This window comes from Streptomyces sp. NPDC059247, from assembly GCF_042754005.1.
Taxonomy (GTDB): domain Bacteria; phylum Actinomycetota; class Actinomycetes; order Streptomycetales; family Streptomycetaceae; genus Streptomyces.
Genome location: NZ_JBHYZW010000020.1, coordinates 1 through 57,671, shown reverse-complemented (window position 1 = coordinate 57,671; position 57,671 = coordinate 1). Strand labels below are relative to the sequence as shown.

The window sequence follows — 57,671 nt, the reverse complement described above, 5'->3', positions numbered from 1 at the left end:
GCGGGCGGCATCGCCACCCCCGGCGCCACCGCCCGCCCGCCCGGAGCCCCCGCGCCGCGCCGCTCCTCGGGGAGCACCGCCGTGACGGCGGCGATCGGATCGACGGAGCCGTACCCCCGCACCGGATCCGGCACCGGTCCGCCCGGCCCCGACGTGGTCGAACGGAGCCGGTGGACCAGCTCCCGGGGGCTCAGCTCGGGACGGCGCTCCAGGACGAGGGCCGCCGTCCCGGCCACCAGCGCGGTCGCGTAACTCGGCCCGGAGGCCGTGAAACTGCCCCGGCCGCCCGGCCCGGGGCCCGTCACCGCCTCTCCCGGCGCCGTCAGGTCCACCCGGCCCTCGGGAGTCTGCCCGGCAGGCCCCCCGGCCGGGCCGGTCGCCGCCACCGACACCACCTGCGGGTGGGCCGCCGGATACGCCACGTCCTTCGCCCCGTCCGGGGCGACCGGGGCGATCACGACCGCGCCCCCGGCGACCGCGTCCCGCACGGCGCTCCTCAGCGCCGGACTGTCCGAACCCGTCACCGCCACCACGGCGATCACCCGGGCGCCGCCGCGGACCGCCGCCCGGATGCCCCGGGCGAGCAGCTCGGGAGTGGTGTTCCCCCGCCGGTCGGTGACCGGGACGTCCAGAATCCGCGCCCGGGGCGCGATCCCCGCGAAACCCGCCTCCGGGGTACGGGCCGCCGCGATCAGACCGGCCGTGAAGGTGCCGTGTCCGGCGCAGTCCGCGGCCGGACCGGCGTCGAACAGGCGCGGCGTCCGCTTCAGCCGGTCGCCCAGCAGCCCGGAGGCGTCGTCCACGCCCGAACCCACCACGGCCACCGTCACCCCGGCTCCCTCGGACAGCGGCCAGACCGTCTCGGGGCGCAACAGGGCCTGGGGCCAGGGCAGTCCGGTGACCTTGCGGTCCGAGGCCTTGCGGCAGGTGTCGCCGGAGAGCCGCTGCGTGACGGCGGGCAGCGAGGCGGGATCGGTACCCGCCGCCCCGGTCGCCGCCCCGGCCCGGACCGCGGTCGCGGGGGAGCCGGTCCCGCCGTCCTGGCCGGGCACGGCCGCCGCGCTCCCCGGCAGCAGCGTCAGCGTCCCGCACAGCAGCCCCGTCACGAGGACCGCCGCCCCGCCCCGCGCGCCCCGGCTCACGCGACACCGTCCGGCACCCGGTCCCAGGGCACGTCCTGCGGCAGCAGCAGGCTCAGCTCGGCCATGTCCTCGACGTCGTCGAGCTTGCTGAGACGGCCGGCCTGCCGGGTGATCATCGTCTCCAGGACCTGGCGGGCGAAGCGGCCGTTGCCGAAGTTCCGGTCACGCGGCACCGCAGCGAACAGCTCGGCCAGCGCCGCCAGGGTCTCCGGCGGACACACGTAACCGGACTTGTCGGACAACGCCCCGACGATCCGCACCAGTTCCTCGTCGGTGTAGTGCTCGAAGACGACGGAGCGGGAGAAGCGCGAGGCCAGGCCCGGGTTGGAGTCCAGGAAGCCCCGCATCTCGTCGGCGTACCCGGCGACGATCACCACGACCTCGTCACGGTGGTCCTCCATCAGCTTCATGAGGGTGTCCACCGCCTCCTGCCCGAAGTCGTTGCCCGTACCGCCGCGCGGCGTCAGCGTGTACGCCTCGTCGATGAACAGCACACCGCCGCGCGCCCGGTCGAAGGCGTCCTTCGTCAACTGCGCGGTGTGACCCACGAACCGGCCCACCAGATCGGCCCGCGCCGTCTCCACCAGCTGGCCGCCGGGCAGCACACCCAGCTCGGCGAGCAACTGCCCGTACAGCCGGGCCACCGTCGTCTTGCCGGTGCCGGGCGGGCCGGAGAACACCACGTGGTGGCTGATCGTGGCCGTCGGGAGCCCGGCCTCCTTGCGCCGGTTGACCTGCTTGATCAGATTGACCAGGTCCTCGACCTGCTCCTTGGCGGCGGGCAGGCCGATCATCGCCCGCAGTTCTTCGAGGAGTTCCGTCCTGCGCTCCACCGGCTGCCCGGACGCCGCAGCCGCGAGCGCGGCGGCGGCCGTCGCCCCCACGTCCTCCGGCTTGAGCAGCGCCAGATCGGTGTTGCCGATCTCCGGCAGCGCGGCGAGCCGGGACGCCTGCCGGTCCACCATCTCCTCGAAGACCTTGCGCGCGGCCCGGCCGTTGCCGAAGTCGGCGCCCTTCGCCATGGTCTCGAAGTGCAGCGTCAGCGCCTCGCGGGTGCCGTCGGCGAGCTGGTAGCCGTGCGAGGCGGCGGACATCGTCACGATGGTGGTCAGCTCGTCGTCACCGTAGTTCTCGAACTCCACCGTGCGGCTGAACCGGGACGCCAGCCCCGGGTTGGAGTCCAGGAAGCCCCGCATCTCCTCCGAGTACCCCGCCACGATGACCACGACCTCGTCACGGTGGTCCTCCATCAGCTTCACCAGCGTGTCGATGGCCTCCCGGCCGAAGTCCGGCCCGCTGCCGCCGGTCCCCTGCGACAGCGTGTACGCCTCGTCGATGAACAGCACACCGCCCAGAGCCTGCTGGAACACCTCGGTCGTCTTGATCGCCGTCCCGCCGATGATCGACGCCACCAGGTCCGCCCGCGCCACCTCCACGAGGTGACCCGACGGCAGCACGTCCAGCTCCGCGAGGATCGAGCCGTACAGCCGGGCCACCGTCGTCTTGCCGGTGCCGGGCGGCCCCGCGAAGATCAGATGACGGCTCATCGGCAGCGCGGGCATCCCCGCCAGCTCCCGGCGCCTGGCCAGCTTGTTCAGATTGACCAGGGTGGCGACCTGCTCCTTCACCCCGTCCAGGCCGACCAGCGCGTTCAGCGACTCCAGCGGCCCGTCCGGCCTGCGCGACGCGGCGGACCCGCCCGCCTCCGCGCCCCCGCCGGAGGAACCGTCCGCCGAGCCCTCCCGGCCCTCCTCCCCGCGCGGTCCGTCCGCCGCCGCCCCCGGCCCGCCGGACGCCGCCGTCATCTCCCCGTACGAGTCCGGCAGGTCGTTCTCCGCGCTCGTCAGGTTCTCCACCGCGAGCCGCGCCGACGGCTTCAGCTGGCGCAGCCCCGAGCCCCCGTTCCCGGAGACCGCGCAGTCGTGCACCCGTACCGCCTCCGTGGAGTCGACCCGGATGCCGTCGCCGGTGTTGTCCACCGCCTCGCACCGGTTCAGCGTGGCCCGCCCGCCCCCGGCGACCCGGAAGCCGTACCGTCGGCAGGACCGCGCCCGGGTGCGGGCCGCGGTCAGCTCTCCGCCGTCCTCGACGAGCACCCCCTCCTGCGGCGAGCCGGAGACCTCGCAGTCCCGCAGCGTGGCCACCCCGCCCCCGCCGACCGACACCCCGGCCGCGCCGGTCTCCCGGACCGTGGTGGTGCCGACGTACGCGTCCCCGCCGTCGGCGATCCGCACCCCCGCCTGCCCGGTGCCGGAGATCTCCGAACCCTCCACGCGGCCCCGCCCGCCCCGGGTCACCTCCACCCCGGCCCCGGCCACGTCCGACACGTTCAGCCGCCGCAGCATCGGGTTCGCGCCCTCCAGCACGCGCACCCCCGCCCCCGCGCCGCCGCGCACCTCCAGCCGGTCGAAGTCCGGCGCGCTGTCCCCGGTGAGCTGGACCCCGGCCTCCCTGGAGTCCCGCACCGAGCACCGTTTGAACGAGGGACCCGAGGACTCCTCCACCCAGATGCCGGTGCCCTCGGCGGCGGTGACCTCGCACTCCTCGAACGCGCCGCGTGAACGCCCCGTCACATGGATGCCGTTGCCCTTCGTCCGGGAGACCCGGCAGCGGCTCAGCACCGGGTCGGTGCCCTCCGCGAGCGCGATGCCGTGCACCTTCGTCGCGGACACCGAGCAGTCCTCCAGGACCACCCGCTCCTTCGAGCTGATGTACACGCCCAGCAGGCAGTCCCGCACCGAGGTCCGCACCACCCGGGTGGCGCTGTTCTGCTCCAGGGCGACGGCGGGCTTGTCGGTGGCCGAGATCTCGCAGTCCTCGATGAGCCCCCGGGCCTCGCCGTTGGCGCACACCCCGTTGCCCCGGGCGTCGCGGAACACGCAGTTGCGGAACGTCGGGTTGGCCCGCTCGCCGATGACCACCGCCGAGGTGCCCAGATGCTCCACGACACAGCCGTCGATCACACTGGTGCCGGTGGACGTCTCCACGATCCCCGCGCCACCGGGGTTGGTCACCCGGCAGCCCCGCATCGCCAGCGAACCCTGCTGCCGGGTGAGCACGGCCGTCCAGGCGTTGCCCACCACCTCGCAGTCCTGGAGCGCCGCCTGCCCGCGCGGCACGTCCACGGCGGGCAGTTCGTCGTCCTGCCCCTGGAGCACCAGCCCCGTCAGCTGCACCGCCTCGGCCACCACCTGCACCACCGTCCCCCGGGGCGGCACGATCCGCACGGTCCCGTGCGGGTCCTCGGCGGTGATCGTCACCATCTTGGTGATGACCAGGTTCTCCTCGTACCGGCCCGGACGCACCGAGATCACCGCACCGCTGCGCGCGGCCTCCAGGGCCGCCCCGATCGTGCGGTAGGGGCCGCCCGCGGGCGGGCGGTCGCTCTGCGCCTCGGCGCTCACGGTCAGCACATGGCGCGACATGCGTGGATGTTCCCTTCGTGGTGGCCCTCGGAGAGGAGCCTCAGGTGCGGGGGCCTCAGGAGCGGGCCGGTGCGACCGGCCGCCCCGTCAGGCAGAGGTGCACTGGACGCGGGCGGCGTCGCCCGCGTGATGGGCGTAGGTCTTCCCCGCCCCGGACCAGTCGATCCCCCGGTCGTGGAGCTTCACCGTCAGTACGCCGCCGGTGAGGCGGACGCTGCCCGCGCTCACCCACTGGCCCCGCAGGGACGGCTGGTCGAGGCGGAAGGACCGCAGGATCGGGTCGTTCCCCGTGGCACCCGCGTGCACCGTGTAGTACGACGGCTTGCCGCCGACCGCCTTGATGTCGCTGTTGTTGGGGATGTGGACCGAGACCTGGCAGGTCCCGGAGGTGAAGGAGCCGGTGCGGAAGGTCCAGCGCAGCGCGTTCCCGGCGTCCGAACCCGACTTCCCGGACATCGGCAGCGAGAGGAAGCCGCCGTTGCAGCCGCCGCCCGAGTAGCCGCCGGAGCCGTACTTCTGCCAGCCCTCCTTGCCGTCCGTGTACCAGCCGCTGGACGTGAAACTCGCGCCGGTACCGGCGCAGTTCGGCCCCGCCACGGCGGAGTACTGCTTCTTCGCCGGAGGGGGCGGGGGCGCCTGGGTGGCGGGCTTCTGCGGGACGCCCGCGGTCTCCCGGGGCTTGGCGGGGGCCTTGGTGGGCGTGGGGCCGCCCTTGGCGGGGGAGGTCGGGGCCGGAGCCTTCCCGGGGCCGCCGCCGGAGTCCCGGTCGGCCGCCGGGGCCTGGGAGGAGGTGGGCGTCGGACCGGCGGGGGCACCCGCGCCCAGGCCGACGCCGATGCCGGTGACGCCCGTGGACAGCGGGCCCTTCCCGGCGACCGTGGTGCTGTTGCCCGAGCGGGGCGTGGCCCCCGGCGCGGCGGCGCCGGGCAGCGAGGACCCCTTCTCGGGCGCGTCGGCCCTCGGCACGAAGCCGCCGGGACCGCCGTCCGCCTGGTTGTACCCGGTGGGGCGCGGCGGCAGGGGACCCGGCCCGGAACCGCCGCCGCCGAGCTGCGAGAGCAGCAGCGGCACGCCCATCAGGACCACGCCCGAGGTGGCCGCCGCGGCGATCATCGGCTTCGAGAGCCGCCGTCCGGGCCGGGACTCGGCCCGGACCCCGGGCGCCGCGACGGCCTCCGCCGCGAGGCCGTCCGCGTCGGACGCAGCCTGGGTCCCGCCCCCGGGGGCGGCCTCCTCCGACGCGTCCCCGCCGTCGGCGCCGGACCCGGTGTCGGCCCCGGCGATGCGCACGGCTCCGGCACCTGCTTCGGCACCGACACCGGCTTCGGTCCCGGCTTCAGCTCCGGCTTCGGCACCGGCTCCGGTCCCGCCGTCGGCGGAAGGCACGGCAGGGGCGGCGCCGGAGGGCACGACCGAGGGCGCGGCCGAGGACTCAGGCCCGGCGGCGGCCTCCGCGACCGGCTCCGGCGCCACGGCCCCTTCGACCGGCTCGCCCCCGGACTCCCCGCCGGGCTTCTCCTCGGGCGCGCCCTCCGGCTTCCCGTCCGGCTCCTCGCCCGCCTGCTGCCAGGCGACCGCGGGCAGGCTGATGGCCGCCGCTGCCTGCCCGGTCGCGTTCCCGGCCCGCACCTCGTTGTCGTCCACCGTCATTCCCCTCGGTCCCCTCGCTCGTCGCGAACCCTCCGCGCACGTACGAACGGACCGGCGGCGCCCCGTGGTTCACCCGCCCCGGTCAGCCCAGCGGATGGATCTCCGTCCCCTCCGGCGCCGGGGTCAGGACGAAGGCGGCGGCCCGCTCGACGACGTCCTGCCCGAGGGGGCCGGGGGCCGGGTAGGAGGGGTCGCTCAGGTGCGCCAGCAGCTCGGGATCGGGGGCGAGCGCGTAGTGCTCCAGGTAGTACGTGACGGTGTCCGTCCACACCCACCGCCCGTCCGTACGGAAGGTGAGCGGCACCTCGGCGACCCGGGAGGGGTCCAGCACGTCGTCCATCAGCACCGGCGTCGCGAGCACGGGCGTTCCGGCGGACAGCCGCTTCAGCAGCAGGGTGTGCAGTTCGGGGTTCTCGACCACCGGGTGGTCCGCGGCGAACCCGGGGCCCGTCACCGGGTCCGCGTGGTCGAAGACGGAGGCGAGCCGGAACTCCGGCTGGGGCTCGGGGTCGGTCATGACGGGTTCCTGTCCTGGATTCGGGGCGGGCCGGGGCGGCCCGGCGGCCGTACGCTCCCGGGAGAACGTACGGCCGCCGGGCACGGTTCACCGCCGTCACGGGTTCCCCGGAACAGCGACCGGAACAGCGACCGGAACGGCCGGAACGACCGGAACGGCGACTAGAACAGCGACCAGTCCGAAGCCGACAGCTCGACGGGAGCGGCCGGCTCGGCCAGACGCACCTGCCAGTCCTCCTCCGGGGACCCGTACTCCTCCCCGGCGGTGTCGCCGAAGGCCCGTGCCGCCTCCGCCTCGGCCCGCGCCAGGGCGGCGGGACCGGCCCCCTCCTCCCGCGTCCGGTACAGGTCGGCCAGGGCCCGCGCCAGCACCGTGCGGGGCTCCGCGCGCCCGGGATCGGCCTGCTCCAGCTTCTCCGCGAGCGCCTCCAGCTCCGGCCCGTAGTGGTCGAGGTTCGCGTCCACGGCGCGCCGCATGTCGGCGTCCCGCAGGTCGGGCCGGACACCGCCCTGGAGCGTGACGTGGCGACTTCCGGCGTCACCCGCGAGCACCAGGGGCACGGCGCCGGGGTCCCCGCCCCGCACGGTGACCCGGTGCAGGGTGTGCTCCACGCCGTCCAGGGTGAAGCGGACGGACGACTCCGGATCGACCTCCAGCCGCGTCCCGGCGGCGGGGAGCAGCCGGGTCCGCGCCTCCGCGACGGCGTCCGCCGTGGCGTAGAACTCCCGGGCCCCGCCCCGCTGCTCCGGCACCGCGAACCGGCGGTCGTCGGACACCTGGAGCGCGGGCCGTTCCTCCACCGTCCCGACCGGCCGCACGGGCCGGTACGCGGGGAAGGAACCGGCGTCCTTCGGCGGGCCGGTGAGGGCGAGCGCGATCGGGTCGGCGCCCTCCGCGAACAGCTCCACGCGGACGTCCCCGGTCCGGCGGGCCCGTGGCACCGTCCCCACCGTCTCGTACTCGGTGACCCGGGGGACGGGGCCGGGCGGGGCGCCCGTCACCTCGGGCGCCGGTCCGGTCGGCACGGCGTCGGCGAGCCCCCCGGCCCCGTCGTCCGGGGCGACGAGGTACCCCTCGGGCGTCCGGGTCGTCGTCGGCACGTCGCCGGACGGCAGCGGACCGCCGGGCGGCATGTGGGCGCCGAGGAGCGTGGCCTCGACCTGGGCGCCCTCGCCCACCGGCAGGGACAGCCCGACCCAGTGGTCGGGGACGAGCCGGGGCGTGCCGTCGGTGTCCCACACGACCTTCCGCGCCACCGCCGTGTGGCCGGTCCCCGCGGGGTCCGTGCCGGTCACCGAAGGGACGAACCACAGCGTGGACCGCGGCGCGTACGCGGTGAGCGGCAGCTCGGGCCGCAGTTCCCGCAGGGCGCGCAGCGTGTCGGCGGCGTACGACCGCTCCAGTTCCCCGCCCAGACCGCAGGCGGCGAACTGCAGGGGCTTCCCGGTGTCCCACACCCCGTCGTCGGCGAGCCGGGACAGCGCGCCCGCCAGCTCCTCGGGGGTGACCCGCTGCCCGCGCCAGACGGGCGCGCCGTCGCTCCCCGCGATGTGGCTGGCGAGCGTGAAGAACCGGTCGTCCCGGGGGAAACGCCCGACGACACCACGGATCCGCTCGGCCTCGCCCGGCCCGGCGTCGGGATCGACGAGATGGTGGGTGCCGTTGTCCTGGTGGGAGCGGGTGAGGGACTCGACCAGTTCGGCGATCCGCTCGGCGGAGGACCGGGGCGCGCCGGAGGAGAGGGCGGTACCTCCGTCGCCGCCGAAGGACGTGACGTCGTTCTCGTCCTGAGCGTTCCACAGACCGCCGAGCATGTCGTCGTCCGTGTCCGCCGACTGTCCGCCGCCGTTCCCGTCCCCCCACAGATCGCCGAGCATGTCGTCGTCCGTGTCCGTGCTCGTCGACGGTCCGCCGTCGTTCCCGGGCGGCGGCGCCGGGGCCGTCACCTGCGCGTTGGCCGCGTCGCCGAGGGACCGGGCCTGGGTGCGCAGCCGTTCTCCGCCGATGCGCTCGAAGGCGGTCACGACGCTGTCGTGGTCCCTGAAGAGGGCCGCGAGATCGTCGTACTTCGCCTGGTAGTCCCGGTGCTCGGTGAAGGCGAACCGCAGCGAGGGCCTGCCGTCCACGGAGGGTGTGGCGGTCACCTCGGGGCCGGTGCCGTACGGGTTCCCCGTCGCCAGGGGCCCCCCGTCGCCGACGACGGGGAGGAAGTACTGGTCGAACGTCTTCTTGCCGCTCTTCCTCTCGGGGGCGGAGCCGGGGATGACTCCTGACACGTTCGGATCCGCACCGCTCAGGATCGCCTGGCGCCTGCGCTCCGGGTCCCCGTAGTCGTGGTAGCTGCTGTGGACCGTGTAGGAGGAGAAGTCCGCCTGGTAGTACTGGTGGAATTCGTGGAACAGCCGCCGGATGTCGTCGGTGTCCGCGGTGTCCAGTACGGCCAGTGTGCGGGTGGTGCCGTCGGACGTCATCAGGCGCCTGCCCCGCAGGTCCAGGTACATCGAGACGACCCAGTGGAACGTCGCGTCGAGGTTCTTGGCCTTGTCGTCGGAGTGGCCGTCCCGGTAGTAGAAGCCGAAGGGGTCGGAGTCGACCATCCGGACGGCCGCCCAGTACGCGCCCGCGTGCTCCTCGTTCCCGTCCACGTCGCCCCACAGATACCGGTACCTGCTCATGACGTCGACGGCCCCGATGTGCTCGGACTCGTGATCGTGCTGCTCGGGCTTCTTCGGGACCTTCTTCTGCTCCGGCTCCTGGTCCTGCTCCTCGTCCGGGTCCTTCTTGCCCCCGTACATCTCCTTCGAGTTCGCCTTCTCGATGTCGTGGAAGAGGATCGCCTTGACGATCGAGTCCACGAGCACCACGCGCCGGGGGTCGTCCCGGTCGGGGTAGGCGAGCTTGAGGTACTGGCCCAGGACCATCTGCGCGTGATGGAAGAAGGTGTACTTCTCGGTCGTCGCGCAGATCTCCGCGTACAGGTGCGAGAGTTCGGGATAGTCCCGGATCAGGCGGTTCAGCAGCTGGTGCGTCGGCTCGCCCGCCCTCCACATCCGGGTGAGGTCCTCGCCCACCTGGACCTGGAGCTGGACGTCCTCCTTGTGCCGCAGCCGCGTCTCGTCGAAGTCGTGCTGCAACGGCGTGTCGGTGAGGTTCCGATCGGCCTTCACCTCCTTGTGCTGGAGCGCGAGCAGATAGCCGATCTCGGCGTGGGAGGCCCAGTTCAGGACGGTCCCCCGCATGAAGTCGTCGAGGTCCTCCTTGGCCTCCAGCTCGTCGAGGGGCATGTCGAGGGAGTCGGGCCGGTCGAGGAGGGCGTCCCTGTCGAGCAGCCGGTTGACCGTGCCGGGAAGGACGTCCCGGTGCTCCTTGAGGAACTTCTCGAGGTTCTTGAGACGGACCTGGTACGGCATCACGGCCGTGTCGTGGTCCAGGAGGAGGCTCGGCATCCGGTCGGCCGGCCGCTGCCGGGAGTGCTGCCACGTCGTGTGGTGCTGCCGCAGCGCGGTGGAGATCGACCGCAGTTTCTCGGGGCTGTTGACGTGCCTCCTGTTCTGGACCCACGGGTTGTACGGGGAGTTCAGCGGCGGGTCCTCGACGCGGGGAATGCCCAGACGCCCGCGCAGCTCGTCGACGTGGACCGCATGGCCGTTCTTGAGGTACGCCGGTTCCGGGGACTCCGGGGACTCCGGGGACTCCGGACTGAGGTGGGACTCGTCCTCGTAGTACGTGACCAGGGAGTCGGGCACGATGCTCGCGCGCAGCAGTTCGAGGTGCTCGCCCCGGATGCCGAACTGGTTGCGCTCGCCGGGCTGGTCCGTGTTGACGGTCCGGTCCGACAGGGGCTCGGGGCCGGGGATCGGTGCGGGGGCGGAACCCTTCTCCCGTGCCTCCCACCTCTTCCGGTAGGCCTCCTCCCCTTCGTTCAGGTCCTCGGGGGAGACCAGCGGGTCGACAGGGTCGCGCAGTTTCCGGGGGTCGAGCGAGTCGCTGCCCCGGTAGGGGTCGCCGAGCGCGTGGGCGTCACCCTCCGGCACCGAGGTCGTGGTGATCCGCTGGTAGACGCTCAGCGGAACCAGGTACGAGCGGATGAGCGGCCTGTGCTGGTCGGGCTCGTCGTTCTCCGCCTTGTACTTCATGGACCAGGCGATGGCCCGCGCGGGGGTGCCGATGCCCGTCCACATCGTGCCCTCCATGGTCGGACCGGTGGCCAGGAGGACCTTGCCGGTGACCGGGTCCTGCTGGATGTCCTTGAACCGGTCCGACGAGACCTTCCCCGTGTCCCGGTCGATCCTCAGGTCCGTCTGGTTGGTGACCACCGTGTAGAAGCGGACGTGCGGCCCCTGCCGCGTCATCTCCACCTCCACCTCTCCACGGTGGATGTAGAGCGGCCTGCGGAACTTGTAGTGGCCCGTGCTCTGGACCGGCCGCGAGCCCTCGCCCTGCTCACCCCCGCCCTGCTCCTCGCCCGTCTTCTGGTTCTCGTCCTTCCTGCCCTTGCCCTTGTCCTTCGCCGGGGAGTTGCCCTTCTCCTCTCCCTTGTCGTGGATCAGGGTGGAGTCGAAGGGACGGTTGGGTCCCGGATAGCTGACGCCGGGGATGCCGATGACCGGTGCGTCCGGCCGAGGCATCCCGTCCGGCCGCGGCACCTCGGGCGGCCGAGGCGGGTCGTGGGGGCCCACCTCGCGCAGGGACACCAGGTAGCGGCCGGAGTCCATCCGGTCGAACGAGACCACGCGGACCCGCGTGCCGAGCGGGAAGCTCACCAGGTTCTCGTGCAGCTGCCGCTGGGTGCCCGCGTCGTTCTCCGGGGACTCCACGCGGAAGACCAGGTTGTGGTCCGCCGGGATGTCCGGCGTGTCCTTCCGGTAGATCCGCGAACCGGTCAGATCGTCGAGGGACAGCGGCGTGCGGTCGGTGTTCCGGGGGTCCGCCAGGCGCCGGAACAGGTCCACCACGGCGGAGTGCGTCCGCAGGGACCGTACGACGGGCTCCGCGTCGGACACGACCGGGTTCTGGATCAGCGAGGAGACCGTGGCCCGGCGGCGCAGGTCCGACCTGGGCGTGTCGTCCGTCGTGTCCAGCCCCGAGGTGTCACGGCCGCGTGAGACGGGGTCGAACAGGGCCATGGCGTTCGCCTCCGGCAGCTCCAGACCGAACGCCAGCTTCCTGATCTCGGTCGCCAGCGCGCTCGACACGGCCAGGGCACGTTCCTCCCCGGCCGCCTTAGCGGCTCCGGGCAGCAGGTTGTTGCCGCCCGCGGAGACATGGATCCGCAGCTCGCCCAGCGAAGGGTCGTCGGCACGACGGGCCAGTTCGGGGAAGAGTTCCATCGCGAGGTCCTGGAGCGTCATCCGGCTCTCCTCGGTGAGGGTCTTCTCCCCCTTGCGGAACTCGACGGTCCGTTGCGTGGGGACCAGCAGGCCGTCCACCGTCATGTTGATCGAGCCCGCGTCCTCCCCGCCGTCCTCGTCGCCGAACCGGACCGCGTCGTCGTACGCGGGATCGTCGCCGCGGGGGCTGCGCACGGCGTCGGCGGGCGCCCCGTCGTTCCCGAGGGGGGTGCTCGCAGGGGTGTGGCCGGGCGCCCCGGTGTCGCTGTAGCGGTGCCAGTCGGCGCCGTCGCCGAAGACGGTGACTGTCCCGTCGGCGGTCACACCCACATGGCGGGCCGTGAACAGCCTGTCGCCGCCGGGCACGTACCAGACGGGGGCGTCGGCCGCGAGCGCGGTGAGGGGACCATGCTCCGTGCCCGTCGCGGCGCGGTGCTTCCACAGGCCGCTCATGACGGTCTTGACGGTGTTCTCGTGGACGGGGGAGGCGAGGTCGCAGCCGGTGAACCGGATTTCGGTGATGCCGTCGAGGCGGCCGTTGTCATGGGCGTCGGTGAGGGCTTTGAGGAGGACGGCCGGGTCGTGCGGGGTGTTCGGGTCGGTGTGTGTGCCGACGACGAAGACGCCGGGGCTCGGCGGGAGGGAGTTGAGCGCCCTGGACTGGGGGGCGTTCATGGGGCCGACGGCGATGCCCGTGGAGGTCTGCCGTACTTGCTGGAGGCGGGTGAAGTCGCCGATCGCCGTCTCCAGCTTCCGTACCAGGGAGGAGGCGTCGTCCGGCCAGAAGTCCTGGGAACTGACGTCCGCACCCCACAGCGCGGGCGGATAGCCCTGGTCCACCAGGAGGCGTTGCGCGACCACCCCGAGGGCGGCGGAGACGTCCGCGCCCTCCGCGGGGAGGTTCCCACCCTCCCGGAGCTTCAGGAGGAGGTCGGCCAGGGCCGTCAGACGGCTCCGGTCGCCCGGGTCACCGGCCAGAGCGGCGTAGTAGGCGTCGAAGGAGGAGTCCAGGCTCTGCCGGAGAGGATCGGGCTCGGGGACGTCCGGGTCCATGCCGTACCAGCGTTCCATGAGGGAGTCGAGCTCGTCCCACACGCCCCTCTGCGGGTCGCCGGGGGCGTCGTCCGGCCGGGTGATGCGTTCGTGCAGGTCCAGATAGGAGTCGGCGTGGAGCCGACGCCAGTCGCGGCTGGTGTGTGTGCCGTCGCCGAGTGCTTCCCGCAGCAGTCCGGCCGTGCGGTCGGTCAGACCGGGGGTCCTGTCCAGGAGTGTCGTGAGGTCGCTGTCGGGGAGCGCGCGGAGGGCGCGCCGGTCCGACGAAGAGGAGGAAAGCGCGTTCGGTGTCCGCTCGTGCGCTTCGAGTCCCAGGGCGATCTCGTCGGGGAACCTCCCGCCTGGCATGGCCTTCCGCAACGTGTCCTCGGTCAGCGGCGCGAGCGAGCGGAACCTGCCCCAGTCGTCGGTGTACGACAGGACATCGGCGGGCCGTGGCTGCCTGGTGGCCAGCACGTTCTGCTCGAACGCCTCGGATGCCGTCATGACCTCGTGGAAGGTGTGGTGCCCGATGGGGAGCATGTCCGCCATCAGGGCGAGCCGCACCAACTGGTAGTCGACGGGGACCTTCCACTTAGCGGCCATGGCGTGGACGACGGTCAGCGCGAAGTACGTCGTGTTGGACGTGCCCGCGCTCATCAGACCGCCGGTCGCCTCGGCCGTCACCTGGCTCTTGGTGCGCAGGGCGATCTGCCGGTGCCGCTCGCCCGGCTCCCACGTCAGGCGGCCGTCCTCCAGGACGTGTGCCCGCTCGCGCTCACTGAGGGGCGGAACGGCGTCCTCGGGCCGCAGCTCGGTGCGCCTGCGGTGTTCCTCGGCGAGCAGCAGCTTCTCCAGGTCGGGGTTGTCGGCTTCGTCCTTCCGCAGCCGTTCCTGTTCCCGCTTGATGTTCTGGACGACGTCGGCGTCCTGCTGCATCCGCTGGTTCTCGGGCGTGCCCTGTGCGCTCCGCTCGCGCGTGAGGATCTCCGGTTCGGGCTTCTTCAGCCCCAGCCGCTTCATGAGGGGGCCGTGGACTCCGCTGACGAGCAGGTGCATCTGCTCGCGGACGTTCCCGTTCTCGACGACCTCCTTCAGCGTCTTCAAGTCGTTGCCGACGGATCCGCTGCCGGATTTCTTGTCGGTGCCCAGCTCAAGCCGTTCGGCGTCCGACAGGTTGTCCCAGGCGGCCTTCACGAGCGCCCGTACTTGTTCCTGGACGTCTGCCCGCAGGGTGAGGTGTTCGCCGAGGGCACGTTCGGCGTCGCGGGACGCGTCCGCGTAGGCCACGCGGACGGCGGTCCGGACGGCGGTGTGGTGTTCGTCGTGGCCGGGGTTGGCATGGAGAGCTTGCCCGACGCGGCTCAGCACGGCGAGCGGGAGGGGCTGTTCCGGACGGCCCGGGGGCCGCAGACCCTGTTCGAGAGCCTGGACCGAACCGATCACATCGGCCGGGCCGGTGAGCGTCACGGTCGCCAGTCGGTCCTTGCCGACCAGGATCCGTCCGTCTCCGGTGTCGATGCCGTGTCCTGCGGGGACCCGTACGGCCAGCCAGTGTTCCGTGTCGGAGGGGAGGTCTTTGGTGAGGGTGGTGTACGGCCGGTCGTCGGTGCGCAGGAGTCGGTCCGCGCGGCCCACCAGCCCGATCGCGGGTTCCGGGAGCCGCAGATAGGCGGTGGTCTCCTCCCGCGTACGGGTGCCCAGGGCGTCCAGTTCCTCCCGCCAGTCCCTCGGCTCGGGAGTCCCGTCCCCGAGGGGAGCGGCCCCGTCCTGCTGTGCGGGGGTGTGCGGGGCGGCCGACGCTTCGGAGGTGTCGCCATCGGTCGCCCGGTCGCCCGACGACGTGATGTCGGGCGTGCCGCTGTCCGCCGGGGCGGAGGTGAGCGGGCGGGACCAGGAGGGGTGGGCGTCCATGACGGCGTCGGCGACGGAGGTCGCGAAGTTCATGACGCGGGTGTTCCGCATCTTGGGCATCCTGGGCGCCTGCCACGCGGTCTTGGCGTGGAGCTTGTCCGGCAGAGGCACCGGAACGATGCCGAGATCCAGCAGCATCCGGGGGACCAGGAACCGGGAATGCGAGGCCAGCGCGTTCTCCGGCGACCCCGGGACGCCGCCGGTCGCGTGCAGTGTCAGGACCGTGTCGGCGACGGCCTTCAGCTGATCCACACGGCTGGTGGCCGCACGCACGGTCTCCCCGTACTCGCGCAGGACGCGATCGAGGGTCTCCCGTACCTGCGGGCCGGGATCGTCGGGCGAGCCTCCCACGACCCGGGACCGCAGGGCGAGGTACGTCCCGGCGTCCAGGGTGTGCCAGGGGCCCCCGGGGAGGTGCGCGCCGTCCAGCAGCTCCCGGAGCAGGGTCTGCTGCTCCTGCTCCGAGTCCGGGAGCAGGTCCGTCAGGGACTGGCCGGACGGCGTCGCCGCCGGTGCGGCCGTGATCTCCCCGGTGAGGGGGACGCTTCCGTCCCGTGTGACGTCAGCCATGCCGAGGGTCAGCTCGGCCGCCAGGAAGCCGGGCTCGTTCATCCAGAACCCCGTGGTGCGGGCGGCGTCGGGCAGCCGGGCAGGGGGGAAGCCCTGGTCCTGGAGCAGGCGCTGAAGGAGGATCTGGACGTCGGGTGTCAGAGGCCCGTCGTCCGCGTCGGCGTGCAGCTCCCGCATCAGGGTCACGACGGCTTCCAGACGGCCGGAGGCGTCGGCGGAGAGGTCGGGCGAGTAGGCCTCCTCGACGGTCTCGGCCGAGGGACCGTCCCCCTCCGCACCGAGCCGCTTCCGCAGTTCCTGGTAGGCCGCCGCGTCCATCGTGTGCCAGGGGTCGCCCAGGGCGCGCGGGGTGTCCGTCACCTCGGCGAGCAGGTCCGCCGTGGTCGCGGGATCGGACAGCAGGGCCGTCCACCGGTCCCGTGGCAGGTGACGGGACAACGGGTCCGGGACGCCGCTGTCCGGGCCGAACTTGACGGCGTCGGGGTGTTCCGTGTCGTTCTCGGGTGTGCGGGAGGGGAAGCGGACCGTGTTTCCGGGGAGGGCGTCGTTGTCGGGGGTGGTGCGGAGGGGTGTGTGGTCGGGGGCGCCGCTGTCGCCGTAGACGTGCCAGGCGCCTTCGTCCACGACGGCGATCTTTCCGTCGGGGGTGAGTCCGATGTGCTGGGCGGTGAGTAGCTGTCCGTTGCCGCCGGGCACGTACCAGACGGGGGCGTCGGCGGCGCGGGCGGTGAGCGGGTCGGGGGTGGTCGAGGTGCCGGAATCCGAGCGGTGCTTCCACAGGCCGCTCATGACGGTCTTGACGGTGTTCTCGTGGACGGGGGAGGCGAGGTTGCAGCCGGTGAACTGGATCTCGGTGATGCCGTCGAGGCGGCCGTTGTCGTGGGCGTCGGTGAGGGCCTTGAGGACGGCGTCCGGGTCGTGCGGGGTGCGGGGGTCGGTGTGCATCCCGACGGTGAAGACGCCGGGGCTCGGCGGGAGCGCCCGGAGCGCGGCGGTCTGCGCGGGGGAGAGGGCGCCGACGGCGATCCCGGCCGGGATGTCCCGTACGGGAACGGACTCCGGCGCGCTCCACGTACCGGGACCGGCGTTCTCGTGGAGGACGGGACCGGACTCCGTGACGTCTTCGACGGCCTCCAGATAGCGGCGGGGCAGGGTGCCGTCGGGCAGCGTGGCCGTCGCCATGACCCCCGACGCGTCGGCCCGGTCGGGAGTGTGCCGGAACAGCGTCTCGGCGTCGTGGTAACGGTCGGGAAGGCCCGCGTAGTGCAGCACCTCGTGCAGCAGCATGGCGTCGTCCCGGCCCCTGACGTCCGGGTCCGTGTCGTCGGCGTGCAGCCGGAAGTGCGACTGGTCGGACCTCTTCCCGGGTCCGGCGTCCCGGCTCACGGTGATCCAGTCCTCGCCGGGGGCGCCGTCCCGGGGCACGGGCCTGGGATCGAGCACCACCTCCATGTGGAGCTGGTCGCCGCCACGGGGCAGCCGGAAGCCCAGGTTCACATGACTGTCCAGCAGACCCTGGAGCCGGTCCCGCAGCGAGGCGGCGTCGGCCGCGGAGTAGGAGCCGTCGACCGCCACCGGAAGGGTGACCCGCACCAGACGTACGGTGCCGCCCGGCGTGCCGTCCCCGTCCGGGGGCACGGTGAAGCGCTCGACGTCCGCGCTGATGCGGGTGCGGTGGCCCGCGAGCGTCCCGTCCTCGTTCCGCCGGTCCGCCGTGCCCGGGAACGGGCCCGTGGCGTCCGGGTCGGCCGCCGGGTCGAAGCGTTCGGTACGGATCCGGGCGGGCGGCGGCACGTCCTGGCGACCCGGCGTCCACTGCCACGCCGACCACCGGTCCACGCCGATCGGCCGGTCCGCCGGGGAGACCTCCTCGGGCCGCAGTTGCCCCGGCAGGGTGTGGGGGGAGTCCTCGGGGACGTGGGGAGAGCTGTCGTCGCTCCGGGACTTGCCCTTCCCGAGGCCGTCACCGCCGTGGGAGGGCTCGCCTCCCGTGGGGGGCGGGGTTCCCTCGTCGTCGCTCTCGTCCTCCGTGCCGTCGCTGTCCGTCTCGTAGCTCTCGTCGCTGGCGGTGTCCGTCTCGTAGCTCTGGTCGCTGCCGCTGCCGCTGCCGCTGTCGCTGTCCGTGTCCTCGGCGGTCTGCGGGTCCCGTCCGCGTCGTTCCTCCAGCTCCCGCCGGAGGTTCTCGGCGTGCTCGTGGGGGAAGAGGCCGGCGCGCGCGACCTCCCTGCGGAGGTCTTCCGGAGGCAGCGGAGGAAGGACGCTGTAGCGGTCCCATGCCGGAGCGGGGTCACCGACCGGCTGGAGCAGGGCCTGGACGTCCGGGCGCGGGGGCATGGCCGCGAGGTACTCCTCGGCGAACAGCGAGGAAGCCGCCAGTACTTCCGGCAGGGTGTGGTGCCCCTCGCTGACGAAGGCGGCGACGACCGCGAGCCGCAGGTCCCTGTGGTCGATCTCGACGCCCAGCCGTCCCGCCAGCATCTGGGCGTACCGGTGGAAGTAGAAGCCCGATCCCGAGGTGCCCGACCTGACCAGCCGGCCCGACTGTTCGGCGGCCCGCTGGTACAGCTGATCCATCCGGATCCGCAGACTGGCTCCGCCGGGGTTCCAGACCATCTTGCCCCGGCTGTTCAGGGCCCTGCGCCGCTCGGTGTCGCTCAGGGGCGGGTTGAGCTGGTCCGCCCGGAACGGTCGCAGGACGGAGTCCAGCGCGTGCCACCTCTCGTTGTCCCGCGCGTGTTCGGAGGAGTTCCACTGCGTGGAGCTCAGCTTTCTGCGCGCGTCGTCCAGGGCCGTGTACTCCGCGGAGTCGGGATTGTTCTGCCGCTGCAGACGCTCGCGGTGGAGGGAGGGCGGATAGTCGGCGGGGAAGTTGACGAAGGCGGGGAGCGCCGTGGACGCGATGGCCTGGAAGAACAGCGTCATGCGCTCCCGCGCGTTGCCGGACTCCGCGACCCGCTCCCACTCTCTGGGGTTGGTGCCCACGGCGCCGGGTACGGATCTGCTGGGCTGGCTCAGCCCGGGGTAGAGGGTTGTGCCCCGGAAGTTGCTGACGACCGCGCGGGCCAGGAACTCCGCCATGTTCTGTACCCGTGGCAGGCCGAACAGATGGTTGGCGAGACGCCTTTCGTACTCCTCCGACTCCTGCATGTACCGGATCCGGACCAGGTCCTCGATCGAGGCGTCCCGGGCCATGGCGAACGGGCTGTCGTCGGGCGGAGTCTGGACCGGCGTCTGCTCCGGAGCCTGGTAGGGGCGGGAGCCCGCACCGGTGCTGGACCCCTCACCGTTGTCGAGCGGCGGCTGTCCGTCCGGGCCGAACTTGACGGCGTCGGGGTGTTCCGCGTCGTTCTCGGGTGTGCGGGAGGGAAAGCGGACCGTGTTCCCGGGGAGGGCGTCGTTGTCGGGGGTGGTGCGGAGGGGCGTGTGGTCGGGGGCGCCGCTGTCTCCGTACACGTGCCAGGTGCCTTGGTCGACGACGGCGATCTTTCCGTCGGGGGTGAGTCCGATGTGCTGGGCGGTGAGCAGCTGTCCGTTGCCGCCGGGCACGTACCAGACGGGGGCGTCGGCGGCGCGGGCGGTGAGGGGACCGTGCTCCGTGCCCGTCGCGGCGCGGTGTTTCCACAGGCCGCTCATGACGGTCTTGACGGTGTTCTCGTGGACGGGGGAGGCGAGGTCGCAGCCGGTGAACCGGATCTCGGTGATGCCGTCGAGGCGGCCGTTGTCATGGGCGTCGGTGAGGGCTTTGAGGAGGACGGCCGGGTCGTGCGGGGTCTTCGGGTCGGTGTGTGTGCCGACGACGAAGACGCCGGGGCTCGGCGGGAGGGAGTTGAGCGCCCTGGACTGGGGGGCGTTCATGGGGCCGACGGCGATGCCCGTGGAGGTCTGCCGTACTTGCTGGAGGCGGGTGAAGTCACCGATCGCCGTCTCCAGCTTCCGTACCAGCGAGGAGGCGTCGTCCGGCCAGAAGCCGGGGGAGCCGATGTCCGTGCCCCACAAGGCAGGCGGATAGCCCTGGTCCACCAGGAGCCGCTGGGCCACCACCCCGAGGGCGGCGGAGACATCGGGGTCCGACGACGGAAGGCCCTCGGTCTTCCGGAGGTTCAGGAGGAGGTCGGCCAGGGCCGTCAGACGGCTCCGGTCGCCCGGGTCACCGGCCAGAGCGGCGTAGTAGGCGTCGAAGGAGGAGTCCAGGCCCTCTCGGAGCGGGTCGGGCTCGGATACGACCGGGGCGTCCGGATCCTGCGTGGGGTCCGGGTACCAGCGCTCCATGAGGGAGTCGAGCTCGTCCCACACGCCCCTCTGCGGGTCCTGGACGGCGTCGTCCGGCTGCGTGACCCGGTCACGCAGGTTCAGGAAGGAGTCGGCGTCGAGCCGACGCCAGTCGCGGCTGGTGCGCGTGCCGTCGCCGAGTGCTTCCCGCAGCAGTCCGGCCGTGCGGTCGGTCAGCCCGGGGGTCCTGTCCAGGAGTGTCGTGAGGTCGCTGTCGGGGAGCGCGCGGAGGGTGCGTCCGTCCGACGCCGGGGAGGGAACCGAATTCGGTGTCCGCTCGTGCGCTTCGAGTCCCAGGGCGGTCTCGTCGGGGAACCTGCCGCCGGGCATGGCCTTCCGCAACGTGTCCTCGGTCAGCGGCGCGAGCGAGCGGAACCTGCCCCAGTCGTCGGCGTACGACAGGACATCGGAGTACGGCGGGGCGCCGGAGGGCCTCGGCTGCCTGGCCAGCACGTCCTGCTCGAACGCCTCGGACGCCGTCATGACCTCGTGGAAGGTGTGATGGCCGATCGGCAGCATGTCCGCCATCAGAGCGAGCCGCACCAACTGGAAGTCGACGGGGACCTTCCACTTCTTGGACATGGCATGGATGACCGTCAGCGCGAAGTACGTCGTGTTGGACGTGCCCGCACTCATCAAGCCGCCGGTCGCCTCGGCCGTCACCTGACTCTCGGTCTTCAGCGCGATCTGCCGGTGCCGCTCGCCCGGCTCCCACGTCAGCCGGTCTCCGTCCAGCGCGTGGGCGCGCTCGCGCTCACTGAGCGGCGGAACCGTCTCGTCGGGCCGCAGCTCGGTGCGCCTGCGGTGCTCCTGGGCGAGCAGCAGCTTCTCCAGGTCGGGGTTGGCGGCTTCGTCCTTCCGCAGCCGTTCCTGTTCCCGTTTGATGTTCTGGACGACGTCGGCGTCCTGCTGCATCCGCTGGTTCTCGGGCGTGCCCTGGGCGCTCCGCTCGCGCGTGAGGATCCTCGGCTCGGGCTTCTTCAGCCCCAGCCGCTCCCTGACGGGGCCGTGGACCCCGGTGACGAGCAGGTGCATCTGCTCGCGGACGTTCCCGTTCTCGACGACCTCCTTCAGCGTCTTCAAGTCGTCGCCGACGGATCCGCTGCCGGTGTTCCGCGCGGTGCCGAGCTTGCGCCGTTCGTCCTCCGGCAGGTTGTCCCAGGCGGCTTTCACGAGCGCTCGTACTTGTTCCTGGACGTCTGCCCGCAGGGTGAGGTGTTCGCCGAGGGCGCGTTCGGCGTCGCGTGACGCGTCCGCGTAGGCCACGCGGACGGCGGTCCGGACGGCGGTGTGGTGCTCGTCGTGGCCGGGGTTGGCATGGAGGGCCTGCCCGACGCGGCTCAGCACGGCGAGCGGGAGGGACTGTTCCGAACTGCCCGGAGGCCGCAGACCCTGTTCGAGAGCCTGCACCGAACCGATCACATCGGCCGGGCCGGTGAGCGTCACGGTCGCCAGTCGGTCCTTGCCGACCAGGATCCGTCCGTCCCCGGTGTCGATGCCGTGTCCTGCGGGGACCCGTACGGCCAGCCAGTGTTCCGTGTCGGAGGGGAGGTCCTTGGTGAGGGTGGTGTACGGCCGGTCGTCGGTGCGCAGGAGCCGGTCAGCCCGGCCCACCAGCCCGATCGCGGGTTCCGGGAGCCGCAGATAGGCGGTGGTCTCCTCCCCTGTGGGCGTACCGAGGGCGTTCAGCTCCTCCCGCCAGTCCCTCGGCTCGGGAGTGCCGCTCTCGTCGGGCGCGGGGCCGTCCCCCGACGTGGGGGTGTGCGGGGCGACGGGTGCGCCGGAGGTCGTGGGGGCGCTGGCCGTCCGGTCGCCCGACTGAGTGATGTCGGGCGTTCCGCTGTCCGCCGGGGCGGAGGTGAGCGGGCGGGACCAGGAGGGGTGGGCGTCCATGACGGCGTCGGCGACGGAGGTCGCGAAGTTCATGACCCGCGTGGCCCTCATCCGGGGCATCTTGGGCGCCTGCCACGCGGTCTTGGCGTGGAGCTTGTCCGGCAGGGGTACGGGCGTGACGCCGAGATCCAGGAGCATCCGGGGGACCAGGAACCGGGAGTGGGCGGTCAGCGCGTTCTCCGGCGACCCGGAGAGGCCGCCGGTCGCGTGCAGCGTCAGGACCGTGTCGGCGACGGCCTTCAGCTGATCCACACGGCTGGTGGCCGCGCGTACGGCCTGCGCGTGCTTGTCGAAGATCTGGTCGAGGGTGTCCCGTACCTCCTTGCCCGGAGCGTCGAGCGAGCCGCCCTCGACCCGGGTGCGCAGGGCGAGGTACGCCTCGGTGTTCAGGGTGTGCCAGGGACTCTCCGGGCGGTGCGCGCCGTCCAGCAGCTCCCGGAGCAGGGCCTGCTGGCCGTCGTCCGGGTCCTGGAGCAGTCCCGGCAGGGCCTCGTCGGACGGAGCCGTCGCCGGGGTGACCGTCAGCTCGCCGGTGAGGGGAGCGTTCCCGGTGCCCTTGACATCGGCCATGCCGAGGGTCAGCTCGGCCGCCAGGAATCCGGGCTCGTTCGTCCAGAACCCCGTGGTGCGGGCCGCGTCGGGCAGCCGGGCGGGGGGAAGCCCCTGGTCCTGGAGCAGGCGCTGGAGGAGGATCTGGACGTCGGGCGTCAGCGGCCCGTCGTCGGCGTCGGCGTGCAGATCCCGCATCAGGGTCACGACGGCTTCGAGACGGCCGGAGGCGTCGGCGGAGAGGTCGGGCGAGTAGGACGAGAAGGCCTCCTCGACGGTCTCGGCCGAGGGGCCGTCCCCTTGCGCACCGAGCCGCTTGCGCAGGTCCAGGTATGTCGTCGCGTCCATCGTGTGCCAGGGGTCGCCCGGGGCGCGCAGGGTGTCCGTCACCTCGGCGAGCAGGTCCGCCGTGGTTGCGGGATCGGACAGCAGGGCCGTCCACCGGTCCCGTGGCAGGTGACGGGACAGCGGCTCCGGGACGCCGCTGTCCGGGCCGAACTTGACGGCGTCCGGGTGTTCCGCGTCGATCGCGGGCGTACGGAAGAGGAAGCGGACCGCGTCGTCGGGAAGGGCGTCGGCGTCGGGGGTCGTACGGACGGGCGCGTGGTCGGGGCCGCCGCTGTCTCCGTACACGTGCCAGGCGCCTTCGTCCACGACGGCGATCTTTCCGTCGGGGGTGAGCCCGATGTGCTGGGCGGTGAGCAGATGGCCGCCGGTCGTGTCGCCGCTCGTTGTGGGCACGTACCAGACGGGGGCGTCGGCGGCGCGGGCGGTGAGCGAGTCAGGGGTCGTGATGCCCGTCGTGGCGCGGTGCTTCCACAGGCCGCTCATGACGGTCTTGACGGTGTTCTCGTGGACGGGCGCGGCGAGGTTGCAGGCGGTGAACTGGATCTCGGTGACGCCGTCGAGCCTGCCGTCGTCGTGGGCGTCGGTGAGGGCCTTGAGGACGGCGTCCGGGTCGTGCGGGGTGCGGGGGTCGGTGTGCATTCCGACGACGAAGACGCCGGGGCGCTGGGGGACCGACTGGAGGGCGGTGGTCTGGGCGGGCGTGAGGACGCCGACGGCGATGCCGGAGGGGATGTCCCGGACCGGGGCGTCGGACGCCGGAGCTGTGTCGTCGTCGCCCACCTGATCACCGTCGGTGTGGTGGCCACCGCCACCGCCACCGCCGTCGCCACTGTCGCCGTCGTTGACCGGAGTCGTGGAGTCGGTGGAGGCCGTGGTGTGGAGGGGGGCTGTGGTGGGGGAGGAAACCGGGGTGTTGTCGGGGACCGTGGTGTCGTCGTCCGTGCCGTCGTAGGGGACGAGGTAGTCGAGCCCCTCGGCGGCGGCCCTGTCCATCTCGGCCTGAAGCGGGTGGGGCTTGGGGCCCGTCGTCGCTTCGGTCCGCGCCTCCGTACGCGCCGGGGAACCGTTCTCCTGCTGTACGGGCGCGGTGAACCGGTCGCCGTCGCTCTGGGTCACGGGGCGGGCCGTGGCCCGGTCCTGGTTCCGGTCCGCCAGGTCCGTGGCCGGGCCGTCCGTGTCGCCGCCCAGCAGGGAGGAGAGGTCCGACGAGACGGTGGCCTGCGACGGTGCGCCGGGTGCGTCCGAACCCTCCTCGCCCTCCTTCCCGCCGTCGTCCACGGACGTGTCACCGTCCGACTCGGTCCGGAACAGCGGGTCCTTGGCGATCTCGTCACCGAACGAAGGGCCCAGGTCCAGGTCGAGCGGAGCGAAGGCGCCGTCGCCGTCGCTCTCGACCGTGACGTCGGGCCGCTGGGGCAGGTCGGCGAAGAAGGGCGTGCCGGTGATCGGGTTGGAGAAGACCCACTTCACCATGTCCTTCATGTCACGGGTGAAGCTCGGGTCCTGCTGCGCCTCGGACGTGGGGCGGGGGACCGGCCACGGTGCCGGGTTGCCCGTCATGTTCGCCACGAACGAGGCGATGTTGATGGGGTGCAGCAGCCCGAAGTACTTGCTGTCGTGCGGGTTCTCGGCGTGCTGGTGGCTGAGGACCCAGTTCTGGTACTTGACCATGATCGGCTCGAAGGCCCGGTGCAGGCCGTGGCTCAGCGCGCCCATGGCCACGCCCGCGGCGAACGGGCCGCCGCTGACCGTGAACGTGCCGTCCCCGAAGATCAGGTTGTAGAAGCCCTCGCTCAGCATCTCGTTCGTGCCCTCGTTGAGGAGGGACGCGACGGCGCCGCCGAGCTGGTACATCGGGCTGCCCTGGAGGGGGTTCTCCTGCTTGAAGACACGGGCCAGCGCGTTGCTGTGCTCGGAGCGGGTGAACAGGTTCGGCATCGAGTCGGCGAGGTTCTTGAGCGGCGCGAGCTGGCCGAAGTCCCCCATGGCCTTGGTGAGCAGATCGGGCAGCTCGGTGTGGTCCGCGCCGAGCCGGACCCACTTGCGGGTCAGCATCTCACCGAACGCCTCGCCCGCCTCCCTGGCGCCCTGCTTCCCGAGGTGCTCGGAGAAGACGTCGCCCATCTTCTTGGAGAACGCGTCCGCGATGGTGCCCTCGCCGAACCGCATGAACCCGGTCTCCAGGTTGCGGCTGACGCCGCCGAGGAGTTCGCCGATGTCCTTGGCGAAGGCCGACCGCGCCTCCTTGGTGGCGAGGAGGTCGTCCAGCGGGGTCCCGGCGTCGCCGGTGGCCCGGCCTGCCGTCGAGGCGTCGGGGGTCTTGCCGGACGCCCCCGCCGTCGGCGCGTCCCCGGCGGTGGTCTTGCTCGCGCCGGGTGCGTCGTTGCCGCCGACGGTCTCGGTCTTGTTCGCGGCCGGAACGTCGGGCTTGTCGGCGGAGGGCGTGTCCGTCTTGCCGGTGGTCGGTACGTCCCCCTTCCCCGTGGTGGGGATATCGCCCTTGCCGGTGGTCGGGACGTCGGGCTTGCCCGTGGCGGGAACATCCCCCTTCCCCGTGGTGGGTACGTCGGGCTTGCCCGTGGTGGGGACATCCCCCTTCCCCGTGGTGGGTACGTCGGGCTTGCCCGTGGTGGGGACATCGCCCTTGCCGGTGGTGGGAACATCCCCCTTCCCCTTGGTCGGGACGTCGGGCTTGCCCGTGGCGGGAGCCCCCGGCGTCCCCGTGGCGGGCGTGTTCGGCTTGTCCTTGGCCGGGGCGCCGCCCGGAGCCTCCGCCTTCGGCTTGCCGGTGGCGGGCGGGGGCACGATGCCGTCGCCGACCGTCTTCGGCGGGACCGGGGGAGGCGTGACGTCGGGCGCCTTGTTGGGCGGGACCGGCGGCAGGTCCTTGTCCGTCTTGGACGCGAGGTCGTCCAGCTTCGACTTCGCCCCCGCCCCGCCCGCCGCACCCGTCGGGACGTCGGGCTTCGGGTTCGGCGGGATGTCGTCCAGCTTGTCGTCGATCTTGTTCAGTACGTCGTCGACCCGCTTGCTGATGATCGAGCCGGGCGTCTTGCCGCCGAGGAGCCGGCCGAGCAGGTTGCCGCCGTAGTGCGAGAGGATCTCCAGCGGACCGGCGACCAGACCGCTCAGCGCGCCCTGCTTGATGGAGTCGATCAGCGACTCCGTGTTCCAGCTCGTGGTGTGGCCCGCGTTGAGCTGGTAGAGCTGGATCACCGTGTCCTGGAAGATGCCGCCCATGATGCCGATGAAGGTCTGGCTGAGGATCGTCTGGAGCAGCCACCGGAAGAGCTGGTGGAGGCCCTCGCGGGTCGCCGCGAACAGCGCCGACACCGGGCCCCACACCGCGCCGAAGGTGAAGGCGGAGAAGAGGGTGGCGAACAGGATCTCGGCCAGCAGCTGCACGAGCTGCAGGATCGCCATGATCTTCGAGTACTCGACCTGGTTGGCGACCTTCAGCGCCACCTCGGACAGCTGACGGGACAGCTCCGCCGTCTGCTCCAGCTGGTTCGCGCCCGCCGTCTGGCCCGTCAGGTCCCTCATCGCGACCAGGAACGAGTCGGCCGCCTCGCCGTCGAAGTCGTTCTTGACGATCGGGATCAGCTCGATCACGTACCCGGACAGCGTCTCCAGGTCCCGCGCGATGGAGCCGTAATGCTCCGACACCCGCCGCATGAGGTCCTCGTCGGCCTCGGGCCACTCCATGCCCGACACGAAGGCGAGGAAGTCGGCGATCCCTTCCGGCGGGTTGATGGCCATGGCGTGGAGGTCCTCTGATCGGCTGACGGCTGTGCCCGGAAGAACGGGGACAGCCGTCCGCGCGGTTCAGCGGAGGACCCGTACGACGTCCCCCGGGCCGACCGGCCTCGGAAGCCGCCCCGGGGCGGGCCGAGCCGCCCCACGAGCCGCCGCCCTCAGGAGCCTCCTGGCGGCCACCGGCCTTCAGAAGCTCCCGGCGGCCACCGGCCTTCAGAAGCTCCCGGCGGTCACCGGTCTCAGAAGCCGTCCGCCTGGGACCCGGCCTCCTCGTCCGACTTAGCCATCGTGTCGGACGTCTCCTTCCCGGCGTCCGTCACCGCGCCCAGCCGCTTGCTCAGGTACGCGAGCGTCTCCGTCAGGTTCTCGGTGGGCTTGTCGACCTGCTGGTGGTACGTCTTGCCGATCTCGTCCTGGCCCGCGGACTCCTTGTTGATCCGGTTGATCTCCACGATCGCCCGGCTGAGATCCGTGAGACAGCGCTGGTAGTCCTCGTAGTGGGCGAACTTGCTCTTGAGGTCGCTCAGGACCTTCAGGTCGTCAGCCACTGAACTCCTCCTGCTTCCCGGTGGGGATACGGCTCTCGGACTCGGTGGCGAAGTCGTCCTGCTTCGCCTGCTGTTCGGAGGGGCGGCGAGACGTCGGCTCCTCGGCCGCGAACTCCTCCTGCTTGGCCGCCTTCGCCTCCTCCTGGGACTCCTCCAGGCCGAAGGACGGGGCCATCGACCGCAGCGGCTTGAGGAGTTCGTCCATCTCGACGGGCGTGCCGACGAGCCCCGTCACACTGCGCAGGTGCCCGCCGAAGTCCTCGAAGCCCTTGATGCGCTCGATGACCTGGGTGCCCATCCTGGCCCGTGCCTCGTTGAGGACGGTGACGAGGACGGCGGCCAGTTCGGCCGGAGCCATCGACTGGTACGCCTTGGTGTGGAAGGTCATCGAGATCACCTGGCCCTGGGGGCCGACCGTCACCGACACCATGTGGTTCTTGGAGGTGGCGGACGCGGTCGCCGCGTCCAGTTCGCTCTTGGCAGCGAGCATCTTGTCCCGCTGGTCGTGCAGGGCCGACATCGCGTCCTTGAGGATGCTCTCGAAGTCGATGGCCATGGGGCCGCCTTTCGTGAAGGAAGAGAGGGAGGAGCGGGCGTCCGGGGCGGACGGTGTCAGCGGCCGATGACCCCGCTGACGGAGCCGGTGTCGGTGCCCCAGGTGTCCTCGTCCTCGGTCAGCCAGGTGGTGCGCTGCCGGTCCTTGCCCTGGTTGGGCTGACCGCCGCCCGCCGCGCCGGGACTCATCGGCGGCATCATCGGGGGCTGCGAGGTCCCGGGGCCGCCACCCGTGCCGGTGCCGCCTCCGGTGCCGCCGCCCGTACCGCCTCCGGTTCCCGTACCGCCGCCCGACTGCCGGCCGTCGGACGAGGCGCTGGCCGTGGCCGGTGGGCCGTCCCCGCCGCCGAGCATCCGGGCGACCCGCTCGCCGATCCCGCCCGTGCCGCCGACCACCGAGGTCACGCTCTTCGGCCCGCCGCCGCCACCGAGACCGCCGCCACCGTGACCGGCACCGTTCGAACCGAGGTTGTTCAGGTCGAACTTGCGGCTGCCGCTGCCGCTGCCGCCGGAACCGGCCCCGAGCCCGTCCCAGCCCTGCTTCCCGCCGCCGGTGGTGGGGTTCTTCTGCTCGGGACGGGTGGAGAGGGCGTGCTCGGCGTTGGTGAGCAACTGGTGGCTGCGGCTGATCGGGTTGCCGCTCGCGTCGACGACGACGCCGTCCTTGAGGACGGCCCCCTTCGGCAGCACGTAGGGGTTGCCGTTGGAGTCGAGCAGCGGCTTGCCCTTGGCGTCGACGATGCTGCCGTCGGCGAGGATCTTCGCCCCCTCGGGGAGCCGGATCCGGTCGTAGCCCGCGCCCGGCGTTCCACCGGTCTGGGTGTCCTCGCGGCCCGGTGTCTGGGGCGTCCCCACCTTTCCGCCCGGCGGGGCGACGATCTGCTTGCCGCCCGTGCCCAGGACCGGATTGCCCTTGGAGTCGTAGACCTTGCCGTCCTTGCCGATGCGGGAGCCCGGCGGCACCATGACGGGCCTGCCGTCCGCGCCGATGACGGGCTTGCCGTTCTTGTCGAGCAGCGGGACGTTGCCGCCGCCCGTGCCCTTGCCCGGTCCCGAGCCCTCCGACCCGGTCGAGGAGCCGGGGAACGTGATCGGAGGCTTGGGGCCGCCGGGGAGATTGCCGGGACCCTTGCCTCCCGAGCCGCCCTCCTTGCCGCCGGTCATGTCGGGGACCTTGATGCCGCCCCCCGGGCCTCCGCCGGGACCGCCCCCGGCGCCGCCTTCGCCGCCCCCGTTCCCGCCGATCCCGTCCGGCAGGCCGCCGCCGGGGCCGCCGGGACCGGGGCCGCCGGGACCGCCCGCACCGGGACCCCCGGCACCGCCCGCGCCGCTCGGCAGGGTGAAGTTCGGCTGGTAGACGCCCTCCTCAAGGGCGGACGCCAGCGGGAGATAGGCGTTGTCCATGCCGTTGAGATGGGTCGTCGCGGTGGCGTCGAGACTGCTGAGCGTCTGCAGCCACTCGTCCTTCGCCTTCCGTTCGACCCCCCTGACCCATTCCGGGGGGCTGACGTCCGCCCCGGTGTTGTCGGAGATCTTCTTGAAGGAAGCGCTGGAGCTGCTCGTGTAGCCGTTCGCGTACGACGCCGTGGACGTCGTCCATTCGACCTCGAGCGTCGAGCCCTCCATGAGCGCGATGAAATGGGCGCGCAGCAGCTCCACCCCGTTCATGGCCGAGTAGTTGTGCTGTTCGCCGCTGCTCTTCACCAGGAGGCTGCGGCCCTTCCTCCACGTCTCGAACCCCGTGTACATCCCCCAGGAGGAGGCGTCGAGCGCGACCTTGGCCTTGTCCAGCAGATCGACGATGTTGTTCGGCGTGGTGATGTCCAGCCTGACCTTGTTCATCTCCATGTGGATGACGTCGACGAACTTCTTGAACGAGCCCGCGGCGCTGCCCCGCCACTCGCTCCCCTCGGACTCCAGGTCCTCGCCCCAGCCCTTGATGAGCGGGATCCACTCCTCCAGCCACTTGACCACACCGTCCAGCTGGTTCTTCGCGTTGTCGAACGTGAAGTAGTTGACGATGTCCGTCTTCGCGGACGAGCTCCCCCTGACCAGAGGGCCCAGCGCCTTGTACGGCTCGTTGAGGAACAGGTTGTACGGGGACTTGGGCTCGTCGAAGTAACCCTTCCAGTTGGCGCTGAACCCCACCACGAACCGGGAGCTGCTGGTGCCGTAGGTGGCGGTGTAGTCCCAGTAGAAGTCGAAGATCGTGCTGTAGTCCTTGGACAGGGGGACGTTCTTCTCGATGCGGAAGGTGCCGAAGTCGGACCAGTCCTGAGATCCCGCCCCGGCCACCGCGTCCCGGGTCGTCAACGCCCCGGTGGTGTCCATGAAGACCTTGAGGCCGTTCTCCCAGGTCCACGTCTTGTCCGCCATGGTCGCGCCGAACTCCTCTTTGAAGGTGGGGGGTCTACTTCGCGGGCGCGGAACCGGCGCCGCTGGACTGCTGGCCGTCGCGCTGGATCATGCTGAGGAGCTCCCACATCTCGGTCACGTCGACGGAGTCCCCGGCCGCGTCGCCGAGGATCTCCTTGACGCTCCGCAGATTGAGGCTGCCGCTCTTGGCGATGCCCTGGAGCTTGTCGAGCGCGCCCTCCAACTGCGCGGTCAGCGCGGCGAACCCCGCCTGGACGCGCGCGGCGCTGTTCAGCTCCTTCGTGTTGCCCGGCAGGATCAGGCCGTAGTCGCCGTTGGACTGCTTGGACGTCCAGTCCGGGAGCGACAGCAGGACCGTGTCCGTGGTGAGCTCCTTGAGCAGTTCCTCGAACCGCTTCGCCTTGGCCAGCAGGACGTCCTCCGTGACCGTGGTGGAACTGCCGTCGTCCTCGTTGTCGTCGGAGTTCGAGGGGTTGGTCGCCATGGGGCCTCTCCTGTCCTGAGCTGTGCCGTACGCGGTCCGGCACGGAGAACGGAAGCCCCGCGCTCCGGGGTTCAGACCGGCCCCGGAACGACGGAACCCGGCACACCGGCGAAGGACGGCGGGCCGGGTTCCGGAGCGGGACTCAGCGCTGGAACAGGTAGGCGCTCTTGCGGTCGCCGTTGCGGATGATGCCGTGCGCGTCCGACAGCAGGTCCGCGCCCTTGTTGAACTGCTGCGACAGGCTGGAGTCGAGGCTGTTCACAGCCTGCTTGAACTCCGCGAACTCCTTGGCCGCCTCACCGGTGAACTCCGACCGGATGGCGTCGAGGCGCTGCACGATGGTCTCCAGGGCCGAGTTCATCGTGGTGGCGACCTGCTTCATCTGGGCATTGGCGTCCTCGAGCGCGCCGTGCTTGATGTCCATGTCCATTTCGCTCATGCGCGTTCCTTACAGAGGAGAGGAAGAAGGGGGAGGAGGGAGAGGAGGGGGAGGCCGGGAGGGGTCACTTGCTGAGGATGTCGTAGACGTCGCCGCTCCACAGATCCATGTTGGCCTCCGCCTCACCCGCGGTGTCCGCCATGACCTTGCTCGTGGTGCCGACCGCGTCCAGCAGGTCCTTGTACTCGGCCATCACCGAGCGGTAACCGCGCTGCCAGTTCTCGATCTTCGCGATGAACTTGGTTCCGGCGGTGGACCTCATGCTCTGCGCGACCTGCTGCGCGATGTCCTCGGACTGGGTGTAGGCCCGCTCCATCGTCTGGAGGTGCCCCTCCAGCTCGTTGAGGGTCTGGGTGAGTACCTCGGACGACACCTTGAGGTTGTCGTTGGGAATGTCGGTCACCTGATCTCCTTCGATCGTACGGTCGTTGGGGTCCCCGGCAGGGGGAACGGGCCGTTCACGGCGCGGGGTTCACCGGCTCCGCGGCATCGGCGGCCACACCCTTCACCCGCTCCCCGGCGCGCGCTTCCACCCCGGGACAGACCGGCGCGGGCACGCCCGCGTCGACCACCCCCGCCGCCGCCAGCGCCGACGGATCCAGCGCCGGTCCCGTCGGCAGCAGGGTCAGCAGGACCGCGGGCACCCCCACCGCCGCCGCGCCCGCGTAGCCGAGGGTCTTCGCCGACTCCGGAGTCGGCAGGGGATACTTCACGCCGTTGTCCGCGACCAGATACGTCGTCCCGGCCGCCCCCGCCCCCGACAGCGCCCGCACCAGCGCGCCGCCCCCGGGCCGTACGGAGACCAGATCCGCCGCGCCGCACGCCGCCGTCACCCCCGGCTGGGGCGCCACCGGCCGGCCCGCGACCGCCGCCGCGTCGGCCACGGTCACCAGAGTGCCCGGCCGGCCGTCCGCCGAGGGCCGCACCGCCGTGCACACCCCCTGCCCGGCACCCGGCTCCACCAGCTCCGGAGGCGTCTCCGGAAGGCCCGCGTCCGGCAGGGTCCCGGGCGGCGCCGGATGGGCCGCCAGATCGGCGGCGCCCACCGCCACGGCGACCGCGGGCGCCCCCGCGTACGCCTCCCGCTGCGTACGCGGATCGCCGCGCAACAGCTCGAACCGGGTCCGGTCCAGCGCCGCGAGACCCTTCCGGGTCAGGACGTACGGATCACCGCCCGGATCCGTGAAGAGCTGGCCGATCCGGGTCTTCCCCCCGGCCAGCACGGGACCGGGCGTCCCCCGCCCCGCGATCTCCGGCAGCGCCAGATCGGGACCCGCCGGAAGCGAGTTGAGATAGGACGACGCCACCGGGAACGGGGCCGCCGTGCCGTAGCCGAGCGCCGTCCCCGCGCCGGCGCCGAGCCGCAGCCGCCTCCCCTGCCACAGCACGTGCCCGGTGCCGTCCGAGGCGGCCACCAGCACCCCCTGACCGGGGCCCAGCGCCCGGCCCGCGTCCGCCGAACCGACCGCCACCGAGACCACCGGACCGGGCCGCCCGGTCGCCGTGGCCTCCGTCAGACCGCACACCAGCCAGTCGCCCCGGGCCAGCGCGGACGCGGCCGGGAGCCCGTCCGGCGCACCCACGATCCCCACCGGCCCACCGCGCGGCACCGCCCCCAGCGAGTTCAGACCGACCTGCGAGACGGTCATCTTCGGCCCGGCCACCAGCCGGGCGCTGGCCTGGTTCAGCACCGGCCGCAGCTCCCCGCCGACGAACAGGTACCGGGCACCCGTCTCCTTGACCACCACCAGGGTCCCCGGCTTGGCCCAGCCCTTCGCACCACCCGGCTTGATCGCCCCGTACAGGCCCATCACCAGAGCGATGATCACGGCGATGAACAGTCCGGTACGCACCCCACGGGTGGTCCGCCGGGTCGGGAGGTCCAGCGAGTCGGGCTCGCCCCGCAGCATCCCGGCCCCGAGCCTGCTCATCACGAACAGGTGGGCCTGCACCTGGTCGCGTCTGGACTGCATGTGAACTCCTGGAGGGGGAGGGGAAGGGGACGTCGGTGGTCGGAGGTGTTTCCGGGGGCGCCGCTCAGCCGGTGAGCCCGCGCACCCACGCGAACACCCCGGCCTCGGTCAGCGCCAGCGGGATCAGGCTCAGCGCCAGCGCACTGTGCAGCAGGTCGGCGGCCCGCCCCCAGTACGGCAGCAGCCGCCGCCCCGGCACCGTCCACGAGAAGATCGCGAGCGCCGCGGCGACCGCCACCAGACCCGTCAGCAGACCCGTACGGCCCGTCGGGCCCAGGGAGAGCGCCCACCCGGTCGTGAGCAGGGCCAGCCCGTACACGCCCGGCAGGATCAGGGCCAGCCGCTGCCACCGGGAGCCGACCTCCCGGACGTGCAGGATCAGCAGCAGCGACAGCACGGCCGCCAGCGTCACCGGGGCCCAGCCGGGCGCGGGCGCCATCAGTGTCAGACAGGCGGCGCACAACGCGCCCGTCACCACGTGGAAGGCGGTCAGATAGCCGTCGGCCACGGCGCTGCGGTCCACGACATCCCGCGCCGGATACGACTCGATGTCCTCCTGCAGCTCCTCGGCCCGGCGCGGCAGCGCGGGCAGCTTCAGCCCCGAGAGCCGGAAGGCGAAGCCGGGCAGGAACGCCCCGAACACCACCACGAGCACGGCCAGCGCGCCCGCCGTCTCCGACACCGAGAGCCCCGCGAGGACGAGCGCCCCCGCCGCCGAAGCGGCCACCGAGGTGATGAGCAGCCCGAGGAACAAGGGCGCGGAACAGGCCACGGACGCCAGCGCCAGGACCGAGGCGCCCGCCGCCGTCGAACCGCCCGCGAGCAGCCGGGCGGCCGTCAGATCGCTCTCCCCGGCCGGAAGCAGCGCCCCGGCCAGCGCCAGATAGGGCACCGCCGCCGCGCCGAGCGCCGTACCGGCCCCCGCGTCGCCCACCGCCCGCGCGGCGCTGCCCGCGCCGAGGAGCAGCAGGACCCCGGTCCCGGCCGCCGCGACCACCCGCAGCGGACCGAGTCCGCCGGAGAGGGCCAGGAGGACGAATCCGCCCGCCAGGGCGAGCAGCGCGACACCGAGCGCCAGATGGTGGGTGAGGGCGGGGTGCCAGCCGTCGCCGCGCCGTTCGAGACCGGCCGCGACACCGTCGATGATGTCGTCGAAGTGCACCTCGGGCAGCGCCTCGCGGCGCATCCGCAGATGGAGGCGCTCGCCGTCGCGCAGCCCCAGGGCCTCCGCCGTCCGCTCCTCGTCCAGCGGCTCCTCACCGAGCCGCTGGAGCACCCAGCCGCCCGCTTCGACGGCCTTCTCGTCCAGGTCGTCCCCGGAGTAGCCGACGATGGTCGGCAACAGGTCCGCCAGGGGGACGTCGGCCGGTACGGAGAGCTCGACCACCTTGTGCGGCCCGTGGAACCTCAACCGGCACAGCCCCGCCACCGCGCTACCGCTCACTGCCCGCGTGTCCTTCCCGCTGTCCAGCCGAGGCCGGAACGCCCTCGGCGGACAGGGGAACGGAAGCGCCCCCGCGGCCGGTTCAGTCGCCCCCGCGCGGCTCGCCCCGCAGCTCCCGCACCAGCGCCTCGACGCCCTCCTCGCCGTACCGCGCCACGAGCACGGCGGCCAGCTCGGCCACCGACCGCCGCTCGGCCTCGCTCCAGCCCCCCGCCGACGGATGCTCGTCGACCACGAACACGCGCGCGATCAACCGTGCCTCCGGCTCCGGCGGGCCGACCGGGGCGGCGGACCCCAGCAGCCGGGCGAGCGCGTCCACCACCTCGGACGCGGTGGCCTCCGGCACGTCGAGGCCGGTCACGGCCCCGCCGAGCGGATCCCCCTCCTCCGGGCGGACCCCCGGCAGCCAGGTCCGCAGCAGCGCCCGCACCTCGGGCGCCCCGCCGTCCTCGTCCTCGTACACCGCTCTCCTTCCGGCACCGCCCCGACGGGCGTGGACACACCGCCCCGCCCACCCCGGCGACGTGCCGTAGCGGCCGGACCGGCGCCCCTGCGGGCATCCGTACGCGCGCACACCTCTCCTCCGTTCCTCCGCTCCCTCCTCGCCGCAGTGGTCAACGCGCCTCCCCGTCGTCGGGGTTCATCCGGCGTCCGTCCGACGCCGTCGTACGTACGGGTTGAACCGTCCCGCACCGCCCGTCCGTTCCCGACTGACGAGGAAACCGCACAGAATCGGCCGCCAGGCGTGAGTCATGGCGTGAGGAGCGTTGTTTCGTTGAGCGTGGTGCAAGTCAACCGCCCGCCGAGGCGGCCGGGTCCCGAGATGCCGGACGGCGAGATCCAGCTCCAGGAACCCCCTGGTCTGCCCGAGAAGCAGAACGGCATCGGCAGCATCATCACGATGGTGCCGATGGCGCTGTCCTCGCTCTCCATGGTCTTCATCTTCCTGCGCCCCAACGGCGGCATGATGACCTACATCGCGATGGGCACCATGGCCGTGTCCGCGATCGGCATGATCGTCACCCAGATCATGCGGGGCAACGCCGACCGCAAGCAGGAACTGACCGACGAGCGCCGTGACTACCTGCGCTATCTGACACAGATGCGACGGCAGGTGCGCAAGGAGGTCCTCCGCCAGCAGGAGGCCCTGGCCTGGCGCCATCCCGACCCGGCCGAACTGCCCTTCCTGGTGCGGACCTCGCGCCTGTGGGAACGGCGCTCCTCCCACCCCGACTTCAGCGACGTGCGGATCGCGCTGGGCTCCCAGCGCCTCGCCGTACGCCTGGCCCCGCTCGCGACCAAACCGGTCGAGGACCTCGAACCGCTCAGCGCCCACGCCCTGCGCCGCTTCATCCACGCCTACGGTTCCGTCGCCGACCAGCCCGTCGCCATCCACCTGCGTGGATTCGCCCACGTCCTGATCCGTACCGAGACCGACACCGGAACGGACACCGGTTCCTCCTCCGCCGGTGTCACGGGGGCGACCGGGCCCGCAGGCGTCATGGGGGCACCGGCCGGGGCCGGGACGGGCGCCGAGGGGACGAGCCCCGACGACGACCGGGCCCGCGCCCTGGTCCGCGCGGTCCTCGCGCAGATGGCCACCTTCCACGCCCCCGACGAACTGCGGATCGCGGTGGTCGCCGCGCCGGACCGGCGGGCCCACTGGGAGTGGACCAAGTGGCTCCCGCACGCCCTGCACCCCCACGAGACCGACGGGGCGGGGCCGCTGAGGCTCGTCGCCGGAACCATCGGCGAACTGGAGCAACTGCTCGGCGAGGAGTTCGGCGCCCGGCCGCCCTACGAACCCGACGCCTCCCCCAGCCGGGACGAGCCGTACACCGTCGTCGTGCTCGACGGGGCCGCCTTCACCTCCCCCCACCGGGCGGCGCTCGGCGGCTACCGCAACGCCGTCGTCGTCGACGTCGGCTCCACCCTGGAGTGGAAGCACGGCCGCCTCACCCTGCGGCTGCGGATCACCGGGACCCCCGAAGGCCCCGACTCCCTGGAGATGGTCGGTGCCGACCGCAACCGCAAGGACCAGAGCACCCCGCTCGGCGTCCCCGACGCGCTGGCTCCCGTCGCCGCCACCCGACTGGCCGCCGCCATGGCCCCGTACCGCCTCGGCGACAGCTTCGACGCGGGCGAACCCCTGGAGACCGACTTCGACCTGGCCGGTCTGCTCGGCATCCCCGACCTGCACCGCTTCGACGTCAAGGAGCAGTGGGCGCGGCGCAACCAGTCCAACAAGCTCCGGGTACCCCTCGGCCTAGGCCCCGACGGCACCCCCATCGACCTCGACATCAAGGAATCCGCCCAGGGCGGCATGGGCCCGCACGGCATGTTGATCGGCGCCACCGGCTCCGGCAAGTCGGAACTGCTGCGCACCCTCGTGCTCGCCCTGGCCCTGACCCATTCCTCGGAGATCCTCAACTTCGTCCTCGTCGACTTCAAGGGCGGCGCCACCTTCCTCGGTCTGGACGGACTGCCCCACACCTCCGCCGTCATCACCAACCTCGCCGACGAGGCCGATCTGGTGGAGCGGATGCGGGACGCGCTGCACGGCGAGATGATCCGCCGCCAGGAACTCCTGCGCGCCGCCGGGAACTACGCCTCCCTGCTGGAGTACGAGACCGCCCGCGCGGCCGGCACCCCGCTGGACCCGCTGCCCACCCTCTTCGTCGTCGTCGACGAGTTCTCCGAACTGCTCGCCGCCCACCGCGACTTCATGGATCTCTTCGTCATGATCGGCCGCCTCGGCCGTTCCCTGGGCGTGCATCTGCTGCTCGCCTCCCAGCGCCTGGACGAGGGACGCGTACACCAGCTGGAATCCCACCTGTCGTACCGGATCGGTCTGCGGACGTTCTCCGCGATGGAGTCCCGGGGCGTCCTGGGCGTCCCCGACGCCTACCAGCTCCCCTCCCAGCCGGGCAACGGCTATCTGCGCAGCGACATCTCCACCCTGACGCGCTTCAAGGCCGCCTACGTCTCGGGCACCTACCGGCCCAAGCGGCGCCCGGCGGGCCCCCGTTCGGTCATCGAGGGCCAGGTCGTCGCCCTGGGCACCGAGTACGTGGCCCCCCGCGTGCTGCCCACCACCCCCGACCCGGAGGAGGAGACGGCCGTCGAGGAGACCGGAACGCTCCTCGACATCGCCGCCGAACGACTGGTCGACGCGGGTCCCCCCGCGTACCAGGTGTGGCTGCCGCCCCTGGACGTGCCACCGACCCTGGACGAACTGCTGCCCCCGATCGGACCCGACCCCGAGCACGGTTTCACCGCCGAGGGCGAGGTGCGCGGCACGCTGAAGGTCCCCGTCGGTGTCGTCGACAGGCCCTTCCAGCAGGTGAGAGACCTGCTGATGGCCGATCTGGGCGGCGCCGACGGCCACATCGGCATCGCGGGCGCCCCGCAGTCCGGGAAGTCCACCCTCATCCGTACGCTGATGACGGCGCTGGCCCTCACCCACAGTCCGGCGGAAGTGCAGTTCTACTGCCTGGACTTCGGCGGCGGCGCCCTGTCGAGCCTGCGCGGTCTGCCGCACGTCGGCGGGGTCACCGGCCGCCATGACCCCGACCGGGTCGTGCGCACCATCGCCGAGGTCAACGCGGTCATCACCCGCCGGGAGAAGTACTTCGCCGAGCTGGGCGTCGACTCCGTCGCCGCCTTCCGCCGCAAGAAGGCGGCCGGTGAGCTTCCCGACGACCCGCACGGGGACGTCTTCCTGGTGGTCGACGGCTGGAACACCCTGCGCCAGGAGTTCATGGACCTGGTCCAGCCCCTCACCCTCATCTCCCAGCGCGGTCTGAACTACGGCGTCCACCTCGTGGTCGGCACCACTCGCTGGGGCGAGATCACCGGGGCCCTGCGCGACCAGCTCCAGACCCGTTTCGAACTGCGCCTGGGCGACACGGTCGACTCGGTCATCAACATGCGGGCGGCGGCGAAGGTCCCCAAGATCCCCGGCCGTGGACTCACCGCCGACCAGATGCACTTCCTGTGCGCGCTGCCCCGCATGGACGGCATCGGCACGGCCCACGACCTCTCCGAGGGCGTCGCCGACCTCGTCGACGTCGTCGCCGACCACTGGACCGGACCGCGCGCCCCCGAGGTCCGGATGCTGCCCCTCGTCCTAGACGCCGCCGACCTGCCCGAGCCGCACGGCTCCCTGCGGATTCCGCTCGGCCTGGAGGAGAACGACGTCCAGCCGCTGTGGCACGACTTCTCCCAGGACCCGCACCTGATCGTCGTCGGTGACAGCGAGACCGGCAAGACCAACCTGCTCAAGCACATCGCCACCCAGATCATGCGCGCCTACACCCCCGACCAGGGCCGTCTGATGCTGGTCGACTTCCGCCGCGAGATGTACGAGACGGTGCCGGAGGAGTACCGCCTCGGCTACGCGGTGTCCGCCGACCCGCTGCGCCAGATGATCACCGGGGCGGGCAAGGCGATCGCCAACCGGATCCCGGCCGCCGACATCACCCCGGACCGGCTCCGGCGGCGCGACTGGTGGAGCGGCCCGGAACTCTTCGTGCTGGTCGACGACTACGACCTGGTCAACGGCTCGATGTCGGCGCATCCCTTCGCGGCCGTGCTCGACAACCTCGCCCAGGGCGCGGAGATCGGCCTGCACATCATCGTCGCCCGCTCCGCCAACGGCGCGGGCCGTGGCCTGTCCGATCCGCTCCTGCGCAAGCTCCAGGACGTCAACACTCCGGCCGTCCTGCTCTCGTGCCCGCCGACGGAGGGCTACCTCTTCGGCGGGACGAAGCCGAAGGTGCTGCCCACCGGTCGCGCGCTGCACATCACCCGCCGCCGCACGGTGCAGCTCCAGACCCCGCTGCTCGACCCCGACGGCGAGACCCCGCAGAACGGACACTCCGGATGACCGCCCCCGCCCCCGCCCCCGCCCCCGCCCCCGCCCCCGCCCCCGCCCCCGCCCCCGACCCCGTCTCCGTCGCTGCTCCCGCTCCCGCTTCCGTCTCCGGGTCGGGCACGCACCCCGTGGGCCCGCATCTGGTGATCGCCTCGGAGGAGACGGCCGCCGCTCTGACACCGGTCCTCACCGGGCTGCCCGCACCGCCCGGCGCGCTGCTGGTCCTGGCGGCGGCTCCGGACGCGGCACTGGTGCTGCGCCGCGCGCTGCCGGAGCTGGTGGCCCTGGCGGGGGAGCGCGGTGCGACCCGGCTGGTCCTGGCCGCGTCGGGTCTCGCCGCACGGGGGCCGGGCGGGAACCGTCCGGTGGCGGCGGTCGCCACGGTGGCGGGCTTCGCGGTGGTCGCTCCTGACGGTGTGGTGAACGTGGAGCCGGACGGCACGCTGCGGCTCCAGGCGCCGGGCAGTTGGTGGCTGGCGGTTCCGGGGGAGGAGCCGTACGAGCTGGGCCCGGGGTGGCCTCCGGAAGATCCACGAAGGGCGGAAGAGCCGGAAGGACAGGAGCCGGAGGAGGAACCCGAGGGGGAACCCGAGGAGGAGGAACCGGACGCGGGAGAGTCCGAGCCGCTCCCGCCTCCGGCGCCGCCGGTTCCCGTCGTGGCGGAGTCCCAGGGAGGCGCGCACGGGTTCGGCCCGGCCCCGAGGGTGTCGCCGGGGGGCGAGCCGACGGAAGAGCGGGAGGAGCCGCGAGCCAGCGCGGGGATGGCACTGCCGGACAAGCCGGAGGGACCGCTGGAGGGAGTACCGGAGGGAGTGCCGGAGGAGGGCGGTCGCGTCGTCGCGGGGGGCGTGTGGCTGGGGGAGCTGCCCGAGGCGGTCGTGCCCTTGATCGGGGTGGGGCCGGACGCTTTCCTTCTGGGCGTGGGGTCACCGGTCCGTCCTGTGCTCCCCGTCGCCGAGTTGCTGGCCAGGGTGCCGGAGGGCGCGGTCGGAGCACGATGCCTCCTGGTGTCCGCGCCGTGGGCCGATCCGGCCGGTCTGATCGCGATGGCGGTGGCTCTCGCGGAGCGTCTCGACCGGGTGGTGCGGGTGGCGGTCGGTCTGCCCGTACGGATGGCCGACGACTACGCGACGACGTTCCTGGACGGGCGGGGCGCGCCCACCTGGCAGCCCTTCCTGGGGGAACTCGCCGTCTCGCCCGTGCACCGTCGGGTGGTGCCGTCGGCATGGCTGGACCTGGCCGGTCCGGCGGCCGGTCCCGCGCTGTACGCGTGTGCCGGTGCGGAGGGCTGGGTCGTCGAACCGGTCCCGGCGGGAGTGTGGGTGCGTCCGGTGGACCGGGTGACGGATGTCCGCCCCCGTACGGTGCGTCCCGACGCGACCGGTCCGGTCGTGATGGTGGGCGACGGGGAACGGGCTGTCGGCGAGGAGGTCCGGCGGGCGCTGCCGGGCGTGCTGGCCGGGCTGCCGGACGTGGGCGCGAGGCAAGGGTACGGGCTGCTGTTCCACGGTGACGCGTCCGGTGAGGAGGGGCCTCGTTCCTGGGCGGGGGAGCTGGGCCTGCGCTGGCTGGGCTCCACGGACTCCGGACCGGCACGGGCGCCCGGACCCGTCCTCGGAGCCCGTACCGGACCGGTCGAGCCCCCGGTCGTGAACGGTCCGTCCGAAGGGCCCGGGGCGGTTCCGGTTCCGGTTCCGGTCCCGGCTCCGGCTCTGTCCGGGGGCGAGCGGAGCGGGGCCGCCGCGGTGCCGGAACCGCCGCTGACGGAGTACGGGCCGTCCGGGGCCGCCCCGGACGTGCCCCCGGTGTCGTCCCCGGTCGCTCCGGGGCCGGAGAAGCCGGTGGGGGAGGCGCCTGCTGTCCCCCCGGTGGCGGTCGCTCCCCCGGTGCCCGTCGTCCCGCCGGTGGCCGTCTCCCCACGGGTGTCCGGTTCTTCGCCGGTGGCGGGTGGCCGTAGTGGTCCGGACGACCGGACGGCTCTGCGCGAACTGCTGGGGGAGAGGTACCACATCCTGGCGAGCAAGGCGGAACTGCTGGCTTCCCGGCTGCCGTCGTTGCGTTCCCTGGCGCAGGAGGGTCTGAAGGCGGACATGGTCGCCATCGCGCTGTATCAGGCCGACGCTTCCGGTCCGGGGTCCCGCGCGGGGCTGGCCGAGGCGGCGAGGGCGGTCGCGCCGGGGCCCTTCACCCCGCTGCTGCGCTGTCTGGAGTCGGGTCTGCGGCGTCTGCCGGGGCACTACGGGGCGGTCATGCTGGCGGCGCCGCTGGAGCGGGTGCCGCTGGACCGGTACGTGCCGGGCACGGTCCTGGTGGAGCCCGCGGCGGTGGCGAGCGTCCCGGCGTGCGACGCGGAGCTGGAGGGCGGGGTGGAGTTCGGGATCTGGTCGTCCACCGGCCGCCGTACGTCGGTCTTCCTGGGGACGGACGACGAACCGGAGGTGGTGTTCCCGCCGGGCACGTCCTTCTCCGTCCTGGCCCTGGACCTGCCGGAGGACGACACGGCGCCGGTCCGTGTCCTGCTCCGTGAGATCTCCGCGGTGGAGAGCGACGGCGCCGACGGCCGGGTGCGCAGACGCGACGAACAGGCGCGTACCCGTCTGACCGAGTGGTTCGAGCGCAGGGACATGCTGGAACCCCACGACCGCCGTCCCCTTCCGGACGCGGCCCGTTTCCACGTGGCCCCGGGGGCGGCCCCGCACTGACCGCGTGCTTCCGCCCTTCCGGGTGCCGGTCGGGTGCCCGGGCCCGGTTCCTGGCGCGCGGGTCCGTCGTTCCCCCGGGACGGGGAGGGCCCCCCGCCCGGCGAGTTCGCCGGACGGGGGGCCCTGGGGTGTCGGTCGGTGGGGGTCCACCGGGGTCAGGAGTAGCGCCCGCCGCCGCCGAAGCTCTGGCCGACGCTCCAGGCGTAGCCCCGTCCGTAGCGCCAGGCCGTGCCGTAGGCGGAGAACATCACGGTGTCGCCCGCGTCGAGGCGGCACTGCCACCAGCCGCACTTGAACCAGCCGCGGCCCTTGCTGTTGTTGTTCGAGTACCAGCCGCCGTGGAAGTTGTAGCTGCCGAACTCTCCGTGGCTGTAGGTGCCGGACTTCACGTAGGTGTTGCTGACGTGGATGTACCACTTGAAGCCCGCGTTGATCCAGGAGTTCGCCCAGGACTTGCGGAAGTGGAAGTCCCAGTTCAGCGAGCAGCGGCCGGTGTCGCTCTCGCAGATGCGGCGGATGCGGACGCACACGTCCTGGCGGCAGTTCGACTGGACCCGCTCGCGCAGGTAGGTGCCGTCGGTGTCGTACTTGTTCTGCGGGTCGGCGCAGGCGTAGTCGTACGCGTTGCAGCTGCCGCCGTTCATCGGGTCGACCGACAGGAAGCGCCCGATGCGCGGGTCGTAGAGGCGTACGCCCATGAGGGTGATGCCGGTGAGGGTCTCGGCGGACCGCAGGCTCGCGCCCAGCCAGTTGTAGCGGCCGGTGGAGCTGCCGGGGCGTGCGTTGCCGTACTCGTCGGAGTCGACCGCGAGCGGGGCGACGGCGCTGTCCAGGGGAAGCCGCAGGGCGACGTCGCCGTGGATGTTGGACAGGTGCAGGACGACCTCGCCGGTGGCGGAGGTGGTGGCGGAGAGCCCGGCGGACGCGGAGCCGACGTTGCGTGTCAGTCTGCCGCTCGTGGTGTCCTCGGTGATCCAGCGCGGGCTGTCGCCGTCGGCGCCGTAGTGGTTCACCTTGGACTGGGTGGTCGACCAGACACCGGCGTTGTCCTTCTCCACGGTCCAGGACCGCAGCCGCCGGGAGGAGTCGAGCGCGAAGGTCTGCCGCTGGCCGCCCGCGGTCTGCCGGTGGACCAGGTCGTTGGCGTAGTAGCCGAAGGTCCCGCCGCCCGGGACGGACGTGGTGCGGCCGAGGGCGTCGTAGGCGTAACCCGCGTCGACGAGCCGGTCCCCGCTGTCGTAGGTGTGGGTGGTGGTCGTGCCTCCGGTGGTCGGGCAGGCCGCGCCGGGGGTGCCCGCCGCGGTGGTCAGGGAGGTGCGGTTGCTGCGCTTGTCGAAGGTGTAGGCGCGGGTGGTGCAGACGGTGTCGGCGGTGTCCTCGACGGACGTGAGGCGGCCCGCCGCGTCGTAGCGGTAGGCCTGGTCGGACCAGCCCGAGTGGGTGGTGGTCTGGCCGTGGGCGGACTTGCCGACCGCGTCGGTGTAGACGGCCGTGCCGTCGCTGTCGCGGGTGTACGAACGGCCGGTGACGTTCCCGGCGGTGTCCGTGGTCTGCCGCATGGTGTAGCCGCCGGGCAGCTTCTCGGCGGTGACGGTGCCGTCCACGCCGTAGGTGGCGCCGAAGGTGCCCGCGACCGAGTCCGTCATGGAGGTGGCCATGCCGCGCGGTTCGGCGGCGGCGTCATAGGCGTACGTGACGGTCGACGGCGCCGAGTCGGAGACCCTGACGGGCCGTCCCAGCAGGTCGTACTGGGTGGTGGTGGTGCCCGCGTCGGCGTCCGTGTAGGAGATCAGCCGGCCGAGGCGGTCGTAGGAGCGGGTGAGGGTGCCCGCGGTGGCGGAGGTGGTCCGGGCCGCCTTGCCGGTGGCGGGGTCGTACTCCGTGGTCGCGTCGGGAACCGCCTGGCCGAGGCCGCCGGTGACGGACTCCTTCACACGGCGTCCGGCGCCGTCGTAGGTGACGGTCGTGGTGCGGGCGGTGCCGTTGGCCGTCTCGACGGCCTTGGCGGGGTTGCCCCACCAGTCGTACTCGGAGCTGGTGTCGATCAGCTGGGCGGGCTGGGAACCGCCGCCGGTGACGTCGCCCGCGGGGCCGCTCCAGCAGACCAGTCCGGCCCATTCGGGGCGGCCCTTGCACCAGCCGGTGCCGTCCGCGGTCCAGTACGCGGTGACCTTGCTCGCGGCGTCGTCGCCGGTGCCGCCGGGCAGCTGGGAGGAGACGACGCGGCCCTGGGCGTCGTAGCCCCAGCCGCTGGTCAGGTTGAGGCCGCCGGAGTCCTTGATGGACAGGGTCGGCTGGCCCTTCACCCAGTCGTACTGGGACTCCTTGACGCGCTTCTCGCCCATGACGGAGTAGTGGTCGCGGATCCGGGCGCCGCTGACCTCCACGGTGACCCGGTCCCGGATGGAGGCGGTGCCGTCGGTGGGACGGCCCTCGTCGTACTCCTTCACGACCCAGTCCCGCGCCGGTACGGAGGTACCGGCGGCGACCAGGGTGGTGGCGCCCTGCTTGAGGTCCCGGGTCAGGTCGATCCGGTGGATGGGGCCGAAGGTCTCCAGCTCACGGACGCCGTTCTCGCTGTACAGCGTGCGGCTGGACAGCAGCTCGGCGCGCTCGTCGGAGGCGAGCGAGCCGATGCCGAGGTCGGCCTGGACGGCGCGGTCGGCGGCCGTCAGACCGAGGGCGACCGAGCGGTTGGCGGCCGTGAGCTCACGGACGATGTTGCCGACGCGGTCGTACTCGGTGGTGGTGATGTGGCCGCCGGGAGTCGCGGCGTTGCTCTCCTGGCCGGACACGCCCAGGTAGCGGATGTCGGCGCGGCCGTAGGACCCGGCCGTGAGGGCCGATCCGGCGTGACCGGCGGGCACCGCGTCGGCGGGGAAGACGGCCGTGGCGTCGGTGGGCGCCTGCGACTGGCCCCAGGTGCGCGTCTGCGCGGCGCCCAGCTGGTACGGGGCGTTGGCGCCCGACACCGGGACGTCGTAGACGACGCCGATGGTGGCGGTGCCCTCGACGATGTCGGCGGTGCCCTGCTTCAGCCCGGCGCGCGACACCTTCAGCAGCATCCCGTCACCGGCGGTCGCGGCGTTTCCGGCACGGCCGTAGGTGAAGCTCCACGGCAGCTCGCCGGGCGGGGTCAGCGTGACGACCCGGCCCGCCGCGTCGTACGCGTACTCGGTCTTGAGCGCGGGCGTGATCAGCGGGTTCCACGCCTGGCGCAGCCGCCCCTCGGAGTCGTACGCGTAGGTGTGGACCGTCCTGGCCGTGGCCGTGGCCGCGCCGGGCTCGGTGGCCCGGACGCGGATCTCCTTGACCTGGCCCGCGTAGTCGCCGAAGGCGAGCGCCGTGGCCGTGGTCGAGGAGGCGTAGACGTACTCCAGGCTGCGGCAGCCCCTGGTGGAGGGGGTCGCCGTGCAGGTGGCGCCGTTGGCGGCCGGGGTGGCCCCGTTGACGCGCACGGGGCGGACCAGCTTCTTCCCGTTCACCGTCACGGTCTCGGTGACCACGGTGTTCGTCGAGTCGGCCAGGCCGTCCTGGAGGGTCGTGGAGACCTGCCAGGTGGTGACGGCCGGGTCGGGCCTGGTGAACGTGGTCACCGTGCCGTTGGTCTCGGTGAGCGTGAAGGAACCCGTGACCGCGCCGGTGAGCGTCAGCGACTCGGCGCCGGGCTCGGGGATCCAGGCGGTCTTCGCGGCGTTCGCGGTGAAGTGGGTCTCGGAGCCGTCGGTGTTCACGACGGCGACGGCCGTGTCGGAGGACCTGCGGAGGTAGGCGTAGGCGGAGGCCGTCTCGGCGACGGCCCCGGCGGCCCACTCCTCGCCGAAGATGGCGGCCTGACCCTCCTGCTCGGCGCCCTGTCCGGGGCGGCGGGAGGAGGCCGAGCGCTTGACCGTGAGGTCGAAGACCGAGGTGTCGGTGGCGGACAGGCCGTAGTCACCGGTGAGGAGGTTCACCGAACCGGGGCCGATCTGCTCCTCGGCCGCGCCGCTCGCGTCGCGGTCGACGACGACGGGCAGCGGGTCGGTGCTGCCCGCGGCACCGTTCGGGCCGGTGAAGTCGGCCTTGATCTGGATGCTGCCGTCGGGGTCGACGGTGTCGGTGGCGTTCCAGACCAGCGGGGCGTTCCTGCCGCCCACGAGGGGGACCGGCCAGGCGGTCAGCGCGGTCCCGGCGGAGGTCACGTGGCCGACAGGTATCCGCGTCCAGGCGTCGGCCTCGGAGCGGCGCCAGGAGAACGACACCTTGTCGTACGTGCCGGACTCTGCTTCGGCGACGAGCGGCAGACGGCGGGCGGTGCGCTCACCGTCGGCGGGCGCCGCGAAGCCACCGGGGCCCGCGTGGAAGACGTAGTCGACCTGCTCGGACTTGTTGTCGGCCTTGTCCACCGTGCGTACCTGGAAGGTGTGCGTGCCGTCCTGGGGCGGGGTGACGGTGACGGCCTTCGGGCCCGCGACGCCGTTGGTGGCGACCTTGGTCCAGGTGGTGCCGTCCAGCGACCACTCGATCCAGTTGTGGTCGGCGGCGGGCGGGGTGACGTTGAAGACGCCCGCCTGTCCCGCGCCCTTGACCCACGCGTTCGACGGGTAGTCCGTCGAGGTGACGGCGGTCGGGGCGGAGGGGGCGGTGGAGTCGACCGTGAAGGTCTTCCAGGCGGACCAGCCCAGGTTGTAGTGGGCGCCGTCGTACGGATTCGTGCGGAACTTGTACGTCCTGCCGTTGGTGAGGACACCCGCGGGGACGGTCACGGAGGCGACCTGACCGGAGGGCACGTACGGCGAGACCAGGACGTTGCCGACCTGGGTGTCGGTGGCGGCGTCGAAGATCTGGAAGGTGCCGTTGACCTTGTCGCCGTTGGCGTCGACGAAGGTGTCGCGGAGGACGGGGGTGGTCGAGTCGACCGTGTAGGCGCCGTTGTAGGAGAAGAACGGGGCGCCCGCCTCCTGCTTGGTGCCGGTACGCGGACGGTAGTTGTAGGTGACCGTCAGCTTGGGCGGGTTGGCGGCGGCGTTGGCGGAGTTGACCCGCTTCCACTGCTTGGTGTTGTTCTCGTCGGTGGCCCGCAGACCCATGCCCGAGGACGCCCACTTGTTGTTGGCCCAGTGCTGCACCAGGCTCGTGGCGTCGGCGTCGACCCAGCCGTCGGGCTGGGAGGCGCAGCCGGGGTTGCCCTTGGTCCCCGTGGACGTGGCCGTCTTCGTGGTCATCGACGGCTGGTTCGTCCAGCGGGAGGCGGTGGAGGCGGTGTTCGCCGTCCACAGCTCCCAGGGCTGGGCGGTGCAGTCGGTGTTGCCCGAGTGGAAGTTCCACAGGGAGAGGGTCGCGGAGGAGACCAGCGCGTCGGCGACCGGGGCGGTGTTCCACGTGATGAAGGACCGCGCGGTACGCCAGGTGCCGTCGGCGTTCTTCGTGCCCGGGTTGCCGAAGTCGAGCTCGGTGTCGTTCGACCAGTCGACCGTCTCGCCCTGCTGGACGTACGTGTCGAACAGGTTGCCCAGCGCGGAGGTCGACGGGTCGACGGTCACGGGGTACTTCGTCGCCGGGTCGGCGAGGAAGCCCGCGTCCGGGGTCATGACGAGATCGACACCGCCCGCGGTCCTGACGACCTCCATGCCCACCTGGGCCCGGCGGGTGTGCTCGCCGGAGACCCCGTCGACGCTCGCGTCCCACATCACGGGGGCGGGCATGACGGCGGTCTTCCTGGACTTCCTGTCCGTGAACAGGACACTGCCGTCCGCCTGCCGCGTGACCTTCAGGCCCTTGGTGCGCAGCGGCAGCGTGTACGAGAACCCGGCCGCGGGCTCCGCCTTCACCTCGACGAACTGCTCGAAACCGGTACGGGTGGCCTCCACGACCACGTCCGCACCCGGTACGGCGTTCTCGTAGGTGGCGCGGGTGCCGTCCAGCACGGGCTTCGGCAGACCGCCGCGCCACTGGAGGGTGATCACCTCGTCGCCCTCGCCGAGCGTGACCAGGTCGGTGGCCGGAGCGGCCTGGGCCGCCTTCAGCGAAGCCGCCTTCCGGCCCGACTTCCCGGCGAGCCTGAGGCCGCTCGGGTGCGCCTTCGAGGTCACGGAGCCGTCCGCCGACTCGGTGAGCGCGACGTCCACGTTCCGCCACTCACCGGTGGCCGGGTCGCGGAAGCGGATCGGTCCGGCGGACAGCTCGGAGGTGAGCGAGCCGTCCTTGCCGACCCAGGTCGTCGAGGTCTCCGTACGCTCCGACAGCGCCTCGACCCGCTTGCCCGACAGCCGGGCCGCGACCCGGGCGGAGGGGATGTCGGCCGCCGTGGCGGGGGCCTTCTGCTGCTCCTGCGGTACCGGGGACGCCTCGTAGGCGGCCGGGACGGCGGTGGCCGCTTCCGCGCCGTACAGCGATGACGCCGCCGTGAGAAGGGCCAGAGCGGTCGCGGTGGCACGCAGCCCACCCGAGCCGCCGACCAGTGAGCGGGCACGCCGAGGCGGCCTGCCCGAAAAACGGGATGGCAAAGTTCCCCCAAGGAGTAAGTGGTTTTCCCTTTGATCGCTTGCACATGACAAGTGATCAAAAAGAATCTACGGCTTGCCGTCCACGAACATTTCGGGTGAATGCCCACCGAGGGCGCGATGGCCCCCGTTCCGTTATTGGATCTTCATCCAAGCGCGTGTGCCGAGGATGCCGCGCACGACGGCGATGGCGGCCTGCCAGATCCGGCGGCGCACCGCACGACACGGGTTTCCGTAGCGGCCACCGGATCTGAGGGCAGGGTCGGACCGCTTCGTCCTGACGGACATGCGAGGTCAGGGGTTCGGCCCCCGGAAGGGGGGATGTCCACCGCGAAGAGCGCGGGGGAGAAGAAGACGTGTCCTCGGCGCTCGTTCACGGCGTGAGGAGGCCAAGTCGGAGATCGTCCGGGTCCGTCGTGTCGGGGGGCCTTTCGTTCGATCGTCATCGGCAAGGGGGCGGGCCGTCGAAGAAATACCGGGAATATCTCAACGCCCTCTGAAATAAGCCAAGTTGACTGTCCGTGATTGCTCACGATCAATGCCGCGCAGATGTACGGGAGAGGGGGCGCCCGCCCCGGCGTCTCGGCTCCCTGCCGATGTGCTCAGCCCTCGACTCGCGTTCTGGAAGGCTGCTCCCTGCGCGAGGGCGTCGATGAGGGCCTGGCGGTGGAGCCGTACGCCACCGCTCGGTGGTCCGGTGGCCTGGTGGTTCGGTGTGATGTGACGGTCGCGTGTGCGGTGCCGGACGGTACTCGGTGTTGCATCTTGCTCGGTGGTATCGGCGGTACCCCGGCGGTCTGTGTCTGTGCCCGCGCCGTCGTACGACGCCCTGTCTGCGTCGCCGCCGGTCATGGTGGCGCGGCAGCCGGTCCGTGTGCCGGGTGTGACTGCTACGCCATCGACTCGGCCCGCACCGTCGGCGGGGGCGCAACCTGCCCGCTGCCTCGCCGTTGCCGCTGGTCTTTCCCCATCCGGTCACTGTCGCGGTGCCGCTGGGGAACGCGGGCGGGTCCGGGAGCGCGACCGGCTGCACCAGGGCTGTGTAGGCGATCGGGGTGCTCAGCTTCAGCACGCCGATGTCGTTCGGCCCCCCCGGCGCCGTTGGCGTTGTAGCACTCGTGCCGGACCGCCTCCTGGACCCGGTAGACGGTTCCTTCGGAGTCGAGGGTGCTCGAGCCGACGCCCACGGCCATCCGGTCGACGGCCGTCGCGTCGACGCAGTGGGCCACGGTCAGGATCCACCGGTCGACGATGACCGATCCGCCGCAGAAGGGGTGCCAGCTGCCAGGGGAGGTCCGCTTCAACAGCTCCACCTGGTACGGGTACGAGCCTGCGGGGGCGTCGGTGCCCCCTCCACAGCAGCCGCCGTTCCTGTCCCGCCGACCATCAGCCCGGCCGCCGCCAGCACCGTTCCCAGCACCGCCACCAGCAGCGCCTGGAGTCGTCCTCGTCCGTGCGTCATGTTCCCGCCCGTCCTCGTACTGCCGTGCTCCTGGGCATGGGTGCGACCGCCTCGCGGCTTCGCCGCTTGCGGACGGGGGTCCGCAAGCGGCGAACCGGTCGTTCCCAGGCAACAGGTCCGGCCGGTCCGCCCGTTGCCGGACGGGGCGTCGCCGGGTCAGGTGCCGATGCCGACGGTCAGATGGAAGATCTGGGGGAAGGTGGTCCCGAAGGTCAGCAGGGTCACGGACCCGAGCAGGGCGAGTGCGGTTCGGGAGTGTGAGGTGGCCGCTGTCGCGGCGCGGCGGAAGGTGTTCATGGAATGGTCCTTGCGGGAGGCTGGGCAGGTGGGCCGGTCAGAGCGGGGTGATCAACGGCCCGAGGGCGTGGATCAGGGCGGTGATGGCGTCGGTCAGGATCGTGAAGCCCTTTTCTCAAGGGTCTGCGCACAGCACGGCGGCTGTGTGGCCTGTTGTTCTTCGAGGTGGCGGACGCGGCGGGTGAGTTCCTGGACGGCGGCGATCGGCACACCCTGGGAGTCGACGACGTCGATGGTCGTCTCACGGCGGCCGTAGCCGAAGGCGGACCGCCAGTCCTGGGCCATCGGGCCGATGTGGAGGGTGCCGGGGTCCCAGTCGTATCGCCACTCGCTGACAGTCGGTTTCTCCAGGAGGGCGAGGATCTGCGCGCGGGTGAGTGGTTCGGTCCTCTCGGTCCGGGGCGGGCGGGGCCTCAGGAACGTCGAGGCGAATCCGCGTACCAGGGCTGCGATGTGCATGGCGGCCTCCGGCCGACGGCGGCCATGGCCCGCTCGCCGGGTGCTGGGCGGGAAGGGTGGTCAAGAGATCGGCTTGATGTCGTGTTTCACGTCACGGTTCGAGATCAGGGGCACGATGAGGGGCTCGAGGGGCGTGATGACACGCAGGATGGCATCGATCCAGTTCATGGCGGGTTCCTTGGAGGAGTCAGGGATATGGGCTGATCATCATTCGAGCGGACCGGAAGGCCGCTCGCGGCCGGAGACTGTAGATGATCGTGTGGTGTGGTCCGGTCCCCTCTGCTCCGGTGCTGCTGCCGGTGGAAGGCGGGCGGGCTGGAGGGATCAGGCACGTCGGGAGTCTGGTCCCGGTGCGGGCGCCACGAAGGGCCGTCCACCCGGGGTTCACCGGAACGAGGGAGAAGCTAGCTTTCATTGACGGCGGAATCCGTCCTACCGGAAGGGCTGGAAAGGAGCGTCACATAATCTGCTCATGGGGAAATGTGAACAATCAATCACTGTGAGTGACTGATGATGTGTGGTGGAGAAGAGGGTCCGGGAAGCTGGCCGGGGAACTGGCGCCGTCCGGGGCAAGTTCGAGATCCTGGCCGATCCGGAGATCGGGCTGGCCGCGCTGCGCGAGGAGACCGCCCGGAGCATCTCGCGACGCTCGGATACGAGACCGATGCCGCCGACCCGTCGCCCACAGCCCTCCAGGCAGTGGCCGCCCGGCCTGGAGCCCAGTCGGTGCGGTCCTCCGCCTGGACATCGAACGCGACGACTCGGCCGCGCTCCATCCGGACGGGTACGACCTGATCGTCCTGCGTCACGCCCTCGCCCTCATTCGCAACCGGACCCGCGTTCTGAGACTGCTCGCCGAGCGGCTGCGGCCCGGCGGCGCGCTGGTCATCATCACTCTGGTGCCCGAGCACACGCCTGAGGAACGGCGGCACACCGCACTTGGCGAAGACGAACTCACGCTGACCGGTGAGGGATGGTGTCGGTGTACTTCTCTCAGTGCTCCACGCGGTACGGAGATAAGCGCTCCAGTCTTCACCCCATGGGCCCTTTGGTCCTGGATGGATGAGGCAGGCGTCTGAGATGCTCCGTCTGGGGCAGTCCGCTGGAAGGGAGGAGCGATCCGTGGGTGGCTGGCTGAGCTTGGTCTGGGGAGGCGTCGTAGGCGCTGGCGCGATGGTTGTCGCGCTCGACTATCGGAACGTTGGGCTGCGCGTGTATGACCTGATAGCCCAGAGGTCACCTGGTGACGGGGTCGATCCAAGGTTCTCGCCCGACATCATGCGAGGCATCTTTGGGGTACTCGGTGTCGTCTTTCTTGCGGCCACTGGGATGAGGGCGTTCGGGATGTTCTGAAGTCCCGGCGGCAGCTGGCCCCTTGGCGGTCGCCGGAGAAGGCTGAAATGCCTGATTCAGGTTGCGTCGTCGCGTTCGCGTTCGATGCAGGCGAGCCGGTTCTTGAGGCGGTAGCTGGGGCCGTTGACGGAGATGACTCCGCAGTGGTGGAGGAGGCGGTCGAGATGGCGGTGGCCGGGACCTCGTCACCGAACACCTGCCCCCACTCACTGAAAGTCTTGTTCGAAGTCAAAATGATCGAGCCTTTTTCGTAGCGCTCGAGATCACCTGGAAGACCAGGTTCGCCTCGGCGAGAGCGAGGGGCTGGTAGCCCACCTCATCCAGAACGAAGACGGCCGGAGGTAGCTGCCGAGTCTGCTGGTCAGGCGCCCTGCGGATTCGGCGGCGGTGAGGTTGCGGACCATGTCGTCGAGGCTGGTGAAGTAGATCGAATAGCTGGCCCGGCAGGCAGCGACTGCGAGGGCCATGGTGATGAGCGTCTTGCCCACCCCGGGCGGCCCGAGGAGAGCCGGGTTGGCCTTGGCCTCGACGAAAGAGAGGGTGGCAAGGTCTTTGACCTTGTGGGGGTCGAGCTGGGGACTGTCTCTAGCGTCACCTATCGGTGGAGAGTGCGAGGGTGTCCGACCTGTGGCCGGGGCCTGGTCTGGTGTCCGCTGGCCTGCGCTGTCGAGCAGACTGGTGGGACGTCTGGCGGCATCCTGGTGGTCGCCACCGGCCAGCCGTACCCGGGCAGCTGGTTCGAGATCTCCGCCGGGCCCGTGTTGCCCGCGGAGGTGGCTTCGGTGATTCGCGCGGCTCGTGTCCGGGGCTGGACACTCGACGAGCCCGGATCCCCCTTCCGGCTCGACCGGTCTTGGGGTTTCGCCCCCGCTGGGTGACCAGCACATATCACCGACACCTCGGAGCGCCTTATCCCGGTGTCGCCGGGGGTACGGGTTTCGAAGCGCTGGTGTGGGGGCGTCCGGGTTCGGGTTTGCTCCGGTCGCCGTGGCACGGGGGCACCCGGAACGGGCGGGGGTTGTTTCCCTGTCGGTCGTGTGGGTGATGGTGGTTTGTGTGGTTTCTTCGCCGGGGCCGGACGGGTCCCCACTCCTGTGGCGTCGACTGGTCAGAGGCCCGTGGCTTCTCTGGTTTTCTTCAGTGCTGAGTCGATCGTGTTGATCAGGGTGCTGTGTCGTTTTTCGCGTGCTGAGCGATCTGCGGGTACGAGGCGTGCCGCGGTTTCCATGGCGTGGGTGTCCGGGTCTCCGAAAGCGGTCCGCGGGTCTTCTCCGGTGACCGCGCAGTGGCCCGCCACTTCCTTGACGGCCTGGAGGACGACCGTTCTGTCCACGCCGGGCTGCATGGCCAGCCGTACCTGGAAACGAGCCATCCACTTCTCGCGGTCCCGTTCCTCGGTCCGGTCCGTGCCGTGTTCCTTCTCCGCCATGTGTCCTCCCAGGTGTTCCGCGGTCTTTCGCCGTGCGGCCGTACACCACGGTACCGAGGAAGGCCGCGGAACCGCGAAACCGCGGTGCAGCCCCTGACGCGCCCGCACTTCCCGTTCCTGGCGCCGGTCCCGCACAGGGTGTCGGCCGTGTCCCATCATGTTCCGCCCCGCCCCGCCCCGCTGCCCGCCGTGTCCGCCGTGGCCCGGACCCGGCCGGTCCGAACGCGTACTTCCACCTCCCGCGTACTACCGGCGTGCTGTCCTGGAGGTGCGTGCTCACCTGAGGGAAGGGCGTCGCCCGGCTGTTGGTGGGCCGGTAGGGGCAGGTGCCCGATCAGGTCCGGGTGACTGTTGTTGCCGACGCGTTCGGCGTCGGCGGGCTGGTTGCGCATGTTCCAGCCGCTGCCGCTGCGGGTGGGCTCGGTGGTGTCATCCGGGGTGTCTGTGGGGGAGTGGTTGCTCGGGTCGGGGGAGGGGGTGGTTTGGGGTAGGCAGTGTGGGGTGTGTGGGTGGTGTCGTACGGGTCCCGTGCCGTGCTTCGTTGTGGGTACCGCGCACCGCACGACACGGGTGTCATAGCGGCCACCGCGTCGGGTCATGGAACCGAGGGCTGGGTCCGATACTTTCTAACTTGTTGTAAAGTTGAGCGGTTGGGTGGTGGCTTGGCGGTAGGTCGTGGGGTGTGGTTTCTGGGAGGTGGGGCGGGTGCTGCAGATCCGGATCGGGTGTGAGCGTGAGGCTGGCGCGGACGACGGGCTCGGGCGGTCGGCTGTCGGTTGGCGTCCGGGAATGAGTGAGGGCGAGGCCTGGGAGGCCGGCCGGGGTGTCTGGAAGTTCAATGCCGACCGTGTCCTGTCCCAGGACGAGGTGCAGATCATCAACACCGAGGGCATCGTCCTGGCCGTCGCGAGGATCACCGGAATTTCCAAGTGCGGCAGCCGTTACGCCCTCCTGGGTGAAGTGCTGTGGGGTGACGGCCGGGTCGGTCACGTCACGGGGAGTCCTCATCTGTCCCGTAATCCCGTCACCTACATCTGATACGTCTGAGAAGGGGGTAGCCCGGTGGGTGACTTCGAAGCGATCGACTCGCTCCTCGCCTCTGTCGGCCCGCAGGAGGACCTCCCGGCCCCCGCAGTGCGCCGCGCGCTGCGTGAGCGGGCCCGGTTGTCCAAGGCGCAGGTGGCCCGTGCGCTCGGGGTGAGTCCGTCCACGGTCAGTGCCTGGGAGGCGGGCCGGGACCCGGGCGGTGAAGTCCGTACCAGGTATGCCTATCTCCTGGGCGGACTGGACGCCAAGCTCACCACCGACACCGACACCGACACCGACACCGACACCGACACCGACACCGGCTCTGGCTCTGGTACCGGTGTTGGCATTGGCCCCGACCCCGGAGTTGACACCGGCATCGGCGCCAGCCTCGACGTTGGCGTTGGCTCCGGTTCCGGCCCGGACCTCTGCATCGGCGTTGGCTCCGACTCCGACTCCGGCATCGGCGTTGGCTCGGGCTCCGGCGTTGGTGCTGCGGAGGTTGTCGTGGTCGGGTCGGTGGCATTTCCCGTGGGTGTGGCAGGGGATGCGGTTTCTCGTGGGCCGGGGGGTGGTGATGAGGTGGAGACGCTTGCTGTGCCGGAGCCGTGTGTGTTGTGCGGCGGTCCGGCCGGGCAGTGGGTCGCGGGCTTCGCCCAGCATCTGGATCCGGCGGACTGCCGGGACGCCACGGCCGGGGCGCGGCCGGTCCCGGTGGCGGAGTGTCCCGCTCCGGATCCGAAGCCGTCGGGGCGCGGGGCGGCGCGTGTCAAGGGCCCGGCCCGCAGGGCGTTCCAGGACTCGTCAGGTCCCGTGGATCTGATTCATGGGGCGGTGGAGGGTGTGCTGGCCGCACATCACGGTGATGTGGAGGGTGCTGCTGCGGCGTTGCTGAAGAGGGCGATCCCGGATGCGATGCGTCTGCTGGACGAAACCCGCAGGGGTGCCCGCTATGACGTGGTCGCCCATCCCTGGATCCCGGACATTTTGAAGAAGCAGACGTCCCGGGGTGCGGACCAGGTCTGGGAAGCCCGTCCGAAGTGGACCCGTGCGCAGTTGCCTCCTGGTCTGCACGAGGTGACGGCGCTCGACATCAACGGCGCCTATCTGTCCGCGTTGAAGACTCATCTGCCGCTCGGTCAGCTCGAGCATTCCACCGGGCTGCCCCACGACCGCCGCCGTGCCGGGGTCCACCTGATCACTCCGCCCGTTTGGGAGCACGATGCGGTGCTGCCGAACCCGGTCGGTCAGCGTGACGAGCCCGGGCCCTTGTGGGTGACTGAATCGACTCTGCGTCTGCTGTTGCGGTTGTCGGGCCCGAAGTACGGGCTGTGCCGGGCTCCTGAGATCCACGAGTCCTACACCTCCGGAGCGACGGAGCATCTGCTGGAGAAGTTCCGGATCGTGCTCAAGGACGCCCGCGACACCGCCATCGCCACCGGTGACGACGTCACTCTGGAGTATGTGAAGGCGATGTACTCGAAGTTCGTCTCCACCATGGGGGAGTCGAACTACAACCGCGAGCTCTACCGCCCGGACTGGATGCACATCATCCGTTCCCAGGCCTTCGCCAACCTCTGGACGAAGGCGTTCAAGGCCCACGACGAAGGTCTCGCGGTCGTACGGGCGATGGGTACCGACGAGCTCCATGTCATCGGTGACTGGCGCCGTGTCTTCCCCGAAGGCCGGGGGGTAGCCGAGGTCAAGGTCAAGGACGTCTACACCGCGGGGACCGGTACGACCGCCGGGCTGCCGGGGGCGCCGGGCTGACGGTGAACGGCCGCGCCCTGAAGGCATGGCCGGGGAGCGGCGCCGCCCTTCGGCGGAGAACCTGCGGGAGACCGGCGAGGCCTGCCGGGCGGTGCGCCGGCAGGACACGGCCTGCTACTTCCTCGAGTGTCTCGACGCGGACGGCGGAACGCGGGTGGGGATCCGCCTCCTCGGTCAGTCCCCAGTCGCCTGCCTGTTTGCAGCGGGTACTGGGGTACTGGACCGTGAACGTGCGCCGCTGGGGCATGATGGTCGGCTCGTGGGCGGCCGGGGACTTCCAGGTACGGGACGCGGCCTGGACCGGCGACGTCTGCCCTCTTCCTTGACCTCGGATCCCGGTACGGGGCGGGCGTACGGGTACTGCCCGAGGGTGGGCTTCGCGGCTTGGCGCAGGAGGACATGCGACGGGGAAGCGGTGCTGCTGCCGGGTCCGGACAGGGGACGGCGAGCAGGCGCGGCCTGGTGGGGTCTCTGTGCCTGTTGGGTGTCGTCGGGCCCTTCTGTCGCGATCCGGGGGCGGGTCGTAGTGGTCGTACGGGCTGGCCTGGCGCAGCCTGTCCTGCTGTTGTCCGCGGCGTATGGCTCGGGGTCGTCCCCTTCCCGTCGCTTTCCTTGTCGCCTCTTGGGCGGGTGCTGGTTCTGTGGCTGGTGTCTGGTGTGGGCGGGCAGGCGGGTGGGTTAGGGGGTTGTTTGTGGGGTGTGGGGCTGGGTGTCGTAGGTGGCTCTGGCTGTGGCGATTTCTTGTTGGTGGTTTTCGGTCCAGTCGACGAGGGTCTGGATGGTGGTGTGGAGGGTCGCGCCGAGCGGGGTGAGGGCGTACTCCACTCGTGGGGGGACGACGGGGTGGACCGTACGCCGGACGAGTCCGTCGCGTTCGAGCTGGCGCAGTGTCACGGTCAGCATCCGCTGGCTGATGCCCTCGATGCGGCGGCGCAGTTCGGAGAAGCGCAGTGTCTGGCGTTCCAGGTGCGCGATGGCGAGCAGTGACCACTTGTCGGCGACGCGGTCGAGGATCTGCCGGACCTCGCAGCCCTCGCGGGCGTCCCACTGGAGCACGTCGTAGTCGTGCTCGTTTCCTGTGCAGTGGTTTGGTGGTTTTGGGGTGTGTTCTTTCATGGTTCTTCACCGTGCCGCATGATGTCGGTGGTTACAAGTGGGAACTGCCACGGACTTCCTTTCCCCGCATCCCTGTCCTGGTCTTCCGGGTCCTCGTGTGAGCTTCGCCCGTATCCCCGTCGGGGTCTTCCGGGTCCCTGTGTGAGTTTCATTCGTACCCCGCCCCGCTCTTACCGGTCTCCGTGTGATCTTCACCTGCGTCTCGCCCTGGTCTTCCCGGTCTTCGTGTGAGCTTCATACCGCGTCTCGTCGTGGTGGTCTTCCCGGTCTCTGCGTGGACTCATCCGTGTCCTGTTGTGGTTTTTGGGGTCTTCACTTGGGTTTCAAGTGGGTTTCAAGTGGGTGGGGTGATGATGTGTCTGGTTTCTATGGTTGTTCCTTCGCGTGCAAGGAGAAATTCTGTGTCCACACTGCAATCCTCGAGCAGCGGCACCGACCGCATGAGCGGGCGCGCGTGGGGCGTGCTGTTCGTGTTGTGTGGGGCG

General features: G+C 71.6%; 27 protein-coding genes and 2 pseudogenes (1 of these 29 running past the window's edge). 6 read left to right on the top strand and 23 right to left on the bottom strand.

The annotated features are described in order from the left end of the window. The 14 genes from ACFXGN_RS27065 to ACFXGN_RS27000 all read right to left on the bottom strand — a co-directional run. Positions 1-1,142 carry the 5' portion of a S8 family serine peptidase gene (locus ACFXGN_RS27065; protein WP_384864164.1) on the bottom strand. Its footprint begins 175 nt before the window's first position, so only the first 1,142 of its 1,317 coding nucleotides appear in the window; it begins with the start codon at positions 1,140-1,142; its stop codon lies off the left edge, out of view. Further along, a complete protein-coding gene (locus ACFXGN_RS27060) occupies positions 1,139-4,567 on the bottom strand; it encodes a right-handed parallel beta-helix repeat-containing protein (RefSeq protein WP_384864162.1) in 3,429 nt (1,142 codons plus the stop codon). Before ACFXGN_RS27060 ends, ACFXGN_RS27065 begins: the two co-directional genes overlap by 4 nt. A gap of 87 nt (positions 4,568-4,654) precedes the next feature. Next, on the bottom strand, positions 4,655-6,217 hold the full coding sequence (locus tag ACFXGN_RS27055) for a hypothetical protein (protein ID WP_384864160.1): 1,563 nt from the start codon (positions 6,215-6,217) through the stop codon (positions 4,655-4,657). Between the two features lie 82 nt (positions 6,218-6,299). Beyond that, entirely contained in the window at positions 6,300-6,734 is a 435-nt protein-coding gene (locus ACFXGN_RS27050; protein WP_384864158.1) for a hypothetical protein, read from the bottom strand. 161 nt (positions 6,735-6,895) lie between these two features. Continuing rightward, the gene (locus ACFXGN_RS27045; RefSeq protein ID WP_384864156.1) at positions 6,896-26,398 is read right to left on the bottom strand and encodes a hypothetical protein; all 19,503 of its coding nucleotides are present in this window, start codon (positions 26,396-26,398) and stop codon (positions 6,896-6,898) included. 236 nt (positions 26,399-26,634) lie between these two features. Next, positions 26,635-26,943 (bottom strand): hypothetical protein, encoded by a 309-nt coding sequence (locus ACFXGN_RS27040; protein ID WP_384864154.1) that lies wholly within the window; start codon positions 26,941-26,943, stop codon positions 26,635-26,637. Continuing rightward, positions 26,936-27,499 carry a YbaB/EbfC family nucleoid-associated protein gene (locus ACFXGN_RS27035; protein WP_384864152.1) on the bottom strand — a complete coding sequence of 188 codons (564 nt, stop codon included), beginning with the start codon at positions 27,497-27,499 and terminating at the stop codon, positions 26,936-26,938. The genes ACFXGN_RS27040 and ACFXGN_RS27035 overlap by 8 nt, the downstream gene beginning before the upstream one ends. Positions 27,500-27,555: 56 nt before the next feature. After that, on the bottom strand, positions 27,556-29,874 hold the full coding sequence (locus ACFXGN_RS27030; protein ID WP_384864150.1) for a hypothetical protein: 2,319 nt from the start codon (positions 29,872-29,874) through the stop codon (positions 27,556-27,558). Positions 29,875-29,908: 34 nt separating this feature from the next. Beyond that, positions 29,909-30,358 carry a hypothetical protein gene (locus ACFXGN_RS27025; protein ID WP_384864148.1) on the bottom strand — a complete coding sequence of 150 codons (450 nt, stop codon included), beginning with the start codon at positions 30,356-30,358 and terminating at the stop codon, positions 29,909-29,911. Between the two features lie 142 nt (positions 30,359-30,500). Then, entirely contained in the window at positions 30,501-30,797 is a 297-nt protein-coding gene (locus ACFXGN_RS27020; RefSeq protein ID WP_384864146.1) for a WXG100 family type VII secretion target, read from the bottom strand. A 64-nt stretch (positions 30,798-30,861) separates the two neighbouring features. Further along, a complete protein-coding gene (locus ACFXGN_RS27015; protein WP_384864145.1) occupies positions 30,862-31,200 on the bottom strand; it encodes a hypothetical protein in 339 nt (112 codons plus the stop codon). 55 nt (positions 31,201-31,255) lie between these two features. Next, positions 31,256-32,770: a type VII secretion protein EccB gene (gene eccB, locus ACFXGN_RS27010; protein ID WP_384864143.1), complete on the bottom strand. Its 1,515-nt coding sequence runs from the start codon at positions 32,768-32,770 to the stop codon at positions 31,256-31,258. Between the two features lie 64 nt (positions 32,771-32,834). Beyond that, positions 32,835-34,214 carry a type VII secretion integral membrane protein EccD gene (gene eccD, locus ACFXGN_RS27005; RefSeq protein WP_384864141.1) on the bottom strand — a complete coding sequence of 460 codons (1,380 nt, stop codon included), beginning with the start codon at positions 34,212-34,214 and terminating at the stop codon, positions 32,835-32,837. An 82-nt stretch (positions 34,215-34,296) separates the two neighbouring features. Next, positions 34,297-34,677 (bottom strand): hypothetical protein, encoded by a 381-nt coding sequence (locus ACFXGN_RS27000; protein ID WP_384864139.1) that lies wholly within the window; start codon positions 34,675-34,677, stop codon positions 34,297-34,299. A 360-nt stretch (positions 34,678-35,037) separates the two neighbouring features. Here ACFXGN_RS27000 and eccCa point away from each other — a divergent pair, with 360 nt between their 5' ends. Together eccCa and ACFXGN_RS26990 are read left to right on the top strand one after the other, a co-directional pair. Next, complete coding sequence (gene eccCa, locus ACFXGN_RS26995; protein WP_384864228.1) at positions 35,038-39,102, top strand: type VII secretion protein EccCa; 4,065 nt, start codon at positions 35,038-35,040, stop codon at positions 39,100-39,102. After that, a complete protein-coding gene (locus ACFXGN_RS26990; protein ID WP_384864137.1) occupies positions 39,099-41,792 on the top strand; it encodes a hypothetical protein in 2,694 nt (897 codons plus the stop codon). The genes eccCa and ACFXGN_RS26990 overlap by 4 nt, the downstream gene beginning before the upstream one ends. Positions 41,793-41,947: 155 nt before the next feature. On the opposite strand, the gene ACFXGN_RS26985 is transcribed toward ACFXGN_RS26990, so the two are convergent. The 6 genes and pseudogenes from ACFXGN_RS26985 to ACFXGN_RS26960 all read right to left on the bottom strand — a co-directional run bounded on the left by ACFXGN_RS26985 (position 41,948) and on the right by ACFXGN_RS26960 (position 50,492). Continuing rightward, positions 41,948-48,190: a DNRLRE domain-containing protein gene (locus ACFXGN_RS26985; protein ID WP_384864226.1), complete on the bottom strand. Its 6,243-nt coding sequence runs from the start codon at positions 48,188-48,190 to the stop codon at positions 41,948-41,950. 619 nt (positions 48,191-48,809) lie between these two features. Beyond that, on the bottom strand, positions 48,810-49,352 hold the full coding sequence (locus ACFXGN_RS26980; RefSeq protein WP_384864225.1) for a trypsin-like serine protease: 543 nt from the start codon (positions 49,350-49,352) through the stop codon (positions 48,810-48,812). Between the two features lie 79 nt (positions 49,353-49,431). Continuing rightward, positions 49,432-49,587 (bottom strand): annotated as a pseudogene (locus ACFXGN_RS26975) (trypsin-like serine protease); the annotation flags it as partial. After that, on the bottom strand, positions 49,575-49,736 hold the full coding sequence (locus ACFXGN_RS26970) for a hypothetical protein (RefSeq protein WP_384864135.1): 162 nt from the start codon (positions 49,734-49,736) through the stop codon (positions 49,575-49,577). The pseudogene ACFXGN_RS26975 and the gene ACFXGN_RS26970, both read right to left, overlap by 13 nt. Before the next feature lie 156 nt (positions 49,737-49,892). Continuing rightward, complete coding sequence (locus ACFXGN_RS26965; protein WP_384864133.1) at positions 49,893-50,033, bottom strand: hypothetical protein; 141 nt, start codon at positions 50,031-50,033, stop codon at positions 49,893-49,895. A 93-nt stretch (positions 50,034-50,126) separates the two neighbouring features. Then, the gene (locus ACFXGN_RS26960) at positions 50,127-50,492 is read right to left on the bottom strand and encodes a hypothetical protein (RefSeq protein ID WP_384864131.1); all 366 of its coding nucleotides are present in this window, start codon (positions 50,490-50,492) and stop codon (positions 50,127-50,129) included. 1,122 nt (positions 50,493-51,614) lie between these two features. Here ACFXGN_RS26960 and ACFXGN_RS26955 point away from each other — a divergent pair. Continuing rightward, the gene (locus ACFXGN_RS26955; protein ID WP_384864129.1) at positions 51,615-51,845 is read left to right on the top strand and encodes a hypothetical protein; all 231 of its coding nucleotides are present in this window, start codon (positions 51,615-51,617) and stop codon (positions 51,843-51,845) included. A gap of 56 nt (positions 51,846-51,901) precedes the next feature. On the opposite strand, the pseudogene ACFXGN_RS26950 reads toward ACFXGN_RS26955, so the two are convergent. Beyond that, positions 51,902-52,732, bottom strand: a pseudogene (locus tag ACFXGN_RS26950) (ATP-binding protein). Between the two features lie 221 nt (positions 52,733-52,953). Next, complete coding sequence (locus tag ACFXGN_RS26945) at positions 52,954-53,274, bottom strand: hypothetical protein (protein ID WP_384864127.1); 321 nt, start codon at positions 53,272-53,274, stop codon at positions 52,954-52,956. A gap of 789 nt (positions 53,275-54,063) precedes the next feature. On the opposite strand from ACFXGN_RS26945, the gene ACFXGN_RS26940 reads away from it, so the two are divergent. The 3 genes from ACFXGN_RS26940 (at position 54,064) to ACFXGN_RS26930 (ending at position 56,396) form a co-directional block, all read left to right on the top strand. Continuing rightward, entirely contained in the window at positions 54,064-54,312 is a 249-nt protein-coding gene (locus ACFXGN_RS26940) for a hypothetical protein (protein ID WP_384864126.1), read from the top strand. Between the two features lie 24 nt (positions 54,313-54,336). Then, positions 54,337-56,070: a helix-turn-helix domain-containing protein gene (locus ACFXGN_RS26935; protein WP_384864124.1), complete on the top strand. Its 1,734-nt coding sequence runs from the start codon at positions 54,337-54,339 to the stop codon at positions 56,068-56,070. A gap of 197 nt (positions 56,071-56,267) precedes the next feature. Continuing rightward, positions 56,268-56,396: a hypothetical protein gene (locus ACFXGN_RS26930; protein WP_384864122.1), complete on the top strand. Its 129-nt coding sequence runs from the start codon at positions 56,268-56,270 to the stop codon at positions 56,394-56,396. Positions 56,397-56,748: 352 nt separating this feature from the next. Here the strand turns inward: ACFXGN_RS26930 and ACFXGN_RS26925 are convergent, their stop codons facing one another. Beyond that, complete coding sequence (locus ACFXGN_RS26925; protein ID WP_384864120.1) at positions 56,749-57,186, bottom strand: winged helix-turn-helix transcriptional regulator; 438 nt, start codon at positions 57,184-57,186, stop codon at positions 56,749-56,751. Positions 57,187-57,671 lie beyond the last annotated feature (485 nt).

Bases quoted from the DNA above. Each gene is read 5' to 3' on its own strand.
- ACFXGN_RS26960 (WP_384864131.1), bottom strand. From the start codon at position 50,492: ATGCACATCGCAGCCCTGGTACGCGGATTCGCCTCGACGTTCCTGAGG.
- ACFXGN_RS26945 (WP_384864127.1), bottom strand. From the start codon at position 53,274: ATGGCGGAGAAGGAACACGGCACGGACCGGACCGAGGAACGGGACCGC.
- ACFXGN_RS27050 (WP_384864158.1), bottom strand. From the start codon at position 6,734: ATGACCGACCCCGAGCCCCAGCCGGAGTTCCGGCTCGCCTCCGTCTTC.
- ACFXGN_RS27035 (WP_384864152.1), bottom strand. From the start codon at position 27,499: ATGGCCATCGACTTCGAGAGCATCCTCAAGGACGCGATGTCGGCCCTG.
- ACFXGN_RS26990 (WP_384864137.1), top strand. From the start codon at position 39,099: ATGACCGCCCCCGCCCCCGCCCCCGCCCCCGCCCCCGCCCCCGCCCCC.
- ACFXGN_RS27060 (WP_384864162.1), bottom strand. From the start codon at position 4,567: ATGTCGCGCCATGTGCTGACCGTGAGCGCCGAGGCGCAGAGCGACCGC.
- ACFXGN_RS27045 (WP_384864156.1), bottom strand. From the start codon at position 26,398: ATGGCCATCAACCCGCCGGAAGGGATCGCCGACTTCCTCGCCTTCGTG.
- ACFXGN_RS26940 (WP_384864126.1), top strand. From the start codon at position 54,064: ATGAGTGAGGGCGAGGCCTGGGAGGCCGGCCGGGGTGTCTGGAAGTTC.
- ACFXGN_RS27020 (WP_384864146.1), bottom strand. From the start codon at position 30,797: ATGAGCGAAATGGACATGGACATCAAGCACGGCGCGCTCGAGGACGCC.
- ACFXGN_RS27055 (WP_384864160.1), bottom strand. From the start codon at position 6,217: ATGACGGTGGACGACAACGAGGTGCGGGCCGGGAACGCGACCGGGCAG.
- ACFXGN_RS26925 (WP_384864120.1), bottom strand. From the start codon at position 57,186: ATGAAAGAACACACCCCAAAACCACCAAACCACTGCACAGGAAACGAG.
- eccB (WP_384864143.1), bottom strand. From the start codon at position 32,770: ATGCAGTCCAGACGCGACCAGGTGCAGGCCCACCTGTTCGTGATGAGC.
- ACFXGN_RS26970 (WP_384864135.1), bottom strand. From the start codon at position 49,736: ATGACGCACGGACGAGGACGACTCCAGGCGCTGCTGGTGGCGGTGCTG.
- eccCa (WP_384864228.1), top strand. From the start codon at position 35,038: ATGCCGGACGGCGAGATCCAGCTCCAGGAACCCCCTGGTCTGCCCGAG.
- ACFXGN_RS27025 (WP_384864148.1), bottom strand. From the start codon at position 30,358: ATGGCGACCAACCCCTCGAACTCCGACGACAACGAGGACGACGGCAGT.
- ACFXGN_RS26965 (WP_384864133.1), bottom strand. From the start codon at position 50,033: ATGAACACCTTCCGCCGCGCCGCGACAGCGGCCACCTCACACTCCCGA.
- ACFXGN_RS27030 (WP_384864150.1), bottom strand. From the start codon at position 29,874: ATGGCGGACAAGACGTGGACCTGGGAGAACGGCCTCAAGGTCTTCATG.